Origin of the sequence: Enterococcus spodopteracolus (assembly GCF_030441955.1) — a bacterium.
Lineage (GTDB): Bacteria > Bacillota > Bacilli > Lactobacillales > Enterococcaceae > Enterococcus_B > Enterococcus_B spodopteracolus.
Genome location: NZ_JARJHD010000002.1, coordinates 173,015 through 230,685, shown reverse-complemented (window position 1 = coordinate 230,685; position 57,671 = coordinate 173,015). Strand labels below are relative to the sequence as shown.

48 protein-coding genes and 1 pseudogene (2 of these 49 running past the window's edge) are annotated in these 57,671 nt (G+C 38.4%); 8 read left to right on the top strand and 41 right to left on the bottom strand.

What is annotated here, in order from left to right; all coding sequences use genetic code 11:
* Positions 1–199: the 5' end (the start) of a hypothetical protein gene (locus tag P3R27_RS04015; RefSeq protein ID WP_034689587.1), read on the bottom strand. The gene continues 1,127 nt to the left of window position 1, outside the view; only the first 199 of its 1,326 coding nucleotides appear in the window; its start codon is at positions 197–199; its stop codon lies off the left edge, out of view.
* 126 nt (positions 200–325) lie between these two features.
* Between P3R27_RS04015 and P3R27_RS04010 the strand changes: the two genes are divergently transcribed.
* Entirely contained in the window at positions 326–475 is a 150-nt protein-coding gene (locus tag P3R27_RS04010) for an SPJ_0845 family protein (RefSeq protein WP_010735255.1), read from the top strand.
* Positions 476–542: 67 nt separating this feature from the next.
* Here P3R27_RS04010 and yihA read toward each other — a convergent pair whose 3' ends face one another.
* The 7 genes from yihA to P3R27_RS03975 all read right to left on the bottom strand — a co-directional run bounded on the left by yihA (position 543) and on the right by P3R27_RS03975 (position 7,337).
* The gene (yihA, locus tag P3R27_RS04005) at positions 543–1,130 is read right to left on the bottom strand and encodes a ribosome biogenesis GTP-binding protein YihA/YsxC (RefSeq protein WP_034689623.1); all 588 of its coding nucleotides are present in this window, start codon (positions 1,128–1,130) and stop codon (positions 543–545) included.
* Positions 1,131–1,245: 115 nt separating this feature from the next.
* Positions 1,246–2,493: an ATP-dependent Clp protease ATP-binding subunit ClpX gene (gene clpX / locus P3R27_RS04000; protein WP_271523970.1), complete on the bottom strand. Its 1,248-nt coding sequence runs from the start codon at positions 2,491–2,493 to the stop codon at positions 1,246–1,248.
* A gap of 187 nt (positions 2,494–2,680) precedes the next feature.
* On the bottom strand, positions 2,681–3,967 hold the full coding sequence (gene tig, locus P3R27_RS03995; protein ID WP_010735252.1) for a trigger factor: 1,287 nt from the start codon (positions 3,965–3,967) through the stop codon (positions 2,681–2,683).
* 152 nt (positions 3,968–4,119) lie between these two features.
* Entirely contained in the window at positions 4,120–5,055 is a 936-nt protein-coding gene (locus P3R27_RS03990; RefSeq protein WP_301356718.1) for a hypothetical protein, read from the bottom strand.
* Positions 5,056–5,143: 88 nt separating this feature from the next.
* Positions 5,144–5,791: an RDD family protein gene (locus tag P3R27_RS03985; RefSeq protein ID WP_034689625.1), complete on the bottom strand. Its 648-nt coding sequence runs from the start codon at positions 5,789–5,791 to the stop codon at positions 5,144–5,146.
* A 218-nt stretch (positions 5,792–6,009) separates the two neighbouring features.
* Positions 6,010–7,035 (bottom strand): signal peptide peptidase SppA, encoded by a 1,026-nt coding sequence (gene sppA / locus P3R27_RS03980; protein ID WP_034689590.1) that lies wholly within the window; start codon positions 7,033–7,035, stop codon positions 6,010–6,012.
* An 11-nt stretch (positions 7,036–7,046) separates the two neighbouring features.
* Positions 7,047–7,337: a hypothetical protein gene (locus tag P3R27_RS03975; protein WP_034689591.1), complete on the bottom strand. Its 291-nt coding sequence runs from the start codon at positions 7,335–7,337 to the stop codon at positions 7,047–7,049.
* A 391-nt stretch (positions 7,338–7,728) separates the two neighbouring features.
* Here P3R27_RS03975 and glmS point away from each other — a divergent pair, with 391 nt between their 5' ends.
* Complete coding sequence (gene glmS, locus P3R27_RS03970) at positions 7,729–9,537, top strand: glutamine--fructose-6-phosphate transaminase (isomerizing) (protein WP_034689592.1); 1,809 nt, start codon at positions 7,729–7,731, stop codon at positions 9,535–9,537.
* A 369-nt stretch (positions 9,538–9,906) separates the two neighbouring features.
* Here the strand turns inward: glmS and glmM are convergent, their stop codons facing one another.
* The 4 genes from glmM to nifJ all read right to left on the bottom strand — a co-directional run bounded on the left by glmM (position 9,907) and on the right by nifJ (position 17,199).
* The gene (gene glmM / locus P3R27_RS03965) at positions 9,907–11,262 is read right to left on the bottom strand and encodes a phosphoglucosamine mutase (RefSeq protein ID WP_126134144.1); all 1,356 of its coding nucleotides are present in this window, start codon (positions 11,260–11,262) and stop codon (positions 9,907–9,909) included.
* 23 nt (positions 11,263–11,285) lie between these two features.
* Positions 11,286–12,470, bottom strand: a complete 1,185-nt coding sequence (locus tag P3R27_RS03960) for a CdaR family protein (protein ID WP_301356714.1) — start codon at positions 12,468–12,470, stop codon at positions 11,286–11,288.
* Positions 12,467–13,351 (bottom strand): diadenylate cyclase CdaA, encoded by an 885-nt coding sequence (gene cdaA / locus P3R27_RS03955; RefSeq protein WP_010735241.1) that lies wholly within the window; start codon positions 13,349–13,351, stop codon positions 12,467–12,469. The genes P3R27_RS03960 and cdaA overlap by 4 nt, the downstream gene beginning before the upstream one ends.
* Before the next feature lie 170 nt (positions 13,352–13,521).
* Positions 13,522–17,199 carry a pyruvate:ferredoxin (flavodoxin) oxidoreductase gene (gene nifJ, locus P3R27_RS03950; RefSeq protein ID WP_301356712.1) on the bottom strand — a complete coding sequence of 1,226 codons (3,678 nt, stop codon included), beginning with the start codon at positions 17,197–17,199 and terminating at the stop codon, positions 13,522–13,524.
* Between the two features lie 285 nt (positions 17,200–17,484).
* On the opposite strand from nifJ, the gene P3R27_RS03945 reads away from it, so the two are divergent.
* Positions 17,485–18,000, top strand: a complete 516-nt coding sequence (locus tag P3R27_RS03945) for a DsbA family protein (protein ID WP_034689597.1) — start codon at positions 17,485–17,487, stop codon at positions 17,998–18,000.
* A gap of 341 nt (positions 18,001–18,341) precedes the next feature.
* On the opposite strand, the gene P3R27_RS03940 is transcribed toward P3R27_RS03945, so the two are convergent.
* From P3R27_RS03940 to uvrB, 8 genes are all read right to left on the bottom strand, one after another.
* Complete coding sequence (locus P3R27_RS03940; protein ID WP_126134147.1) at positions 18,342–18,557, bottom strand: hypothetical protein; 216 nt, start codon at positions 18,555–18,557, stop codon at positions 18,342–18,344.
* A gap of 527 nt (positions 18,558–19,084) precedes the next feature.
* Complete coding sequence (gene whiA, locus P3R27_RS03935) at positions 19,085–20,020, bottom strand: DNA-binding protein WhiA (protein ID WP_034689600.1); 936 nt, start codon at positions 20,018–20,020, stop codon at positions 19,085–19,087.
* A 36-nt stretch (positions 20,021–20,056) separates the two neighbouring features.
* Positions 20,057–21,052, bottom strand: coding sequence for a gluconeogenesis factor YvcK family protein (locus tag P3R27_RS03930; protein WP_034689601.1), 996 nt, complete (start codon positions 21,050–21,052; stop codon positions 20,057–20,059).
* On the bottom strand, positions 21,049–21,933 hold the full coding sequence (rapZ, locus tag P3R27_RS03925) for an RNase adapter RapZ (protein WP_010735232.1): 885 nt from the start codon (positions 21,931–21,933) through the stop codon (positions 21,049–21,051). Before rapZ ends, P3R27_RS03930 begins: the two co-directional genes overlap by 4 nt.
* Before the next feature lie 375 nt (positions 21,934–22,308).
* Positions 22,309–23,013 (bottom strand): amino acid racemase, encoded by a 705-nt coding sequence (locus tag P3R27_RS03920; RefSeq protein ID WP_034689602.1) that lies wholly within the window; start codon positions 23,011–23,013, stop codon positions 22,309–22,311.
* Between the two features lie 3 nt (positions 23,014–23,016).
* Positions 23,017–24,282, bottom strand: coding sequence for a D-aspartate ligase (locus P3R27_RS03915; RefSeq protein ID WP_126134148.1), 1,266 nt, complete (start codon positions 24,280–24,282; stop codon positions 23,017–23,019).
* A 262-nt stretch (positions 24,283–24,544) separates the two neighbouring features.
* Positions 24,545–27,364 carry an excinuclease ABC subunit UvrA gene (uvrA, locus tag P3R27_RS03910; protein ID WP_301357039.1) on the bottom strand — a complete coding sequence of 940 codons (2,820 nt, stop codon included), beginning with the start codon at positions 27,362–27,364 and terminating at the stop codon, positions 24,545–24,547.
* A 9-nt stretch (positions 27,365–27,373) separates the two neighbouring features.
* Entirely contained in the window at positions 27,374–29,368 is a 1,995-nt protein-coding gene (uvrB, locus tag P3R27_RS03905; protein ID WP_126134150.1) for an excinuclease ABC subunit UvrB, read from the bottom strand.
* Positions 29,369–29,662: 294 nt separating this feature from the next.
* Between uvrB and P3R27_RS03900 the strand changes: the two genes are divergently transcribed.
* Positions 29,663–31,156, top strand: a complete 1,494-nt coding sequence (locus tag P3R27_RS03900) for an amino acid ABC transporter substrate-binding protein/permease (protein WP_080693175.1) — start codon at positions 29,663–29,665, stop codon at positions 31,154–31,156.
* Between the two features lies 1 nt (position 31,157).
* A complete protein-coding gene (locus P3R27_RS03895; RefSeq protein ID WP_019723724.1) occupies positions 31,158–31,895 on the top strand; it encodes an amino acid ABC transporter ATP-binding protein in 738 nt (245 codons plus the stop codon).
* Between the two features lie 59 nt (positions 31,896–31,954).
* Here the strand turns inward: P3R27_RS03895 and P3R27_RS03890 are convergent, their stop codons facing one another.
* The 4 genes from P3R27_RS03890 to lacG are packed head-to-tail and all read right to left on the bottom strand — an operon-like array spanning position 31,955 to position 37,036.
* The gene (locus P3R27_RS03890; protein ID WP_301357035.1) at positions 31,955–33,586 is read right to left on the bottom strand and encodes a glycosyl hydrolase 53 family protein; all 1,632 of its coding nucleotides are present in this window, start codon (positions 33,584–33,586) and stop codon (positions 31,955–31,957) included.
* A gap of 20 nt (positions 33,587–33,606) precedes the next feature.
* Complete coding sequence (locus P3R27_RS03885) at positions 33,607–35,289, bottom strand: PTS lactose transporter subunit IIBC (protein WP_284592207.1); 1,683 nt, start codon at positions 35,287–35,289, stop codon at positions 33,607–33,609.
* Positions 35,290–35,307: 18 nt separating this feature from the next.
* On the bottom strand, positions 35,308–35,619 hold the full coding sequence (locus P3R27_RS03880; protein ID WP_010735223.1) for a PTS sugar transporter subunit IIA: 312 nt from the start codon (positions 35,617–35,619) through the stop codon (positions 35,308–35,310).
* Positions 35,620–35,635: 16 nt separating this feature from the next.
* Entirely contained in the window at positions 35,636–37,036 is a 1,401-nt protein-coding gene (gene lacG / locus P3R27_RS03875) for a 6-phospho-beta-galactosidase (protein ID WP_034689610.1), read from the bottom strand.
* Positions 37,037–37,262: 226 nt separating this feature from the next.
* On the opposite strand from lacG, the gene P3R27_RS03870 reads away from it, so the two are divergent.
* Together P3R27_RS03870 and P3R27_RS03865 are read left to right on the top strand one after the other, a co-directional pair.
* Positions 37,263–38,039: a DeoR/GlpR family DNA-binding transcription regulator gene (locus P3R27_RS03870; protein ID WP_023519826.1), complete on the top strand. Its 777-nt coding sequence runs from the start codon at positions 37,263–37,265 to the stop codon at positions 38,037–38,039.
* A 10-nt stretch (positions 38,040–38,049) separates the two neighbouring features.
* Entirely contained in the window at positions 38,050–38,748 is a 699-nt protein-coding gene (locus P3R27_RS03865; protein WP_034689612.1) for an HAD family hydrolase, read from the top strand.
* Between the two features lie 27 nt (positions 38,749–38,775).
* Here the strand turns inward: P3R27_RS03865 and dnaJ are convergent, their stop codons facing one another.
* The 13 genes and pseudogenes from dnaJ to P3R27_RS03800 all read right to left on the bottom strand — a co-directional run bounded on the left by dnaJ (position 38,776) and on the right by P3R27_RS03800 (position 52,322).
* Complete coding sequence (gene dnaJ, locus P3R27_RS03860; protein ID WP_010735219.1) at positions 38,776–39,942, bottom strand: molecular chaperone DnaJ; 1,167 nt, start codon at positions 39,940–39,942, stop codon at positions 38,776–38,778.
* Between the two features lie 353 nt (positions 39,943–40,295).
* A complete protein-coding gene (dnaK, locus tag P3R27_RS03855; RefSeq protein WP_010735218.1) occupies positions 40,296–42,125 on the bottom strand; it encodes a molecular chaperone DnaK in 1,830 nt (609 codons plus the stop codon).
* A 55-nt stretch (positions 42,126–42,180) separates the two neighbouring features.
* Positions 42,181–42,729 (bottom strand): nucleotide exchange factor GrpE, encoded by a 549-nt coding sequence (gene grpE, locus P3R27_RS03850; protein WP_010735217.1) that lies wholly within the window; start codon positions 42,727–42,729, stop codon positions 42,181–42,183.
* Positions 42,730–42,808: 79 nt separating this feature from the next.
* Positions 42,809–43,852 (bottom strand): heat-inducible transcriptional repressor HrcA, encoded by a 1,044-nt coding sequence (gene hrcA, locus P3R27_RS03845; RefSeq protein WP_034689614.1) that lies wholly within the window; start codon positions 43,850–43,852, stop codon positions 42,809–42,811.
* A gap of 232 nt (positions 43,853–44,084) precedes the next feature.
* Positions 44,085–45,266, bottom strand: a complete 1,182-nt coding sequence (gene hemW, locus P3R27_RS03840; RefSeq protein WP_126134152.1) for a radical SAM family heme chaperone HemW — start codon at positions 45,264–45,266, stop codon at positions 44,085–44,087.
* A gap of 210 nt (positions 45,267–45,476) precedes the next feature.
* Positions 45,477–45,797: a tyrosine-type recombinase/integrase gene (locus P3R27_RS03835; RefSeq protein WP_301357040.1), complete on the bottom strand. Its 321-nt coding sequence runs from the start codon at positions 45,795–45,797 to the stop codon at positions 45,477–45,479.
* Between the two features lie 295 nt (positions 45,798–46,092).
* Complete coding sequence (locus P3R27_RS03830; protein WP_301390116.1) at positions 46,093–46,257, bottom strand: hypothetical protein; 165 nt, start codon at positions 46,255–46,257, stop codon at positions 46,093–46,095.
* A gap of 123 nt (positions 46,258–46,380) precedes the next feature.
* A complete protein-coding gene (locus P3R27_RS03825; protein WP_284592204.1) occupies positions 46,381–46,599 on the bottom strand; it encodes a hypothetical protein in 219 nt (72 codons plus the stop codon).
* Positions 46,600–46,614: 15 nt separating this feature from the next.
* The gene (locus P3R27_RS03820) at positions 46,615–47,277 is read right to left on the bottom strand and encodes a hypothetical protein (RefSeq protein WP_034689621.1); all 663 of its coding nucleotides are present in this window, start codon (positions 47,275–47,277) and stop codon (positions 46,615–46,617) included.
* 44 nt (positions 47,278–47,321) lie between these two features.
* Positions 47,322–47,507, bottom strand: coding sequence for a hypothetical protein (locus P3R27_RS03815; RefSeq protein ID WP_301357576.1), 186 nt, complete (start codon positions 47,505–47,507; stop codon positions 47,322–47,324).
* Positions 47,508–47,732: 225 nt separating this feature from the next.
* Positions 47,733–47,918 (bottom strand): annotated as a pseudogene (locus P3R27_RS15470) (DUF3427 domain-containing protein); the annotation flags it as partial.
* Positions 47,919–49,078: 1,160 nt separating this feature from the next.
* The gene (locus P3R27_RS03805; RefSeq protein WP_164546243.1) at positions 49,079–50,815 is read right to left on the bottom strand and encodes a glycosyl hydrolase family 28-related protein; all 1,737 of its coding nucleotides are present in this window, start codon (positions 50,813–50,815) and stop codon (positions 49,079–49,081) included.
* Positions 50,816–51,374: 559 nt separating this feature from the next.
* The gene (locus P3R27_RS03800; RefSeq protein WP_301399058.1) at positions 51,375–52,322 is read right to left on the bottom strand and encodes a 6-phosphofructokinase; all 948 of its coding nucleotides are present in this window, start codon (positions 52,320–52,322) and stop codon (positions 51,375–51,377) included.
* A gap of 1,789 nt (positions 52,323–54,111) precedes the next feature.
* Here P3R27_RS03800 and P3R27_RS03795 point away from each other — a divergent pair.
* Positions 54,112–54,570, top strand: a complete 459-nt coding sequence (locus P3R27_RS03795; protein WP_034687588.1) for a helix-turn-helix domain-containing protein — start codon at positions 54,112–54,114, stop codon at positions 54,568–54,570.
* 50 nt (positions 54,571–54,620) lie between these two features.
* On the opposite strand, the gene P3R27_RS03790 is transcribed toward P3R27_RS03795, so the two are convergent.
* The 4 genes from P3R27_RS03790 to truB form a co-directional block, all read right to left on the bottom strand.
* Positions 54,621–55,472 carry a GRP family sugar transporter gene (locus P3R27_RS03790; RefSeq protein ID WP_034687590.1) on the bottom strand — a complete coding sequence of 284 codons (852 nt, stop codon included), beginning with the start codon at positions 55,470–55,472 and terminating at the stop codon, positions 54,621–54,623.
* Positions 55,473–55,482: 10 nt separating this feature from the next.
* Positions 55,483–56,268, bottom strand: a complete 786-nt coding sequence (locus P3R27_RS03785; protein WP_034687593.1) for a glucose-1-dehydrogenase — start codon at positions 56,266–56,268, stop codon at positions 55,483–55,485.
* Between the two features lie 191 nt (positions 56,269–56,459).
* Positions 56,460–57,404 carry a riboflavin biosynthesis protein RibF gene (gene ribF / locus P3R27_RS03780; protein WP_034687595.1) on the bottom strand — a complete coding sequence of 315 codons (945 nt, stop codon included), beginning with the start codon at positions 57,402–57,404 and terminating at the stop codon, positions 56,460–56,462.
* A gap of 7 nt (positions 57,405–57,411) precedes the next feature.
* Positions 57,412–57,671 carry the final stretch of a tRNA pseudouridine(55) synthase TruB gene (gene truB, locus P3R27_RS03775; RefSeq protein ID WP_034687597.1) on the bottom strand. 664 nt of this gene lie beyond the right edge of the window, so only the last 260 of its 924 coding nucleotides appear in the window; its start codon lies beyond the right edge, outside the window; its stop codon occupies positions 57,412–57,414.

Here is a 57,671-nt window from a genome sequence, read left to right as displayed (position 1 = left end):
TCTCTTCATCAGAGATTTCTTCTAAGGCTTTTTTTAGTGCATTTAAGGTATATGGTTCTTTCGTATGACGAGAGGATTGAAAAAAGTCAGGGGCAAGCAAGATACGAGTAAGCATGGACCAATCATAGGCTTCTTCTTTTTCGTTCGTACGATCTCTGGTCAAGACAAGACGGAACATCATTTTTTCTTTCGACACCATATTTCTCACCTCTCTCAAATCTATTTATAATCAAATTATAACGAATAATAAAAAAAAACTAAAACTTTTCGTCTTATGCCACGGATTGTGGGGTAGCATGTTAAAATAAAGGAAGAGGTGAGAAACATGGGATTGAAATTTGAGCGTACAGATAATTTCGACAAACTATTTGAATCTTTTGGCGTTGATCCGGAAAAGACCGTTGCTCCAAAAGAAGACATTGATCGCTTTTTAAAACCAAAAAGCGACCCAAAAAAAGACAAAAAAAAGAAATAAACAAAAAAGACTTGATACCTTAGCTTTTGAAAGTTTGCCTTTCAACCTAAGTATCAAGTCTATTTGTTTACTCGCTGATCGCTTCTTCGATGGCTTTCCATGCTTCTTCTTTTCCTTGTTTCGTTACAGAAGAAAATAAAATGAATGTGTCATTGCGATCGAAATTCAACGCTTTTTTAATTTCGCTTTCGTGTTTGTTCCATTTTCCACGAGGGATCTTATCTGCTTTTGTCGCAACAACGATCACTGGGATATCATAGTATTTTAAGAATTCATACATTTGGATATCTTCTTGCGATGGTTTATGGCGAACATCCACCAGTGATACCACTGCTTTTAATTGTTCTCTAGATGTCAAATAAGTTTCGATCATCTTTCCCCATTTCGCACGCTCAGTTTTAGAAACTTTCGCGTAACCATAACCTGGAACATCGACAAAATGCAGCGCATTTTCGATCAGATAAAAATTCAGGGTTTGTGTTTTCCCGGGTTTACCTGATGTACGGGCGAGATTCTTTCGATCGATCAGCGTATTGATAAAGGAAGATTTCCCGACATTTGAGCGACCTGCTAAGGCAATCTCTGGTAGATCTGTTTCTGGATATTGTTTCGGTGCCACAGCACTGATCACAATATCCGCATGATGGACTTTCATATGCTCTCTCTCCTTCAAAACGGTAAAGTGGCTCAATCCCTCTCCACTTTCTTCGACAGAATAAAAAGGAGTAGTCGAAAAAGCTGCTAAAACTTTCACGACTGCTCCTTTCATTTTATCCCGCTTTTTTTTCTGAGTCTTTGTAAATAACTGTTGGTTTGCCGGTAAGTTCGGCAGCTTCTTTTGTAATGATCACTTTTTCGATCGTTTCATCAGAAGGAATATCAAACATGACATCCATCATGATTTCTTCGATGATCGAACGCAACCCACGTGCACCAGTATTGCGCTCAATTGCTTTTTTCGCAATGGCTTTTAGTGCTTCTGGTTCAAATTCTAAAGCAGTGTCATCTAGTGAAAGTAATTTTTGGTATTGTTTCACTAACGCATTTTTTGGTTCCGTCAAGATACGAACTAAATCGTCGGTTGTTAGTTTTTCTAACGCAGCCATTACAGGTAAGCGTCCGATAAACTCTGGGATCAAGCCGAACTTCAATAGATCTTCAGGAATGATATGTTGCATGACACTTTCATTTTCTGAAAGCTTTTGGTTTTGTGTACCGAAACCAATTGTTTTCTCGCCCATACGATTTTTTACAATTGTTTCGATACCATCAAACGCACCACCGACAATGAACAACACATTCGTCGTATCGATTTGGATGAATTCTTGATGAGGATGTTTGCGTCCACCTTGTGGCGGCACACTGGCAACTGTTCCTTCCAAGATTTTCAGTAAGGCTTGTTGTACGCCTTCCCCTGATACATCGCGTGTGATCGATACATTTTCGCTTTTACGTGCAATTTTGTCGATCTCATCAATGTAGATAATTCCTTTTTCCGCACGTTCAACATTGTAATCAGCAGATTGCAAAAGTTTCAATAAGATATTTTCTACATCTTCACCTACATAACCAGCTTCTGTCAAACTTGTTGCATCAGCAATGGCAAATGGTACATTCAATGTTTTTGCTAATGTTTGCGCTAAGAATGTTTTACCGGAACCAGTTGGACCGATCAGGCAGATATTACTTTTTTGCAATTCGACATCATCACTGTCTTGTGCTCCTTGATTGACACGTTTATAGTGATTGTATACAGCTACAGCCAATGAACGTTTTGCACGTTCTTGTCCAATCACATAATTATCCAATACTTCAAGAATCTCAGAAGGTTTTGGTACTTCAGTAAATTCTCGTACTGCTTCTTCATAGAATTCTTCATCAATGATTTCTTTACATAGGTCGATACATTCGTTACAGATGTAGACCCCCGGACCTGCTACGATTTTCTTCACTTCTTCTTGTGTTTTACCACAAAAAGAACAGCGTACAGTCTCATTACCACTTGGATTATCATACATGGTCTTCACCCCTTAACTTGCGTTGATTCGCAAGAAACTATCAAAGACTTTACAGTCTTTCCCTATCATACCATAATTTAAAAAAAAGCAAAAGTATCAAAGAAGTTTAAAACAAAATGAAAGAGTCTAGGCTTCATCTAGGCGCCTGGACTCTTTCATATAGATGCAGATCAATAATTCTATTCGTTTATTCTGCTTCTTTTGCTGTACTTGTAATCAATTCGATTGCTTTTTTCATGATCACATCATGTTTTAACATATCTTCTGTCAATACACGTTTGATTTGGTCAATCGGCATATTGTAAGTTTCTGCTAATTCTTGGATCTCTGCAGTGATTTCTTCTTCTGTTGCATCTAAGTTTTCAGCAGCTGCTACAGCTTCGATCACAAGGTTTGTTTTTGTACGCATTTCTGCTTCTTCTTCAAACTGTTTGTGCAAATCTTCTTCTGTTGAACCAGTTAATTGGTAGTACATTTCTGGTGAGATCCCTTGACGTTGCATGTTGTTTAAGAATTCGTCCATTGAACGGTGAACTTCATCATGGACCATGACATGTGGAAGATCAACGATTTCCGCATTTTCGACTGCCAATTTGATTGCTGCTTCATCTTTTGCATCTTCTGCAGCTTTTTCTTTCGTTTCAGTCAATTCTTTCATGTATTTTTCTTTTAATTCTGCTAATGTAGATACCTCATCGTCTACATCTTTTGCGAACTCATCATCTAGTTCAGGTACTTCTTTTGTTTTCACTTCGTGGATCGTTACTTTGAAGACTGCTTCTTTACCTGCAAGATCTTCTGCTTGATAATCTTCTGGGAATGTCACAGTAACATCTAAGTTTTCACCTGATTTGTGGCCAACTAATTGGTCTTCAAAACCAGGAATGAATGAACCTGATCCTAATTCAAGTGAATGGTTTTCGCCTTTTCCACCTTCGAATGCTTCATCGTTGATGAAACCTTCAAAATCGATGACAACAGTGTCGCCATTTTCAGCTGCAGCATCTTCTTTGATGACTAATTCAGCTTGCGCTTCTTGTTCACGTTTAATGCGTTCTTCAACGTCTGCTTCTGTTACTTCACGGTCTTGTTTTTCAACCACTAAGTCTTTGTAATCACCTAATTTTACTTCAGGTTTTACAGTTACTTCTGCTGTGATCGTCCAGTCTTGACCTTTTTCCATGCTTGCTACATCAATCTTAGGTTGAGAAACCGGATCGATTGCTGCTTCTTTAACAGCTGCTTCATATGCTTCAGGTAAGACAGCGTTCAATGCATCTTCGTACAATGCTTCTTCTCCGTACATACGGTTGAATACTTGACGAGATACTTTTCCTTTACGGAATCCAGGAACGTTCAAGTTTCCTTTTACTTTATTAAAGGCAGTTGTCAATCCTTTTTGGATTTGATCTTGCCCGATCGTAAATGTTAAAACACCATCATTTGTGCCTTTTTTTTCGAATGTTGCAGTCATTTATTTCCCTCCGAGTTTAGAAATTCATTTTGATACATCAAAAACGTTTCATGCATACCTTTAAATAGTACACTAACCCTTCCAAATTGTAAACATATTGAACGAGGGGAATCCACGTTTTTCATGACTTTTTTATCTTTTCCTCTGTTTTTTTACGTATTGAATAATAATAGTTCTGTCATTATTTTATTTCTTTTTTCAGTGAATTCGTGTTGTTCAGATGCCAAAAAATCGTCACACGGCTGATTCGTATAGGTTGCTAATGTTTGTTTGAACCACTTGTCAAGATTTCCAATGTAGCTATCATAGATCGGATAAACGATCGCCGATTGCATCGCAAACTCTTCTTTTAAATTCTTACTCATCAAGGCGTCTTCTCGCTCATACGCTTCCGCCATTTGTTTGATTCGTCGATAGGAAGTTTGCTCTTCTGGACGCACCATTTTCTTTGGTATCACTTCGATCAACTCTTCCTCGATCGTCAAGTATGCAACTGGTGCTGCTTCTTTGACTTGAACGAGCGACTCAAGCAACTTGGCCCTTACAAGAACATGGACCGTTTTTAAAACGAGCAACTTTCTAGCGGTCTGGATAAATTCGTGGTAAGGCAGTTGTTCGATTTCTTGGATATAACTCAACTGGGTAGTTGGTTTTTCAAAAGGTAATTTTTCTACCAGTTGATAGATTTCACGAATCTTCTGTCTTCGCATCTGTCCGACTAATTCTTCTGATTGTTGGATTTTCAACAAAACTGCTTGCTCAAAATCATCGGGGAAATCAGCACTTGCAATCAATTTTCGTGCATATAAAAAATCTTTTGCTGTAATCAGTAGATCAAAGTAAAAAGTAGCCAATTCTTCATTCATCAAATACTGTTTTTCATGCAAAAGTGCTTGATGAAGTGCCTCTTCCCACATATCCAATTCTGATAGTGCCAACACGTATAACGTATTCGCTTCAAATGTTGCTTCAAGTTCATATGCACGTTCAAACAGCTCTTTTGCTTGACTGTACTGATGATCTGTTAATGCCTGTTGGCCAATACGCATCAAATTGTCGTATTTATCAGGAAAATCGATCGGTCTCACTTAGGTTCTTCCCTTCACTGTTTTATCATTTGTCTGACACGACTTATTGAACAATAACCATATTCAGCCATTTTCTCTATTTAAAGAATCAAGCATTCATCTCTTGATTAAATGCTTTGATCATATTGATGGTTACTACACTCGTATTTGAAAAATAATCACCGATGTGTTGTTTTTTCTTACTAAAGATGACCGGGAGATAGCCGATATAAAGTAACGGAAATCTCAAAATGAAGCGACAAGCGCCCTCACGGACTAATACTGTACTCCATGAAAGTTCCTCTTCATCAAAACTGATCACTCGAATACCAAAAATCATTTTCCCGATCGTCTGGCCGTGATTCCATTTCGTCAATAAAATAAAATAAGCTAAATAGGCGACCAATGACAAACTACCATAGATACTCAAATATGAATCAGAAACTTGAAGCCATCCTAGGTTCACTGCGATGCCTAACGTTAAGCGAGTAATGGACCCAATACAAATCAGATCAACTAAAAACGCAGCAAAACGAACCCAAAAACCGGCAAAGAAATAATAAGGAAAGCGATTGATACTTGGTTCATCGGTTCTCTGTTCTGTATATTTTTTCCATTTTTTCTGATTTTCTTTGATCTCAGTTTCTGACAGTGGTTTTTCTTCAAAGGAACTTAGCACCTTTTGAGAAAATCCCGGATCTGGTCCTACAGCCGGTTGGTCATTTTTTGCTTGTGTTACAAACCCAAGTTCTTCCAACGAGCTACTTGTGTTTTTGTCAGCTGTGATTTCGTCTTTAGTAGCAACTGAAGCATCTACTGTATCTTGTTTTCTACTAGTAGGATCTACTAATTTATTTTCTTCTACCTTAAAAACTTGTTTAGATGATATCTCCGTACGTTCAGCTACTTTCGGTTCCTCATTGATCTTTGATCGTTCTTCGGGTGTTGACGCGTTCGTTGATTTCTCGTTCATGCTTACTCACCTCCATATAGATACATTGCTCTTGGAGATTCTGCTGTCCCTAGACTTTCAAGCAATGACAAGATCTGACTTGTTTCAGAAGCTTGCAACCCTTGTAATTCTGCTAATTTTGCACCAAACCAAGTATTGCCAAATCCAGTAGAACTAGTTGAGTATTCGACCAACTCAGCATCTTGTAGATCAAGATCTTCTCTCATCGCAGCTAAAGCATCTGTTGGATAGCCGATTTCGTCCACCAATCCTGCTTCTTTCGCTTGTACACCATCGTAAATACGGCCATCTGCGACTTTTTTCACTTCATCTTCTGATTTGTTTCTTCCTTCACTAACTACTTTAACAAAACGATTATAGGCGTTATCGATGTAAGCTTGTAATACTGCATGATCTTGCTCAGTTTCAGGTCGAGTAGCCGATCCCATATCTTTTAGTGCGCCACTTTTTACTGTTGTATCTTCGACGCCGATTTTTTCAAGTAAGCCCGAATAGTTGAGTCCGGACATGATCACACCGATTGAACCAGTCACTGTTTCTTCCGTTGCAAAAATTTTATCTGCTTGTGCGGAAATATAGTAACCACCACTGGCAGCCATATTTTTCATACTGACATACATCGGTAGATCACGTTCTGTTCGGACCTCGTTGAGTAAATTGGCAATTTCTGCACTTTCATAAACTCCGCCACCCGGAGAATTGACTTCCAATAAAATCCCACTTACGCGTTCATCGGCCTCGATCGCTTCAATTTGTTTCAAGAAATCTTCATGATTATAACTCTCAGTAGCAAATAAACCAGAAGAGCCTCCGCTAGCTATGGCACCATCAACGGACAATTTTGCGATTCTTTCCATGCCACTGCCTTCTTCAAGTACCACTGGTGACATTTCATCGTCCCCATATAACCAACTATTGATGCTCCCCATCTGCACCTCTTCTTGCGGTTGCGTCAAACTTGATGATACCAACGAAATAACCAATAAGCCGGCAGCAATCAGTACTGCTATCCAACGTTTCTTATTCATTTTACACTCTCCTAATATAGATTTCTAATCACGATCACCGTTTCAGAACCAGGTATCGCATTCATCTTTCCTGCTTTTTCTTCAAGGGTGTAACCAGTAAACTGTTCGTGGGTCAATTCATCTTCAACAACAAACTGTTGCGCATGTTCGATTTCGAACGCATCAGGGGCGATTTCTTGAATACTGTCCCATCCGGTATCCAAAAAGATTTTAGTGTCATCCGTCACGTGTTCTGTTTTTTCAAATGCTGCAATTTGTTTTTTTAACATACCCAACGTCATGATTTCTATCTTCTCTTCCATCTTTCATCCTCCTTCTATCTATAATTATTGTACCGAACTACAAGAAAAGATGATAGTCGAATTTGATAATTTTCTTTTGTTCATTCCAATTAGATATATACCAATTTATTTTTTTGTCTTTTTTATTGACAAACCTCACACATTAACGTTATGATTTTAGATGTTTCCAAAGAAAATAATAACAGGAGGATAATTAGACCAATACGGAATAGCGCCAGGTCTGTTTTCACAGATGACGAGGAAAGGGTTGATCGAAGGATTCGGCGGATGGCCCTAGGGACTGCACCCTAAAAAGAAACATAAAAACTATCTGTGAAGGTAGAACAAAAGGTTTCTTACGCAGTTGGAAACGCTAATATCAAGTTTATAACAGAAAGTAGGATGTTTTTTTATGTGCGGAATTGTTGGAATGATCGGATTAGAGAACGTGACACCAGGGTTGATCAATGGTTTAGAAAAATTAGAATATCGCGGGTATGATTCGGCGGGTATCTTTGTCTCAAATGGAAAACAGGACCATTTAGTCAAAGCACGCGGTAGAATCCAAAACCTTAAAGATAAATTATCTTCAGAAACAGCTGGTACAGCAGGTATCGGTCATACAAGATGGGCAACTCATGGGGAACCCGCAGAGAAAAATGCGCACCCCCACCACTCACAAAGCGGACGTTTTGTTTTAGTCCATAATGGGGTGATTGAAAATTTTGAAGAATTGAAACAACAATACGTAGCCACTGATGATTTCATTGGCGAAACAGATACGGAAATCGTTGTTCATTTGATTGAAAAATTCGTGGAAGAAGCGCAAGAGACACAAGAAGGATTTAGAAAAGCGCTAGAAGTCATCGAAGGTTCTTACGCTTTTGCCTTGATGGATCGCACAGCTCCTGAAACAATTTTCGTTGCCAAAAACAAAAGCCCTTTATTGATCGGTAAAGGCCAAGGATTCAATGTGATCGCAAGTGATGCGATGGCGATGCTTGCTTACACTAAAGAATTTATTGAAATTGAAGATCAAGAAATGGTGATCGTTCAAGCAGAAGATATCACGATCCAAACAATGACTGGTACGATCATAGAACGTGATTCTTATGAAGCACAAGTAGATGCTTCTGACATTGAAAAAGGAACATACCCTTACTATATGTTGAAAGAAATCGACGAACAGCCGATCATCATGCGTAAAATCGCGCAAACTTATGTGAATGAGGACAATGAAATTCCTTTAGATCACAAATTGATGGACGAACTGTTAGCAAGTGACCGTATTTACATCGTGGCATGCGGCACAAGTTATCATGCGGGATTAGCGAGCAAGCATTCCTTCGAACAAATGACTGACATTCCAGTAGAAGTCCATTTGGCCAGTGAGTTTGGTTATACCATGCCTTTATTATCGAAAAAACCATTCTTCATCTTTTTAAGTCAAAGTGGCGAAACCGCTGATAGTCGTCAGGTGTTAGTCAAGATCAATCAATTAGGTCATCCTTCATTGACGATCACGAACGTTGCTGGTTCTACGTTATCAAGAGAAGCTGGCTTCACTCTGTTGCTACATGCAGGTCCGGAGATCGCTGTTGCTTCAACTAAAGCATACACTGCTCAAATCGCTGTACTGGCTTTACTTGCAAAAGCAGTCGGTGATCAAAAAGGCAATAAACGTTCATTGACATTTGATGTAGCACACGAATTGAGTTTGGTAGCGAATGCGATGGAAACAGTAATTACTCAAAAAGATGAACTCCAAGAACTAGCTGCTGAATTCTTGAATGACACGCGCAACGCCTTTTATATCGGTCGTAGCAATGATCACGATGTCGCTTTAGAAGCTGCTTTGAAACTAAAAGAAATCAGCTATATACAAGCAGAAGGTTTTGCTGCCGGTGAATTGAAACACGGTACCATTGCACTGATTGAAGAAGGCACACCAGTGATTGGGATTATTAGTGAGGAAATCACAGGGGCTCATACACGTGGCAACTTAAAAGAAGTTGAAAGTCGTGGTGCAAAAACCTTAGTGATCGCGGCACATGGATTAGAAAAAGAAACGGATCAATTAGTGATTCCTGCTGTCCATCCATACCTTTCTCCTCTTGCCATGGTCATCCCGACGCAATTGCTTGCTTATTATGCTACCCTATTGCGTGGATTCGATGTAGACAAACCAAGAAACTTAGCTAAATCAGTCACGGTTGAATAATCAATCAAGTGAACCTTTATATAATAAATGCTCTTTGCAATCGAGGGCGGGATAGAAGTGTTCAGCCACGAGAAATAAGGAGCCATCCACGAAAATTGTTCTTCAATTTTTGTGGATGGCTCCTTATTTCCTAAGAGGTTACTTCTGTTACCGCCCTTTATTCGGTTTTAGGTGGTACAAGAGGTCTAATGTCCCAGACACATCTTTTATTTGATCTAGTTAAGAGTTGCTCGCTCGTTTTGTATCATGTGACAGCCATCGTCTTTTAAATGACCTTATGTGTAATGACCCATTATTTCAGAAACGAGCACAAAAAGAGAGTCAATCTCCATGATCCAAAGATTGACTCTCTTTTTTTATGTCATTCTATCAATCGATTCCAATTTCAGCTTTGACAACCGCTGCGATTTTGTCAACATAATAGTTTACTTTTTCATCAGATGGTGCTTCTGCCATCACGCGCAGTAATGGTTCTGTCCCGGAAGGGCGAACTAAGATACGTCCTTCACCAGCCATTTCAGCTTCTGCTTCTTCAATAACTTGTTTGATTGCAGGAACTTCCATTGCACCATTTTTATTGCTTACGCGGATATTGACTAATTTTTGCGGATAGATCGTTACTTCTGCCGCTAATTCTGATAATTTTTTATCAGTTTGTTTCATGATATTCAACAATTGGATACCAGAAAGCATACCATCTCCTGTTGTATTGAAATCTAAGAAGATCATATGACCAGACTGTTCGCCACCGAAGTTGTAGTCATTTTTACGCATTTCTTCCACCACATAGCGGTCGCCCACTTGTGTCACAACATCTTTCAAACCGATTTCTTCGACTGCTTTATGGAAACCGAGGTTACTCATGACCGTTGTAACGATTGTATCTTTTTTCAGACGATTTTTAGCTGACAAATATTTCGCACAGATAAACATGATCTTATCGCCATCTACGATATTTCCTAATTCATCCACCGCAATGATCCGATCGCCGTCGCCGTCAAAGGCAAGACCGACGTCTGCTCCTTTTTCTACTACCATTTCTGCTAGACGCTCAGGATGCGTTGATCCGACACCGTCATTGATGTTCAAGCCATTCGGATTTGTTCCCATCGTGTAGAAATCAGTTTCCAAATCAGCAAACAAGCGATTGACAGATGTTGCTGTTGCACCATTTGCCGCATCTACACAGACCGTTAAGCCTGAAAGATCGCCGTTGATCGTCTGTACTAAGAATTGTGAATATTTCAGCAACCCTTCTGGGAACTCTTCGACTGTACCTAATCCCTCAGCAGAAGGTCGTGGTAATTCATCGACTTCCGCATCTAACAATGCTTCGATTTCTAATTCTTGGTCATCATCTAATTTAAATCCATCTGCACCAAAAAACTTGATGCCGTTATCTTGAGCTGGATTGTGTGAAGCAGAAATCATGACACCTGCGCTTGCTTTTTGCAAACGTGTCAAGTAAGCCACTCCTGGCGTAGAGATCACACCTAATTGAAAAACTTCGATCCCGACAGATAACAGACCAGAAACTAACGCTTCTTCGAGCATTTGACCTGAAATTCTTGTGTCACGTCCAACCAATACACGTGGACGTTTTCCATCTTTCTCATGTTGGCTCAGTACATAACCGCCGCAACGTCCTAATTTGAAGGCCAATTCCGGTGTTAGTTCTTTATTCGCTTCTCCACGGACACCGTCCGTTCCAAAATATTTACCCATAGCTGTAAATTTGCTCCTTTAACTTAATTTTCCGATGAATCCTCTTGACTATTCGGTTGACTACTTGATTGTGTTATCTCACTTGATGATTCATTCGACCCTGCACTCGATGTTGACTGCATCTCTTCGGACTGACGTGTCGTCGATGACGAAGAGTTGGCAGGTGTCGACCCTGCACCAGAAGTTGTACTTCCTCCAGAATTTCCAGAATTTCCGGAATTTCCCGAATTAGAACGGCTAGTGTTTTCCGTGCTTGTTTTCAGGATCGGTGTGATCTCAACATCGATTGAAGTTGGTGTGATACTAAGTCCACTCTCTACCGGAATATCAATATTTCTTGTCGTCCGATGGACGATCCCAGAAATATCGATTGGTATCGTGATGCTATTTCCTAGTTGAGCCAGTTGACTCTCTGAACCAGTGACTTCTGCTTCAATTTCAGAGAAACTGAAATCGTAACTCTCCACGTTATCTGCGGGAGTCCCTTGTGCTGTTCCATAAAGTCGGATCGTTTTCGTAGGCTTTGTTACCGTTGCTTTTGCAGTGACTTGTACTGGATCTGAAACAATACTTAAAGGTTCTCCTGCACTATTCAATGCTTGTACAGTGACTCTCGTGTCGACCCCATCGTCTGTGATCATCGCAGGTTCGATCCTCGCTACGACCTGTTGGATCTCTTCCAGTGTCTGATCGCCAGTCGTGACCGTCACTTTTTTTGGTGATAATTCAAGGTCATTCAATTCAAATCCAGCTGGAGTTGATTCTGTTGTGAGTAAAGGCGTGACCTCAAATTCTTTTGTCACTTTTTTCTCGATAGTCACTGTGATCGTATCCGGCTCTAGTTTTGCTTTGACTGCACTGCTCAGATTTCTGATTTTCAATGGTACTTCATGTGTTCCTTCACCTAAACCAGTGAGATCTGCTGTCACCCGAAACATTCTTGTATCTTCAATTGCTTCGGCATTCAACTGAACACGATTGGCACTGGACAACTTCGCTGTGACCGTACTCTCATATCCATGGATATAATATTGATCCGTGTCGTATAAAAGTTGTACTGACACATCAGAAACGTTTTGCGTATAGGCTTCATTTCCTGACAGCGTGTCTTGGACAGATTGTCCATTCGCATTAAAATACAGCACAATACTGAATAATAACGCAACAAACGCATATAAGATACTTTTACGCCTCTCTTTTGAGATCATTTGTGATCCCCTCCTTTAGTCATCACGTCTAAGAAGGTTTGGAGCGTATTTTTATTTTTGTTTTTTTCTTCGACGATCAAATTTTTACGCAAGATCGTCAAATATTCTTCTTGAGATAAGCCAGGCATCAATTGGTTATCCAACGTAATGCTGACATCTCCTGTTTCTTCTGAGACAACGATCGTAATCGCATCGCTCGCCTCACTGACTCCGACAGCCGCTCGGTGACGAGTTCCGAATTCTTTCGGAATCAACATACTTTCAGATAAAGGCAAGTAGGCACTGGCTACGGCAATTTTTCCATCTTTTACGATCACTGCACCATCATGCAGCGGTGTATTCGGAATAAAAATATTGATCAGTAATTCGCCAGTGATATCGGCATCTAAAGCAATCCCTGTTTCGATATATTCATCCAAACCGGTGTGGCGTTCGATCGTGATCAAGGCACCGATTTTACGTTTGGACATATATTGGATCGCTTTGTCGAAAGAAAGGATCATCTGTTCATCTTCTTGTTTCTCACTCTTCGATTGTTTGAAAAGTGAGCTACGACCGAGGTGTTCTAATCCACGCCGTATCTCTGGTTGAAAAATGACGATAGCCGCAATCACACCATACGTGATCACTTGATTCATCAACCAAGATAAGGTATGTAGACCAATAATCTCGGCTAAGATCCGAATAACAACAAAAATCCCTACCCCTTTTAGCAATTGGATTGCTTTTGTTCCTCGCAATAGTTGAATGAGTTTATAAACTAAATACCAAACAACCAATACATCGAGTATGTTCACCAAAAAATTCTGAGAAAACAAGTCACCGGAAAACATTTGTCGCCAATAGTCTAAATTAAAAAGTTCTCCGATTTGAAATGACATAGACAGCCTCTCTTCTCTTTTGAGATTTCCTCTTTAGTATATCATATGTTTCACCAGAAGAGACTTATCTGCTTGGAATTTCCTAACAAAAACCAATTTTTTTCAAGAAATTTACATTTTCAATTTATTCACCAATAAGTTATTCTATTTCCTTGGATCGTTTCGTTTTATCATTCTTTGGTTTTTCTTCGTTCCGCTCTAGCGGCACGTCTGGCAGCACGTCTAGCTTCTGCTTCCGGATCAACCGTTCGGTCTTTTTTGACTCTCGTTTTTTCGATCTCTGGACTGTCAGTACCTTCTGTCGGTTCGATCTTTGCTTTGATTTTTTCTAATTGACCAGTCATCGCCGCATAGTTGTAAAACCGTTTTTTTGCATCTTGGATCGTTTTATTGAATAACTGCTCCGCTGCCTGCGGGTGGATCGTTTCAAGCGATGAAAAACGGACTTGCTTGCGCATGAAGTCAGCCATCATTGTAAAATCAGGCTTTTTATAGTCTAGTGTCATCGGCGTTTTATTCTTTTCGATCAATTCAGGATTATAGCGATACAACGACCAATAGCCTGAAGCCACTGCTTCTTTTGCTTCTTTGATCGATTCTTTCATTCCACCTAGTAACCCATGAGCAATACATGGCGTATACGCAATGATCAACGATGGTCCAGGGAATTTTTCTGCTTCTTCAAATGCTTTGATCGTTTGCATTTGATTTGCGCCTGAAGCGATCTGTGCTACATACACATTCCCATACGTCATCGCCATCATGCCTAGATCTTTCTTCGATGCATATTTCCCATTTGCTGAGAATTTAGCGATTGCTGAAGCAGGTGTAGCTTTCGAGACTTGTCCACCTGTATTGGAATAGACTTCGTTATCCATGACTAAAATGTTTACATCTGCGCCACTTGCCAAGACGTGATCGATTCCGCCAAAACCGATATCATACGCCCAGCCATCGCCACCGATCATCCATTGACTATTTTTGACAAATAGATCTTTTTCCTGGTAGATCGCTTGTAATTCAGGAACAACTTCAAGCTCATTTTCGATTGCCGCAAGTAATTTAGCTGCCCGCTGTTGGGTTCCTTCACTTTCAAACATATGCGCCAACCAATCTTCCATCAATTCACGTAGTTCTAAAGAGACTTTAGGCATCACTTTTTTCAACGTTTCTGCTAAATCTTCTCTTCTTGTTTGTGCGGCTAAAAGCATCCCATAACCAAATTCAGCATTGTCTTCTAATAATGAATTTGACCATGCAGGTCCTTGCCCACAATCATTTGTGGTAAATGGTGAAGCCGGCGCTGCTCCGCCCCAAATAGATGAACAGCCTGTCGCGTTGGCGATCATCATACGGTCACCGAACATCTGTGTCAATAGCTTCACGTAAGGCGTTTCCCCACAACCGGAACATGCCCCAGAAAATTCTAATAAAGGTTGATTGAACTGTGTTGATAGCACTGTATTTTTGCCTTTGATCGGATTTTCTTTTTGTCGCAAGGTCATCGCAAATGCCCAGTTGATTGCTTGTTTCTTCTGTTCTTCATAAGGCTTCATCACGAGTGCTTTACCTTTTGCTGGACAAGCTTCAACACATAGGCCACAACCGGTACAGTCTTCGACAGATACTTGGATACGATACTTCAAACCATCTGGTCCACGCATTTCTCGAACAATAAACCCTTCTGGTGCTTCTTCCAGTTCTTCCTCATCGGCTAAGAATGGACGAATCGCTGCATGAGGACAAACGAAAGAACATTCATTACACATCGTACAACGCTCACTGATCCATTCAGGTACTTCAAGTGCCACCCCGCGTTTTTCGTAAGCAGCGGTTCCTAAAGGCATATCGCCTCGTATCATTCCGTTTTCTGCTAAAGTCCTCACTGAGAGCTGATTTCCTTCTTGAGCATTGATTGGTTCAAGGATGTCTCTAATATAGCGATTTTGAGTATTTTTCTCCTTATCAGGAAGCACCAATGTTGCCCATTCAGTCGGCACTTCGACTTTATGCAACAATTCCACTGTACGATCGATCGCCTTGATGTTTTTTTCAACGATCGCCATTGATTTATGACCATAACTCTTCAATGCTTCCTCTTTCAAAATCGGCAGGACTTCTTCAAATGGTATGATATTCGCCAACTTGAAAAATGCTGTTTCCATCGCCGTATTGATCCGCCGACCTAGACCTACTTCTTGCGCCAAGCGCATCGCATTGATCGTATAAAATTGGATCTCATTTTCAGCTAAATACCGTTTTAAATGGGTCGGTAGATGCGTAGCTAGTTGTTCGTCTGACCAAAGTGTATTCAATAAGAAAGTCCCTTTAGATTTCAATCCTTTGACTAAATCATAGCTGTGAAGATAAGCAGGAGTATGACAAGCTACAAAATCGGCATGTTCGACTAAATAAGTCGAACGGATCGGTGTATCCCCAAAACGCAAATGAGAAACAGTCAGTCCACCTGATTTTTTTGAATCATAGTAAAAATAGCCTTGTGCGTATTTGTTTGTATGGTCACCAATGATTTTGATCGCTGATTTATTTGCTCCAACAGTTCCATCGGATCCAAATCCCCAGAATTTCGCTTGGTAAGTATTCGCTTCGGTCAAATCAAGCGATGGGCCAACTTCCAAAGAACAGTATGTTAAATCATCAATGATACCGATCGTGAAGCGTTTCTTCATATCCGTTTTTTCTTTTTTCAATTCATCATATACTGCTACAATCTGATCAGGGGTGACATCTTTTGAACCAATGCCATAACGTCCGCCGATCACTTTCAGATGACGTTCTGCATCATATAACGCACTTTGAACGTCTAATAATAAAGGTTCTCCACCTGCTCCCGGCTCTTTACTGCGATCTAGAACAGCAATTGCCTTTACGGAATTCGGTAGTTTTTCGATCAATGTTTCAATTGGGAACGGACGATATAAGTGGATATTCAAGAAGCCGACTTTACGACCGTTTTGGTTCATGTAATCAACTGTTTGTTGGATCGTTTGCGCAACTGATCCCATTGAAATAATGACTTCTTCTGCGTCAGCCGCGCCATAATAAGTGACCAGATCATAAGAAGTTCCTCGGAGTTCATTGATTTTATCCATATACTTTTTCACGATTTGAGGCAAACGATTATAGTATCGGTTGATCGTTTCTCGTTGTTGAAAGTGGATATCAGGGTTTTGATTCATACCACTGGTCGTCGGCCGATTAGGATTCATTCTACGTTCACGGAAGGCCTCCAATTTTTCTTGAGGAATCAAAGGAGCTAATTCATCATATTCCAACACTTCAATTTTTTGGATTTCATGACTCGTTCGAAAACCATCAAAAAAGTTGACGAAAGGGATTTCTCCTTCTAAGGAAGCTAGATGCGCAACTGGCGCTAAATCCATCACTTCTTGGACGCTGCTTTCCGCAAGCATCGCAAATCCTGTTTGACGAGCGGCCATCACATCGCCATGATCACCAAAAATATTCAACGCATTCGTCGTCACCGCTCGACTAGCTACGTGAAAAACACTAGGTAAAAGTTCACCGGCTATCTTATACATATTTGGGATCATCAATAATAATCCTTGTGAAGCAGTGTACGTTGTTGTCAATGCTCCGGTTTTTAGTGAACCATGTACGACACCAGCAGCACCAGCTTCTGATTGCATCTCTACGACTTTAACTGGTTGTCCGAAAATATTTTTTTTACCTGAAGCTGCCCATTGATCAACCAATTCAGCCATTGTTGAACTAGGCGTAATTGGATAGATCGCCGCTAATTCTGTAAAGGCATATGAAATATATGCAGCAGCAGTATTCCCATCCATTGTCTTCATTTTTCGCATGTTTCATCACCTTTGCTCAATTTATCTAAATAACTTTTATTATTATACCGTAAACGTACAAAGAAAACCTCCTAATTTTGAAAGAAAAATCACATGCTATAGATATGACAGAAATGCTTCGACTAGAATCGACAGGTAGAAAATAAAAAATAGCTTTTTCTTTCTCACAACTTTTAACTTTATAATCTAGGAGAGATTGACTATTCACATACACTTATTTCTTTGAACAAATCATTGTCTTTTTTAGGGCAAAGTTATTACAATAGAATAAAGAGGTGTTAAAAAATGGATATTTCAATTATTGATGCAACAAAAACAAACAAAACTACTGGAATTATGTACGGAAACGAAGATGCACCAAAACAAATGATCGAATTTGTCAATCTTGCTTGTCCTTATTGTCGACAATGGTTTATCGAATCTTATGATATTTTAGAAGAGGCGGTTCACTCGGGAAGACTCTTACGAATCATCAAATTGTTCGACAAAGAAAAACCTAGTTTACAAAAAGGAAATGTGATGCATCATCATATCACTACGACGGATGGAAAAGTCGCATTAAAACAAATCAAAGCGATTTTCGATGCGCAAGATGAATGGAAACAACTTGATTTAGACGGCATCGCCGAATATGCAAGAGAAACACTTGGTTTAACTGAACAAGAAGACCAAGCAACTACTCAAGCAATCATCGATGAAGCAAATGCTGCTCACATCCAATTCGTCCCTACTGTAATCATCGATGAACATATCTTTGATGAATCGATCACACCAGAAGAATTGAGTGAATTGGTTAAATAAATCATCATTTGTTCATTCCCGATGTTCAAGATCAAAAATAGACCGAAAAAAGATTGTCTTTTTCGGTCTATTTTTGATCGTTGGAGTAAGAAAGTATTTTTACTTCAACGAAACTGTTGCGGTTTTTCTTGCAGGACTCGCTTGATATTCTTCTTGGCCAGTCTGTCCAGCTTCGAATGGTTTTTCGATTTCACGATTACGGATATCGATGACTGATCATTAATTCTTGTACTACAGCTTTTGTTGTTTTTCTTTCTTCAAGTAAACTTAGCACCTTCGCTTTGCATTCTTCTAGTTGATCCAAGAGATTTTTGTTCGCGGGAGACAACTCTTTTGTCTTACTATTTGATTCTAGCGAACATTGCTTGATCAAAAAATACTTGTTCCATTGATAAATTGAAATCTCTGGAAATTTCTACAGGATGTTGTTCTTTCAATCGTTCGACAATCGGTTCATTTCTGATTGAATGGACTTTATTGACTGATAACTGTGAATCTTTTGCTACTTCTTTTAAACTCGATCCTTTTATTGCGAATTTGCAAGATTTGCTTTTCACTCATCTGAAATTCGGTAGCTAATGCTGCTATCTCTCCATTTTTTGATAATACAGTATAAATATAGTCATTTCGTTACTTACGACCTTGTGAGCCTGTCAATTTCAACCGGTAGGCAATTTTTTTGCCCGATTATCTCTTGAACTGCCAGCTTTTTCTTGGTTATATAGAGGCGCTCTCTGCTGATTTGATACTTGTTCATGATGTCTTTCTCTAACTGACCTGATATTAATTCACGATAAATGGCTTGATCACGCTTTTCTTTTAGGTCTCTTGTAGGATATAGTTCATCTATTTTAGATCTATTACTTTTATGTGGTTCTTCCGTAATGCACTCTCCTCCTCACTATCACTAATTTACATTCGTTATAAATACCTAAACTTTAGATTCATGCTCATTTTTAAGAAAAGGAAAAAAGTGGTCTGACATCTATCCACTTGCTTCGATGAACCCTAAAAGCAAAAGACAAATTAGTCAAACCACAATATGTTTATATTTCGATTGAATGAACAATACATTCATTGTTCGTTAGGATGCTTGTTCCTTTAATTTTTCAGCAAATTCGTTGATTTTTCGAATCCGATGATTGATCCCTGATTTCGAGATCGCCCCGGATGGGATCATTTCTCCTAGTTCTTTTAAACTGACTTCAGGATGTTGCAAACGTAATTCAGCAATTTCTTGTAACTTTTCCGGAAGTGCTTGTAACCCCACTCGTGCTTCGATCAATTCAATATTCTCGATCTGCTTTGATGCTGCATCAATAGTTTTGTTCAGGTTAGCCGTCTCACAATTGACTAACCGGTTCACTGAATTTCTCATATCACGCACGATCCGCACATCTTCAAATCGCAACATCGAATTTGTTGCCCCAATCAGAGTCAAGAAATCTGCAATTTTTTCGGCCCCTTTTAAATAAGAGATAAAGCCATTACGTCTTTCTAGTGTACGCGCGTGTAAACCATAATAATTCAACATATTACAAATATCTTGGTTATGTTGTTCATAGATCGAATAAATCTCTAAGTGATAACGACTTGTTTCCGGGTTATTGACGGAACCCGACGCCATAAATGCGCCACGTAAATATGAACGCATCTTTTGTGCATTTCCCATGATCTCATCGGAAACATGCCCATTGAACATCATACCATCCATGATATCCAGATCCATCAATACATTTTTTGTTCCTTGTTTCAAGCGAACGATGTAGACATTATTCTTCTTTAATTTCATTTTCTTGCGTACGAGCAGTTCGCTTCGTACTTGGTAATGATCTTTTAAAAGTGAGTAGATCCGTCGAGCAATTGCGGCGTTTTCTGTCTGTACATTCAAGATGAATTGCTGGTTGACGATTCCAAGTGAGCCATTCATTCGTAATAACGCGGCTAATTCCGCTTTTGCATGTTCTCGATGGACTTCCAAACCAGTCAATTCCTTCTTGACTTCAGCTGCAAATGACACGTTATCCACCTCCTTTTCACAAAATTTTTCCTTTAATTACTTTGAGCCAAAGACGATGCGAAATAGTTCTTCGACCACCTTTTCACCATCATGGAAGACCCCGCCATTTTTCAACTCTAAAAAATCAGTCGAGATGACCCGACAATTTTCTTCTCTTAAGCCATTAAAATCATGTGCTACTTGGACAAGGTATTCATCGTAGATCTCCGGGTCCATGTAATCTTTTGGTACTTTTTCTGTATTGACTAAAACAGTATCGATAAAGGGTTGGTCTAAATGTTGATGCAGCACACGAATATGGTCTGCATCTGAAAAATGTTCTGTTTCCCCTTTTTGTGTCATGATATTACAAATGTACACGACCTCTGCTTTCGTTTGAAGCATGGCTTCACCAACTTCTGGTATGACTAAGTTAGGAAGAATACTCGTGAACAAGCTTCCCGGCCCTAAGACGACCATATCTGCTTCCATGATCGCAGAAACAACTTTGCGGCCTGCTTTGGCTTCACTGTCGTCTTCTGTATTACGCACGAATACCCGATCGATCGTTTTGCGGTCAAGAGCGATTTTAGATTCTCCGATCGCTGTCGTTCCATCTTTAAACACCGCATGTAAGGTCAACGGCGTTTCAGAAGAAGGATAAATGTGTCCATCCACGTGCATCATTCGAGACAATAGTTGCACTGCTTCATAAGTACTCCCTCTCATTTCAGCAACTGCCGCAATGATCAAGTTACCTATGGTATGATTGGCTAAAAATTGGTCTTCTTTTTTGAAACGGTACTGAAAGATATCTTCGTAAAATTGAGGCATATCAGATAGCGAGACTAACACATTTCTTAAATCACCTGGAGGAGCCATCGCAATCGACTGGCGAATCTCACCACTACTACCGCCATCATCAGCGACGGTCACGATTGCCGTGATATCGGCTCCTTGATTACGCAGACTTTTCAAAATAACAGGTAAGCCTGTACCGCCTCCGACTACAACGATTTTGGGTTTTCGAATTCGGTAAGTTTTCATTTTCATGAGCGGTTCACCGTCTCTTTGCGCTTATCTTTGTCACGATGAGTTACATTGACTTTATATGTTTCACTAAGCGCTTGAGATAACCTCTCTGTTAAAGCAACTGAACGGTGTTGTCCACCCGTACAGCCAATTGCTACAGTCAAACTGCTTTTTCCTTCTTTGATATATCCTGGCATGACTGTCTTTAATAAATCCAGGAATTTCAAATAAAATAATTCTGTTTCGTCAAAGGACATGACGTAATCATATACTGGTTTATCTTTTCCAGTCAATGGCCTTAAATCAGCGATATAATGAGGGTTCGGTAAAAAGCGAACATCCATCACAATATCTGAATCAATTGGTAATCCATATTTGAAACCAAACGAAACAAACTCGATGCGAAATCCTTGATCATCTTTTGTTTTAAATGTTTGATTGATTTTTTCACGTAGTTGTCGTGGAGTTAAAGTCGTTGTATCAATAATGACCGAAGCTTGTGCTTTGATGTCATTTAAAATCGCCCGTTCCTTACGAATACCTTCCGTAACTAGACCATCCATCGCCATCGGATGTGTTCTTCTGGTTTCTTTATAACGAGCAACCAACTCTTCATCAGAAGCATCTAAAAATAAGACAGAGGTATCGATGAAATTTGTATTTTCGATCTCGATCAACATACTTTGGATCTCTTCAAAGAAAGAGCGTGAACGTAGATCCACACCAAGTGCCATTTTTGTGACTTTCCCCGATTCCTTGATCAGTTCCCAGAATTTCGGGATCAGTGTTGGGGGCATATTATCGATACAAAAGTACCCCATATCTTCAAAACTTTGAATCGCCACAGTTTTACCTGCACCGCTCATTCCTGTAATGATTACTAGTTCTAAATTATCAGCCATCCGTATGGCCTCCTCTCTCGTTCTCCTATAAAATTATATCATTCCGGGCGTATCATTACTAGTTTGAATTCGATTTCTTTTGATTTTATTCAAAGACAGTGAAGCAAAAACAAATGACTTAAAAATAAGCACGGAAAGTGAGGGGGACAGTAGTCCTCTTACACATTCTAAAACCGAATAAACAGCGGGAACAAAAGTATCTTCTTCGGAACTAAGACGCCATCCACAAAAATTTGAAGAACAATTTTCGTGGATGGCGTCTTAGTTCTCGAGGGGAAACACTTCTGTTTCCAACTCTTTTTGCACTAATTTATAGGAGCTGAACCCCTGCGGATCAAACTCAGCCCACAACTATTATGACACTCAAAACGTATCTTACTTTCGAGCAGATAGTGCCATCTCGATTGTTCGATCAGCTAATATCGACTGCGCATCGATCACAGGATAAGGATTATCGGAGGCAACTTCTTGCATCAAAGACAATTCTGTACAGCCTAAGATGATCTTTTCACACGACAAGCGTTGAACAACTTCTTCTAGAATCTCAAAATAAAGTTCTTTGTTCAATCGATCCGCTTCTTTGATTTCATGATAAATCAAGTAGTTCACTTTTTCTTGTAGTCCTTGATCAGGAATCACCACGTCAAAACCTAATGCTTTGATCTCTTTTTCGTAAACACCGGCAAGAATACTTCCTTGAGTTGCTAAAACAGCTACTTTACCCGTTGTTTTTTGACGGACAAGCTCTTTTGCCGCTTCTCGTGGCATATGCAAAATCGGAATCGTTGTCTCTGCTTGTAAATCATCAAAAAAGTAATGAGCTGTATTACAAGTCAAAACAATGAAATTCGGTTGTAGTAAATTTTGCTTTTTGACATCCTCTACTAAATAAGGGACAGGATTTTCTTTTGTTTGATCCAAAATGTAGGCCGTTCGATCAGGAACTGTCGCATGATTGAACAATACATAGTTCAAATAATCCTGATCTTTGGCGGCTTTGACACGATGATTGATCAAACGGACAAAGCTTTCCGTTGCCATCGTTCCCATCCCACCTAAGATGCTGAAAAAATTCTCCATGAACTAGCCTTCTTTCGAATGAAAGTATTTTTTAAATCTTGGAATATAGTTTCGGAACATATAAGTCATCAATACCCAGCGTTTAAGTGAATGATCTTTCTCATAAAACACAGTCGTTCCATAGCGTTTTTCTTTGATCAACTTCAAGGCACGTTGTTTTTGTTCGTTCTCTTTGGCATAAGTCAAAAAGACTTTTTTAGGCACGCCAAGCCATAACTTCGCTTGATCTGATTGGTTCGTTCCATAGGTCGTTTCCACGAATGGCACACCAAAGACACGGTCTTCTGTTAGAAAACGTGCTAAATTTAGGCCATTAAGCGTAACAAAGAAACTACTTCTTCCTTGACGAAGATTAATCTCAAATAATTTATATTCCCCATCTCGTGGGTCATATTTCATGTCGAAGTTGGCAAAACCAGTGTACTCGATTTTTTCTAGGAATGCTTTGATCGTTTGGTAGATCTTCTCATTATAGTCAGGCATGATCACCACATAGTTTCCGATAGACGCCGGTGTCGGGTCTTCAAGTAATGGATGTCCTAAACACATCATTCTTACTTGATGCTGGTCATCAACGTAGGCATTCAAGACACGCATATTGCTGTCATCCCCAGGAATAAAATCTTGTGCGATCATTTCGCTCGTATAACCCGCTTCATAGATCCGACCTAACATCAAATCAAATTCCTCACGATTATCAATAATGAACGCTTTTTTTCGTCCCTCAAATTGGACAGATAAATATTCCACACTATTTGCCGGTTTTAATGCTACAGGAAAATTGAAAGGTAATTCTTGTTCTAAGCGGCCATTGTTCAACATTTCTTTTCGAATGATCAATGTTTTGGGATAAGGTAGCTGATATTCTTCACATATCTCATAAAAACTCACTTTATTCACTAATCGTTCGAAAAGTGAATAATCGATATAAGGACATATAAAAGTTTCAGACAGCTCCTCTTTATGCTGAGAAATCAACTCGGCATATCCATCGCCACAAGCTATCAGTAAATATTTTTTATTTTTATCCGTATATTTTTCTTTTGCTAAACGTCTCATCGTCTCTATAAAAACCGGATCTTGATCAAATCCTGGAATCACTTCAACGTTTACGATTTTGCTATAGCGGGTAGGCGCTAATTGATTCGACGCATAGGATTGACAAACTGTGCCATATGCCTCGTGAAATGAACGGGCCATACCATAAACGTTCATATCGCTACCTAATAAAATAGGGATAAATTCATTTTTTTCATTACTGTTCATCATTATCTCTCACTAACTTAATAATCTCTTGTTTTTTATATTACAATTACACAAGGAATATCATACCATAAAGAAAAAAGCAATCAAAGGAATCTCCTCCGATTGCTCAATTCTTTTTTGAACGGATTGAACTTATAGGAAGTTTTTATCTATACCAATAAGTGTAGAAAGAACTACCATATAAAATATTCTAGATTACTCATTAAAAGAAAACAATACATATTGTATTCTTTTAATATTTTTTTAACTATCATCATCACTTTTATTATTTTTCCATGATTTTTTTCAAATAATGTCCTGTATAGCTTTCTTTGACTTTCACTAATTCCTCTGGTGTACCAGTCGCTAGGATCGTACCGCCACCTTCGCCACCTTCAGGTCCTAGATCGATCAAATGATCCGCCGTTTTGATGACGTCTAAATTGTGTTCAATGACTAACACAGTATTCCCTGCATCAACCAATCGTTGCAAAACATGCAATAATCGAGCAATGTCATCAGTGTGAAGCCCTGTAGTCGGCTCATCTAAAATATAGAAATTCTTCCCATTAGAAATTTTGTGCAGTTCACTCGCAAGTTTCATTCGTTGTGCCTCTCCGCCGGACAATGTCGTTGCTGGTTGTCCCATCGTGACATACCCTAAACCAACATCAACGATCGTTTGTAGTTTGCGATGGATCTTAGGGATCGGTTGGAAAAACTCAACCGCATCTTCAACCGTCATCTCTAAGATATCCGCAATACTTTTTCCTTTATAATGAACTTCTAGTGTCTCTGAGTTATAACGTTTCCCATGACAGACTTCGCATGGGACATACACATCTGGTAAGAAATGCATTTCGATCTTGATGATCCCATCCCCGCGGCAAGCTTCACAGCGTCCACCTTTCACGTTGAAACTAAAACGACCTTTTTTGTAGCCACGCATCTTCGCTTCATTAGTTTGAGCAAACAGATCACGGATATCATCAAAGACACTCGTATAAGTCGCCGGATTACTTCTTGGTGTCCGACCGATCGGACTTTGATCGATATCAATGATTTTTTCGATTCCTTCATAACCAGTTATCGTTTTGAACTTTCCTGGTTTGGCTGAATTACGATTGATTTTTTGTGCTAATGCCTTCTTCAAGATACTGTTCACAAGCGTACTTTTCCCTGAACCAGAGACTCCAGTGACTGCCACGAACTCACCCAAAGGAAACTCGACGGACACGTTTTTCAAGTTGTTTTCTGTCGCACCCGTGATCTTGATCACTTTACCGGTACCTTTTCGTCTTGTTTCAGGAACAGGGATCGATTTTTTACCAGACAGATATTGTCCAGTCAATGAATGTTTATCCTTAGCAACTTGATCTGGCGTTCCGGCAGAAACGATCTCGCCACCTTGATGTCCCGCACCAGGCCCAACATCGATCAAATAATCAGCTGCACGCATTGTATCTTCATCATGTTCCACAACCACTAAGGTATTGCCAAGATCACGCATTTTCTTCAATGAACCGATCAAGCGATCGTTGTCCCGTTGATGCAAGCCAATGGAAGGTTCATCTAAGATATAAAGAACTCCCGATAGATTTGAACCAATTTGTGTGGCTAAACGAATCCGTTGCGCTTCTCCACCTGATAAAGTGCCCGAAGCACGACTAAGTGTCAAATAATCAAGACCTACATTTTCTAAGAATGACAAACGGTCATTGACTTCTTTTAGAATCGGACGAGCGATGACTTTTTCTTGCTCTGATAAAGTTAGATGTTTAAAAAATTCAACGGCATGTTGGATCGACAACTCATTCGTTTGACCAATATTCGTACCATTGATCTGTACGGATAAAGCTTGTGGATTCAATCGATAACCGTCACAAGTCTTACATGTCAATTCTGTCATGTAAAGACGCATTTGTTCTCTCGTAAAATCGCTGTTCGTATCATGGTAGCGACGTTTGATATTGGTCATCACCCCTTCAAATGACGTTTCACCATCTCTCACTCCGCCAAAATCATTTTCGTAGTGGAAATGGAAGGGCTCTGAGGTACCATTCAACACGATTTCTTGATGTTCAATAGGTAAGTCTTCGAATGGTGTATCCATATCGATCCCATAACTTTCGCAAGCTTGAGCCAACATTTGTGGATAATATTGCGAACTGATGGGATTCCAAGGGATGATTGCTCCTTCGTTCAATGTTTTTGTTTTATCTGGGATCACTAGATCGATATCGACTTCTAATTTGACACCCAAACCATCACAATCCGGACATGCTCCAAATGGTGCATTGAAAGAAAATAAGCGCGGTTCTAATTCTCCCACTGTAAACCCACAGTAAGGACACGCATAATGTTCGCTAAAGAGCATTTCTTCTTCTCCGATCACATCGATCAGTACATAGCCATCCGCTAAACGAAGAGCTGCTTCGATAGAATCGAATAAACGAGAGCGGACGCCTTCTTTGACCACGATTCGGTCAATCACGATCGCGATATCGTGTTTTTTATTTTTCTCTAATTCAGGTACTTCACTAACGTCATAGGTTTCTCCGTCTACACGAACACGAACATACCCTTCTTTTTGGACACGTTCAAATATTTTTTTGTGTTGTCCTTTTTTCTTTACAATGATTGGTGCTAAAATTTGGATCTTCGTCCGATCAGGAAGTTCTAATACTTTGTCCACCATTTGTTCGACGGATTGACTGGTGATCTCAATATGGTCATTTGGACAGATTGGATGACCGACCCGAGCAAATAATAGACGTAAATAATCGTTGATCTCTGTCACTGTTCCTACGGTAGAACGAGGGTTTTTACTGGTTGTTTTTTGATCGATCGAGATTGCTGGGCTAAGTCCATCAATACTATCAACATCCGGTTTATCCATTTGTCCCAAAAATTGACGGGCATACGCAGATAAACTTTCGACATATCGGCGTTGTCCCTCTGCGTATAATGTGTCAAAAGCAAGTGAACTTTTCCCTGAACCGGATAATCCGGTGACGACCACGAATTTATCACGTGGGATCGTCACATCAATATTCTTCAAATTGTGTGCTCTTGCGCCATGAATAATAATTTTATCGTTAGCCATGTTTACCCCCTACTCAGATGCTTTTAATTCAAGAATCATATCACGCACATTAGCTGCGGTCTCGAAATCCAATGCTTTCGCTGCATCTTTCATTTCTTTTTCTAGTTTCATCAATAGTGTTGCTTTCTCTTCTCTTGTCATCTCTTCATAAGAAACTTGTACCGTTTCTTTTGCATCATCTTCTGATTCTTTCGTAATCGAGATCAAGTCTCGGATTTCTTTGATGATCGTTTTCGGAACGATGCCATGTTCCTCATTGTATTGTTGCTGGATACTACGACGTCTTGACGTTTCGTCCATGGCCAAACGCATAGAATCAGTGACTCTGTCCGCATACATGATCACTTTACCTTCTGAGTTACGTGCCGCACGTCCGATGGTTTGGACTAATGAACGTTCACTTCGTAAGAACCCTTCTTTATCGGCATCTAAAATAGCAACTAACGATACTTCAGGGACATCTAATCCTTCACGTAGTAAGTTGATACCAACTAATACATCGAACTCACCTAAACGAAGGTCACGAATGATCTCTGTTCGTTCTAATGTTTTGATATCACTATGCAAGTATTTCACTTTGATCCCTAACTCTTTGAAGTAATCGGTCAAGTCTTCTGACATCTTTTTCGTCAACGTGGTCACGAATACCCGTTGATCTTTTTCGACCCGTTCATTGATTTCACCTACTAGATCATCGATTTGACCCATGATCGGTCGTACTTCGATGACTGGGTCTAATAATCCTGTAGGTCGAATGATTTGTTGGACCACTGTGTCTGTTTGTTCGTACTCATAAGGTCCAGGAGTTGCAGAAACATAAACGATCTGGTTGACATGTTTCTCAAATTCTTCTAGACGCAAGGGACGGTTATCTAGTGCTGATGGCAAGCGAAAACCATAATCGACGAGCATTTGTTTTCTCGCACGGTCTCCGTTATACATTCCACGAATCTGTGGCATCGTCACATGAGATTCATCAATGACCATCAGCGCATCCTCAGGGAAGAAATCTAATAACGTATACGGCGGTTCGCCTTCTTTACGACCATCCATGTGACGTGAATAGTTTTCGATCCCAGAAGTATAGCCCATCTCTAACATCATCTCGATGTCATAGTTCGTCCGTTGTTCTAAGCGTTGCGCCTCTAGTAATTTGTTCTCATTACGTAACACAGTCAAGCGTTGTTCCAGTTCTGCTTTGATATTTGCGACCGCATGTTCCATATGATCGTCATCGGTCACAAAGTGAGTGGCTGGGAAAATAGCGACGTGCTCTGTTTCGCCTAATACTTCACCTGTCAACGCATTCACTTCACGGATTCTTTCGACTTCATCGCCAAAAAATTCAACGCGTAATGCTCGCTCATCACGTGAAGCTGGAAAGATCTCCACGACATCACCACGCACTCGAAAACGACCGCGCTGAAAATCAATATCGTTTCGCTCAAATTGGATGCTGACTAGATCTCGAATCAATTGATTACGGTCTATCTCCGCACCTTGTCTGATCGACACGACTTGTTTTTGATATTCGAATGGTGAACCTAATCCGAAAATACAAGAAACCGAAGCAATCACAATCACGTCATTTCGTTCTAACAATGAACTCGTGGCGGAATGACGCAATTTATCGATTTCATCGTTGACACTTGAATCTTTTTCAATGTACGTATCACTTGAAGGTACATAGGCTTCTGGTTGATAATAATCATAGTAAGAAACAAAATATTCGACCGCATTATTCGGAAAGAACTCTTTGAATTCCCCATATAATTGGCCAGCTAGTGTCTTATTATGTGCAATGATCAAAGTTGGTTTATTTACTTTTTCGATCAAATTAGATATCGTATAGGTTTTCCCTGTTCCAGTCGCACCTAATAAAATCTGCGCTTTTTTACCCTCATTTACACCTTCGACCAACTGCTTGATTGCTTCTGGTTGATCGCCGGCTGGTTGGTATTTTGACACCAACTCAAAATGACGGGAGGTATCTCTTTCAATCATTGTTCGTCCTCCTTTTCGTTCATTCCTTCTCTCATTTCATCAAAAAAAGAAAAGGAAAGCAAAGGCATTCCTTGTTCTCCTATTATATCACGGCGAACATACTTTCGCCAATTGAAAGTTTCAGATCTTATAGGTCATCTCTTTCTTTTATCACATGTAACATTTTATTACACGGCATGTAATAAACCGCTACTTTTTTAAATTATTTTTTCTTGGAATCTTGTGTTAGGAATATCTTTTCGCCTATAATAGTTAAATATTGGAAATTATCGAAATTTATATAGGAGGTTATTTATGAAAAAAAGAAACATGTTACAGACATTCCTTTTCATAATGACAGGACTTGTTACATTCGCTCTGCACACGCCTGTGCAAGCTGATGAGACGCAATCGACTACAGCAACTAGCGAGACGATGCAAAAAATAAAACCTAAAAAAGACGTTTATGTGATTGCAAGTGATTCGGCCTTCGCTCCATTCGAGTATCAAAATGCGGATGGCGAATATGTGGGGATCGATGTCAGCTTAATGGAAGCTATCTCAGAAATGCATGGTTTCAATATCCGCATGGACTTCCGTGGTTTCTCTGCTGCGTTACAAGCATTGGAATCTGGACAAGCAGATGGAATGATCGCGGGGATGACGATTACAGATGAACGTAAAAAAACGTTTGATTTTTCAGACCCTTATTTCCAAAGTGGTATCCAAATCGCAGTCAAAAAAGGCAATACTTCGATCAAATCTTATGAAGACTTAGATGGAAAAACAGTCGGGGCGAAAGTCGGTACCGAAAGTGCAGATTTCTTGGTTGCTAACCAAGAAAAATACGGCTACGAAATCAAATATTTCGATGCTGCAGATCAGCTATATGATAGTTTGAGAGTCGGAGCAATTGACGCAATGATGGATGACTATCCAGTAATCGGTTATGCGATCAAAAATGGTCAGGAATTAGAAACGCCGATCGAACGAGAAACTGGCGGCTCTTATGGTTTCGCAGTGAAAAAAGGAGAAAATCCTGAATTATTACAAATGTTCAACGAAGGATTAAAAGAATTAAAACGAACAGGTCAATATGACGAGATCATCAATCAATACATCTCTACAGACGAAAGTGCAGCAGCACCAGCTGTTGATGAATCGACATTGACCGGCTTGATCCAAAACAATTACAAAGCGTTATTGAAAGGCTTATGGCAAACGATCCTATTAACCTTGATTTCATTTGCACTAGCTTTAGTTATCGGCGTGATCTTCGGTCTTTTCAGTGTTGCACCGATCCGCGCCTTACGAACAATTGCAAGCATCTATGTAGATATCATTCGCGGAATCCCGATGATGGTACTTGCTTTCTTCATCTTTTTCGGTCTACCAAATATCATCGGCTTTACGATTCCTGACTTTATTGCAGGGATCATCACATTGACCTTGAACGCGAGTGCCTATATTGCCGAAATCGTACGCGGCGGGATCAATGCTGTTCCTACAGGACAAATGGAAGCTTCACGAAGTTTAGGTCTGTCTTATAACCGTACGATGCAAAAAATCATTTTACCACAAGCATTTAAAATCATGATCCCATCGTTTGTCAACCAATTCGTGATTTCATTGAAAGATACGACGATCATTTCAGCGATTGGTGTGGTCGAGTTGCTACAAACAGGACGAATCATCGTTGCTCGGACCACTCAAAGTACGTATGTTTACTTGATCATCGCAGTAATGTACTTGATCTTGATCACTGCATTGACAAAATTTGCGAAAGTTTTAGAAAAGAAGGTGAAATAAGATGACAGAAAAAATCTTAGTCGAACATCTTGTAAAAAAATATGGAGATAACACTGTCTTGAACGACATCAACGTGTCGATCAATGAAGGCGATGTTGTTTGTGTGATCGGACCTTCTGGTTCAGGTAAAAGTACTTTTTTACGTTGTTTGAACCGTTTAGAAGATCCAACATCCGGTGATATCATCATTGATGGTGCTCATTTGATGGATAAAAACACAGATATCAACTTAGTAAGACAACATATTGGCATGGTATTCCAGCATTTCAATCTTTTCCCACATCTTTCTGTGTTGGAAAACATCGTTTTAGCACCGATGGATCTAAAGAAACTCTCTCGTGAGGAAGCAGAGAAAAAAGCAATCAAATTGTTAGAAACAGTTGGCTTAGAAGACAAAAAAGATATGTACCCAGATAACTTATCTGGTGGACAAAAACAACGGGTTGCTATCGCTCGTGCATTAGCTATGAATCCCGATATCATGCTCTTTGATGAACCTACTTCAGCCTTGGACCCAGAAATGGTCGGCGATGTATTAAATGTCATGAAAAAATTAGCGAAACAAGGAATGACTATGGTCATCGTGACACATGAAATGGGCTTTGCTAAAGAAGTCGCTAACCGTGTCATGTTTATTGATGGCGGCAACTTCCTTGAAGATGGCACACCACAACAAATCTTTGAAAATCCGCAAAATGAGCGAACGAAAGATTTCTTGGATAAAGTATTAGATATCTGATCGACTAAAGAAAGTCCCTAAGAACGTCTGGAAAACCAAGCGTCCTTAGGGGCTTTTTATTATTGATTTTTAACGAATGTTACATGATCCACCGATACCCATCCTTGCGCTTTCGCATCAACATAAATGCCAATCTCACTCGTGCCGGAAGTAACCGGGATATCTTTGATCGTTAGCTTCATCCACTCTCCACTTTTAGTGATCGAAGCCTTCAGCTCTTTCCCACCATGATTTTTGACATACATTTGGCTAGTGGTCAAATCGCCACCTGCCATGGTATAAGCAGTTAATGTGTAGGTTCCCTTACTTAACCCATTAACCGTTTGATATATCGACATTTGATACGCTTGATCATCCCAAAAGGTTGCTTTATACGTTCCGGAAAACCCACCAGTTTCAGTTTTCAATGTATCGATTGCTGCACCATTGCCTCGCCACACCGACCAATTGGTCGGTGAATTCGTGAAACCGTCATTTTCAAAACTAGGATTTTTCAGAAGATTTTGCTGTCTACCTGCTTCTTGAAACGCCTTTAAGCTGGGAAGTGCTTGCCCATTGAAATCAAACATCGCTTGGTTGTCCCACTCATTTCCTGTTTGAGATTGTACGCCCAGATAGTTCATTCCAGCAGCTGTTGCCCAAGAAACATTGCCGTTATACCATAAAGGTTCCCAGTAGAAAAATCCGTTCCCTTTCTCATTTGGCACGGTTTGGATACGGGTCACCAAATCATTCAAATATTCTTTTTGCCCTGCTGGTGTTGCCGAATATCCTCCTGCAATTTCCTGTTCAGGTCCAAAAGCATTGGGCATACTATCCGCATTGGCAGTTGTGTGTCCATACGCAGTTTCTACTACATTGACTTCTTTATCATATCTGGCACTGATCGTGTTCATTGTCGTTTGCAAGGCATTCATTGAGCCATGCCAATAAGGATAATAGGACAGGCCGATCAAATCGTAATCTACCCCACGTTTTGTCATCTCATCAAACCACCAAGTAAATACATCTGTATCTCCACCATCAGCTAAATGTAGCATGATGGGTGTGTCGACTGGTTGCGTTTCTTTTACTCCTCGAATCCCAGACTTCAAGAAAGTGGCTAATCGATCAAACTCGCCACCACCTTCCCCCCATGATTTCCCATGAGGCCAAAGCATGCCACTGTTCAATTCATTGCCTATCTGGACCATATCAGGATATACGCCATTGTTTTTCATTTCTGTCAATACACTTTTCGTATAACCGTATAAGGCTGCAACAAGTTGCTCAAAGCTATAGTTTTCCCATGCTTTCGGTAGGTTTTGTTTGCCAGGGTCCACCCAGAAATCACTATAATGAAAATCAAGTAATACTTTCAATCCTAGGTTTTTCGCACGTTTGGCCAAAGCAATCGTTGTTTTCAAATCATTCGTGCCTGCACCATATGAATTTCCTTGATCATCATAAGGATTTTGCCATAATCGCAAACGAACATAGTTGACGCCATTGTTCTTTAGAATCTGTAATGCATCTTTTTTCACACCATTTTCGTAATATCCTGCACCAGATTTTTCCATATCTGCTAATATCGAGATATCTGCTCCTCGTATCAATTCCTTTGCCTCCACTTGCTTTGTGCCTAATACTACACTGACTAATGAAACAAATAATCCGACAAACAACACTCGCCAACCTTTTACTTTGTTCATTTAACGACCTCTCCTTTGATTTAAAATTGATCTAAAACAAATCGAACAGCTTTCTCAGGATCTCTTGTCAAACCAATGTATTCTGCACCTTTTGTCGCAACCAATTTAATCCCTAAACGATCTGTGTCTTCTTTGATATCCTCATAGTAAGATTGGACTTGCGGCGCCAAGACGATCATATCAAAGTCTTCCATCATCTCGTAATGAGAACCATAAGCACCTGCTAAAGCACTGATTGGTGCATCAAATTCTTTTGCTCCTTCTTTTAAGGCATTTGCAAGCATAGCACTTGTACCTGCACCCGCACATAAAACTAATACATTGATTTCTTTTCCTGAATCGACCAAAGAACTCGCTTCTGTTGCCAATACTCCATTCCCCGGAATCGTCACAGTCACTTTTGTTTCGCTTTCTTGCATTGCTACTTGTTCTGCTTGTCGTGCTTCTTGTTCAACTAGCGTCGCATCATACGCTTTACAAAATGGGAAATAAATTGCAAAATCCACGAGAATCAAGACTGCGGCTAAGACAAACGCCAGAATCCCCATACCGGTTCCCAAGACTAATCCAATCGGCGCTGGCGTTGCCCAAGGTAAGACATACATGAAACTATTCATTCCAAAAACATCAACAAAAAACTTGAACAAGCAAACGTTTACAATCGGCGTCAATAAAAACGGAACAAAGAAATACGGATTCAAAATCATCGGTGCCGCAAACAATAGTGGCTCATTCACTGCAAAACTGACTGGAATAACTGAAGCTTTACCAACGGCTTTTAACTGTTTTGATTTTGCAAACAGCAAAAAGATAAACGGAACGACTAAAGTCGCACCTGTTCCACCCATCGTTCCGACAAAATTTCCTAAACCAACAGTCAATACATGTGAAGCTTGTTCCCCAGAATTAAACAGTTGTAAATTGGTTTCGACATTCGCATAAATGATCGCTGCAATCGCTGGTTCAACAATCGATGGGCCATGCACACCAACAAACCAGAAAAATGCCATAGCACCCCAGATCACGGCTATCCCCAAATAGCCATCTGCTGCTGTAAATAATGGTTGTAATAAAGTGATGATGGCTTCTGCAAAAGAGATACCAAAAAGACTACGTGCAGCTAAGTCGACCAAGACGGCGGCAAAGACTGAAAATGAAAATGGAAAAATATCGCGGAACGTTTGAGAAATTGTTCCTGGTACTTCTTTTGGCATCTTGATCGTAATATCTTTTCGTACACAAAACTTATAAATGTTTACAGTAATAAATGCAGCGATGAACGAAGCAAGTAATCCTTTCGTCCCCATATATTCCGTTGAAAAACCACCTTCAATCGGTGAGACACTCAGCAATAAGAAACTAACTAAAGAAGCAAGCATCACTGATGTGGTATTGATGATTTTATTTTTCGGCATTCTCCGATTCATCGATTCGGCTAAACAACGGGCAGTAGTTGTAGAAACTAATATGCCCACGACACCCATCGAATAATTGTAGATTTTCCATAACCAGGTCGACACTCCTTCTGCCCATTGAAAACCAAAAATCTCAGGAACTGCCGCAATCAAAATAAAGATACTTGAAAATAAAATTGCAGGCATAGCCGTCAAGAATCCATCTCTGACCGCACCTAAATATATATTACGTGAGATTTTTTCAAAGATCGGTTTGCCTTTTTCAATTTGCTTGATGATCCCATTCATGCTTTTCACTCCTAGTGATTATTTGTTTTTATATAACTCAATGAAATCTTGGATCAAATCTCTTAGCAATAAAGTAGTCATCAAGTGATCTTGTCCATGGATAAAAATAAATCCCATGTCCATATCTTTTCCTGAAGCTTCTTCTGCTAAGATCTTTGTTTGTGAATTATGGGCTAATGTCAAATTCTCATCTGCATCCTTCAAAGCTTCTTCCACACGATCAAATTTCCCTTGACGTACCTCTCTTAATAATGTGAGTAACGTACTACGTGCATCCCCTGAATAAGCCACAATCTCAAAACCTAACATTTGCAATTCTTCTTTATTCATCTTCCATTCCTCCTACTTAAATGATTGTTTTTGTTTCACTGACGAATTTGTACCAATAGGCGGACTCTTTAGGGTAACGTTTTTGTGTTTCGAAATCGACATAGAAGAGCCCGTATCGTTTATTGTAACCATTTGACCAAGAGAACAAATCCATTAACGACCATAGAAAATAGCCTTTCACGGTAACTCCTGCAGATATAGCTTGGCTCAATGATTCTAAATAAACTTTCAAATATTCGATCCGTGGTTGGTCCATGATCACACCATCATCGAACTGATCTTTGAATCCCATCCCATTTTCAGTGATGTAGATTTTATTGTAGTGGGGATAATCTTCCTTGATACGTAACAATAGATCATATAACCCTTCTGGATAGATCAACCAGTCCCAATCCGTTCTAGGGATTCCTTCTTTATAGATCCGTTCCCCAATTCCTTTTACTTTATAAACAGAAGTTCCTTTATCCCCCGTCCCATTATGATGGATCACATTCTCTCCATGATACGCTTTGACAAAGTGGCATTGATAATGATTGATCCCTAAGTAATCATTACGGTGTGAGGCACGCTTCATTTCGACCAGATCCTCTTCAGGAAACTCATAACTTGCGCCGTTCGCTTCACAAATCTCAGCAAGCGCTGACAATGTTTCATCAGAGTAATATCCTAAGTAAGTGGCATCTAATAGAAAACGGATCGATAACGCATCATCTAAGAATGCTGCATGTTGATCTTCCAAAGCATCCGATGCAGGATATTTCGTCTCTAAAGAATGAACCACACCAATTTCACCGACATATCCCTTGTCTTTGAACAAGTTCACCACCCTTGCGTGCGCATACATCATGTTATGCAAACAAGCAATGATTTTTGTGAAATCATAGGTGATTCCTGGTGGGAAAATCCCTAATAAATATTGATTCGTTGCCACTGGATAAATCTCGTTGAAGGTACTCCAGTAACGTACTTCTTTAAATTCATCAAAGCAAAATTTTGCATATGCAACAAACGCTTCTATATTGTCTCTATTTAAAAAATCACCCTGATCAAATAAAACTTTTGGGGTATCAAAATGATGGAGCGTCACAAAAGGAAGTACGCCATGTTTCTCACAAGCTGCAAAGACTTTATGGTAAAATGCCACACCCTCTTCATTCACTTTTCCAGTTCCATCAGGAAAAATACGACTCCACGCAATGGATAAACGTAACCCATTCACACCAAACTTCTCACATAATTCAATATCTCTTTCATATTGATGATAGAAATCACTTGCCGGATCAGGACTGAATCTTCCTTGTTTCTCTAAAAACTCGTCCCAAGCAACTTCACCTTTTCCGCCTTCTTTTGTTGCACCTTCTACTTGGTATGCCGCTGTTGCTCCGCCAAAAATAAAATCTTCTGGTAATTTCAACATCTCTTCCCCTACCTTCTTGTCTACTAATTTATATAACAACACGAATTGTAATCGCATTCAAAACATTTGTCAACAAAAACAAACAAATTCAATCAATAAATTGTATTTATTTGAAATAAAAGTGGTAATTGTTTGTTTATTTTGATTATTTTTGTTTGCATATGTTTGTTTATGTTGACCTCTATTCTATTCTATGGTAGATTATTTGTGAATTGGGAGTGATTAGATGTTAAAAAGAGAGCGCTTACTAACAATTAGTGAGATGGTCAATAAAAAAGGGATTTTAACGGTCAGTGAGATCATCGAACAATTGAATGTCTCTGATATGACCGTTCGTCGAGATTTGGATGAGTTAGAAAAATCAGGAAAATTATTGCGTATCCATGGCGGGGCCCAAAGTCTCACCTATACCCTCGACCAAGAATTATCACATACAGAAAAATCAGTCATGCAAATCAAAGAAAAGCAACAGATTGCAGCAACTGCTGCACAGTTGATCAATGAAGGCGATACAGTCTTTTTGGGCCCAGGAACGACGATCGAGTTATTAGCTTCTCACTTGATCCACAGAAAACTGCGGATCATTACGAATAATTACGCGGTTTTTGAAGTGTTAGCCCAAGCAGAAGTTCCCGAAATTTTGTTGATCGGTGGCGATTTTCGAAAAAACACCGGTGCATTTGTCGGCCCTATCACCAACGATAACCTCAGAAAACTGAAGTTCACCAAATCTTTTATCAGCGCTAACGGTGTGCATAATGAAGCAATCTCAACCTATAGTACTGAAGAAGGTGAAGCCCAACAAATTGCACTGAACCATTCGAAAAATAAATACTTATTAGTGGACCACCAAAAATTTAATCGCGATGACTTTTATATCTTTTATCAATTACATGATTTTGATTTATTGATTACTGATCCACACATCAAATCACATGTGAAAGATCATTATTCGCAATATGTCCAAATAAAATTAGCGGAATCGCTAGAAAATGAACTTTAGGAGTGAACGTATGAAAGGAATTATTTTTGATTTTAACGGGACGATGTTCCAAGACTCCCATTTACATGAAGCGGCTTGGGTTCAAATGATCCATCATTATTCTAAAAAAGAGCTCTCTTATGAAGACATTGTTAAAAATATCCATGGACGTACCAATAGTGAGATATTGAATTATTTTATCTCACCTACTTTATCCAAGGAAGAAGTCGAGAAACTATCAAACGAGAAAGAAGCATATTATCGCAAACTTTGCTTAGAAAAACCAGATGATTTAGTGCTTACGCAGGGATTGATCGGTACTTTGGATATATTGAAAGAGGAGAATATCCCGATCACGATCGCTACAGCGACAGTCAAAGCTAACGTTGAATTTTATTTCGAGATTTTCGATTTAGCACGATGGTTTGAATTTGATCAAGTCGTTTACGATGATAATACTTTTCCAGGTAAACCACAACCTGATATCTTTATCAAAGCTGCCCAAAAATTGGCACTTAAACCAAAAGATTGCTTGGTCATTGAAGATGCTTATTCTGGACTTTTAGCAGCCAAACGTGCAAATATCGGTACGATCATCGCCATTGATCCATTTAAAAAAAATCGCCAGTTATTCTCCAATCAAGAACTAAGAAAAGATGGTGTGATAGAAAATTTTGATGATTTCTATCTCAATTTCTTCTCCACTGCAACTTCATCAAAAAAAAGATAGACGTATGATCGTCTATCTTTTTTGTATTTATTTACGTTTTTTTCCGCCAAACGCATCTTTTACTTTATCAAAAAAACCATCTTCTTGTTGCTCTTGAACATGCATGCCACCTGCTTTAGCAAACGCACGTAAAGCTTCACGCTGTTCCTCATTGAGGTTTTTAGGAGTAATCAATTTCACACGTACATGTTGATCCCCTGTTGAACCACCACGTAAACGCGGCGCTCCTTTGCCACGTAAACGGAAGTTCGTTCCCGTTTGCGTACCAGCAGGGATTTTCAATTTGACATCCCCATGAACAGTTGGCACTTGTACTTCATCGCCTAGCGCTGCTTGCACGAAGCTTAATGGTAACTCATAATAGATCTCTGAGCCATCACGATCGAAGATATCACTTTCTTCTACTCGGAAGACTACATATAGATCTCCGAAAGGACCACCATTCTCACCTGCTTCACCTTGTCCCGCTAATCGCATTTGTTGTCCTTCTTCCACACCGGCTGGTACATTCACTTTGACCGTATGTGCTTTCTTCTCATGACCAGAGCCATGACAAGTTGGACATGGTTCTTTGATTTCTTTCCCAGTTCCCCGACACACATCACAAGTTTGGCGACTCATCACACGACCAAGTGGTGTTTGACGTTCCACATTGATCGTTCCAGAACCATGACATTTATGACAAGTCGTCGGTTGTGTTCCTGGTTTTGCACCATTTCCGCTACACGTGTGACAAATTTCTTCACGATTGTATTTGATTTCTTTTTCTACCCCAAAGATTGCTTCTTCGAAGGATAAATTGACCGTATATTGTAGATCTGATCCTTGACGAGGGGCATTTGGATCAACAGATCTTCCACCACCGCCAAAAAACGAATCAAAAATATCTTCAAACCCACCAAAGCCAGCTCCACCACCAGAGAAGCCGCCAAAGCCACCAAAGCCGCCGCCACCTGCGCCATAATTAGGATCAGTTCCAGCATGTCCGTATTGATCGTAAGCCGCACGTTTTTGTGGATCACTTAAAATCTCATAAGCCTCGGAAACTTCTTTGAATTTTTCATCAGCATCAGGCTCTTTATTGATATCTGGATGGTATTTTTTTGATAACTTTCGATAAGCTTTTTTTATTTCGTCTTCTGAAGCTCCTTTTGACAGCCCCAAGACTTCATAATAATCACGTTTTGTTGCCATAGGCTTTCCTCCTATTGGTTCTCTTCATTTCCACGTCGTTTGTTATCATATCACACTTTGATCGAAACAAAAACCGGAAAATTCGAAGTATCGACTAAAGAAGAAAAAATCGATCATTGATTTATATGGCACGAAGAAAAGAAAACATTTCTCTTCTTGATCCAAAGAAAAATCACAATTGATGACTTGTTCCTTTACACTAGTGATGCTTCTAAACTGCATAAATAGACTGTTACAAAATTATTCCCTCGGAAATAAGCCGAAGAATCGCGAAAATATGAGAAGCTATTTTCGAATTCTTCGGCTTATTCTAAGCGGGACTTGATCTCTTTAAATGAAACTAAATGAACTGATTATTTTTTGTCGTCATCGACTTCTTCAAAATCAGCATCTACGACATCATCCGCTCCGCCTTGGGCAGCTTCAGGATTTTCTTGAGCTTGTTGTTGTGCCGCTTGTTCATATAATTTAACTGTCAAGTTTTGCACGATTTCGTTCAACGCATCACGTTTTGTTTTCATTTCTTCGATGTTGTTTGCTTCTACTGCAGCTTTCAACTCGTCACGAGCTGCCTCAGCTTTTTTCACTTCTTCTTCGTCAACTTTACCTTCTAATTCTTTCAAGGTTTTATCAACAGAGAATAGCAACGCATCGACATCGTTACGTAGATCAACTTCTTCTTTACGTGCTTTATCTGCTTCAGCATTAGATTCAGCATCTTTCACCATACGTTCGATTTCTTCGTCTGTTAGACCTGAAGAAGATTTGATCGTGATTTTTTGTTCTTTTTGTGTACCTAGATCTTTTGCAGATACATTTACGATACCATTTTTATCAATATCAAATGTTACTTCGATTTGAGGGATACCGCGTGGTGCAGCTGGAATATCTGTCAATTGGAAGCGACCTAATGTTTTATTGTCCGCAGCCATTGGACGTTCCCCTTGCAATACATGGATATCTACCGCAGGTTGGTTATCCGCAGCTGTTGAGAATACTTGTGATTTACTTGTTGGAATTGTTGTATTACGATCGATCAATTTTGTAAATACGCCGCCCATCGTTTCGATACCTAATGATAATGGAGTTACATCTAGTAAAACAACGTCTTTTACATCACCAGTGATCACGCCACCTTGGATTGCTGCACCCATCGCTACAACTTCATCAGGGTTTACTGATTTGTTTGGTTCTTTTCCTGTTTCTTTTCTTACAGCTTCAACAACCGCAGGAATACGAGTTGAACCGCCGACTAAAATCACTTCATCGATTTCTGATTGTGACAAACCAGCATCTTTCAATGCTTGACGTACAGGAACTTTCGTACGTTCCACTAAGTCAGCTGTCAATTCATCAAATTTTGCACGAGTCAAAGTCATTTCTAAGTGCAATGGACCAGCATCGCCAGCTGTGATAAATGGCAAGCTGATTTGAGTGCTTGAAACACCTGAAAGGTCTTTTTTCGCTTTTTCAGCAGCGTCTTTCAAACGTTGTAAAGCCATTTTATCTTGACCTAAGTCAATGCCATTTTCTTTTTTGAATTCAGCAACCATATGATCAATGATTTTGTTATCAAAGTCATCTCCACCTAAATGGTTGTCTCCAGCAGTAGATAATACGTCGAATACGCCATCGCCTAATTCAAGGATCGATACGTCGAATGTACCACCACCAAGGTCAAATACTAAGATTTTTTCATCGCGATCTGTTTTGTCTAAACCATAAGCTAACGCTGCCGCAGTCGGTTCATTGACGATACGCTCTACTTCTAAACCTGCAATCTTACCAGCATCTTTAGTTGCTTGACGTTGTGCGTCGTTGAAGTATGCAGGAACAGTGATAACTGCTTTTTCTACTTTTTCGCCTAAATAATCTTCTGCGAATCCTTTGATGTATTGTAAGATCATTGCAGAGATTTCTTGTGGTGTATATGATTTACCTTCAACATCCACTTTATAACCAGCTTCACCAATATGGCGTTTGATGGAAGAAATCGTATTAGGGTTTGTCACTGCTTGACGTTTTGCTACTTCCCCTACTTGGATTTCACCATTTTTAAATGACACAACAGAAGGTGTTGTACGATTTCCTTCTGGATTTGCAATGATTTTTGCTTCATTTCCTTCTAATACAGCTACTGCTGAGTTTGTTGTACCTAAGTCAATTCCGATAATTTTACTCATAATCAACGTCTCCTTATCTTATTACTAAGTTGTTTGTTTCTATTCCATCATGACTTTATTGCGCAACGATAACCATTGTCGGTCTCAATACGCGGTCATGTAATTTATAGCCTTCTTGTAACACTTCAACGATCGTATCAGCAGGTAATTCGTCTGTTGCTGGTACGGTCTGAACTGCTTGATGCAATGTCGGATCAAAAGGTTCACCTTTTGCAGGAATTTTTTCGATTCCCTCTTCCTTCAATGCATGTTTCAAACTTTCAAGAACCATCTCGACACCTTTTTTCAAACTTGCACCTTGCTCATCAGATACTTCTGTTGCTAAAGCACGTTCCAAGTTGTCGATCGAAGGTAATAATTTTTTGGCTAAATCCTGTGAACGATATTTTTGCAATTGCTCTCTTTCGTTTTTACCACGATTTGCCATATTAGCGATTTCTGCTCTCGCACGCAAAAACTTGTCTTCCATTTCATCAAATTCAGCTTGGAGATTTGCAAGTTCATTTGCTTCTTCTTCCACTTCTGAAACTTCTACTTCTTCCGTTTCTGGATCTAGCTGCGTATCATTCAATTCCTGATCTAATTCTTCATGGTTTTCTTTCATGATGCAGTCTTCCTTTCATTATTCAGTCAGATGCTTGATCGCTCAAATCGAAAAAACGATCAGTCACTTTTGTGATTGTTCAAAAATCCGAGCGGTCAAGTGTGCGATAATAATCAGCGAGTTTGTGCGCCAATTCTTTTCGATAGACATCGACAAGGCCTAACATTTTGGAATATGGCATACTAGTTGGTCCTAGCAATGCGATGGTTCCACGTCCATGGCCGACGATTTCATAACTCGCTTGGATCATACTCATATTTTGCAATAGGTCATTGCCTATTTCCGAACCGATTTTGATATGTATCTTACTGTCCATCGGTACGATCATCTGTGTCAGTTCATAGGAATCTGTCATAAATGAAAACATTGACTTGAACTGATCCACATCTTGCAACGGTTCATAATCCAATAAGTTCATTTGGCCACTCACATAAACTTTATCTTCAAACGCATGACTCAATAACGTATCAAAGAGATTTGACATCCCTTCCGTTGTTTGAAAATATTTATGCAAGATCATCGGGATCTCCGTGCGTAATTTGTTGTATACAGTCACTAACGGATCTCCTACCAAACGGTCATTGACAATCCGAACCATTTTTTCTAAGTCCTGACTACCTAAGTTTTCAGGAAGAGTAAAAACTTGACTTTCAACGTTCCCATTATCAGTCACCACGATCGCAATGACCTGACGACTATTCAATGGCACGATGCGAAAACCGGTCAAACGGCGATCTTTAATCTCGGGTCCTAACGAAAAAGTAGTGTAACTAGTCAACTCAGATAAAATCTCAGCTGATTGTTTGATGATTTCGTTGATTTCATGGAATTCCTTGTTTAAAGACTGTCGAATTTGGTGCAAATCATCATTTGCTACACGAGCAGGTCGTAACAGATGATCCACATAATAACGATAACCTAGCGCAGACGGTATACGTCCAGAAGAAGAATGTGTCTTTAAAAGTAGACCTTCATCCTCTAAAGCTTTCATATCATTACGGATCGTCGCTGGACTTGCCTCGACTCCTTCCGCCATTAACGTTTTGGAACCAACGGGCACCCCACTACTCGTATAGTTTTGGATGATCAGACGTAAAATATCACTTTGTCGCTGTGTTAACATCTTTCTCACCTCTCATTAGCACTCTTAACTCCTAAGTGCTAACCCACTTATAAATATAGCAAGAAGACTAAAAAGTGTCAAGGAAAAGAACCCAATTTTTTAGCACTCTGACATCGAGAGTGCTAATCAGTTGTCAACTTGCTTAAAATACTGTCATATCAAGCATTTGCTCATAAAAAAATTGTTTAAAATCGTTTTTTATTCCGTTGTTATAAAAAACTTAAACAATCATTCAGTCGTTTACCAAGTCTTTATCTAATAAAAAACGTTCGAAGACATTATTTCCCAAAAAAGTTCCTTTTTGTGTCAAATATACTCGGTCTTCTTCATTCACTAACAACTCTTCTGATACCAACTCATCAAGGACAGATTGATACAACGTTTCAATCGATTGACCATAACGCTGTAAAAAGTGTTGCTTCTCAATGCCCACCTTTTTTCTTAAACCAAGAAACATCTCTTCCTCGATTTGATTCTTACGAGATAACTCTTCACGTTCTAATACCGGTAGCTCACCTTCACGTAACGGACGCAAATAATGTTGGATTGGACCTTTATTTCGATATCGCGTATGATCCAGATAGCCACTTGCCCCCGCGCCAAAACCAAAATAGTGATCATTATTCCAATACATCAAATTGTGTTGCGATTCATGACCAGCTAAACCAAAGTTACTGATCTCATATTGATGACGTTGATGTTTTTCCATCCCCGCAATCGTTTCTTCAAACATCCGTGTCTCTGTCTCTTGATCTGGCAACTGCAACCGTCCTTGTCGAACCCAATTCATGAACATCGTTTTATTCTCTAAAATCAATGAATAAAGAGAATAATGAGGTAAGTCTAAGACTAATGCCCGCTCCAAAGTATCAAGATAGCCTTCTAACGTCTGCCCAGGTAACGCATAGATCAAATCAATGCTGACATTTGAAAAATTTTCCGCCTCTAAAAATCTCATCGTTTCATAGACATCTTCCGCCGTATGTTTTCGACCAATTTTCTTTAATAAGCGATTATCAAAGGTCTGGACCCCCATCGATAAACGATTAACTCCATAATTTTTCATTACTTGTAGCTTTTCCCTGGTCAAATCACCAGGATTGGCTTCCACCGTAAACTCTTTTCCTTCATTAAAAGGTAAAATCTCTCTCGCCCCAGACAATAGTCGATCGAGCTGCTTAGCCGATAAAGAAGTCGGCGTTCCACCACCAACATACAGTGTCTCCAATTCATTCACCGGACGACGCTCCATCATGATCGCCATTTCCTTTAGGAGCATTTCGACATACTCATCCACTGGTTGGCCTTCCAGAAACACTTTATTGAAGTCACAGTAATAACAGATATGTTCGCAAAACGGGATATGGATATAAGCAGAAACCTTATGTTCTGCGGATTTGTTTGTTTCTTTCATTAGTTTTTCTTTCTCCTTACGTCAAAAAGTCGTACCGCTTTTCGACCACTCTTTAAACGGTGTTCAAGTGCCAACTCCTTGAAATAAGCTAGCAATTTTCAAAACATGAAAAGCTGTTTCGAAAATTGTTTTCTTATTGTCATCGGAGCTACCCAGCACTTTCACGACCTCTTATATACGCATACTATACGTATTTAGCAAACAAATCCACTAAAAAATCCAAGAATCGATTTCTTGGATCAGTTTTTCTTTAGTTGTATTGGAGACTTGATTGTAAATTTCCAGTGTGGTTTTCATGTTGACATGTCCTACACGTTCCATGACCCCCTTAATCGGCATGCCAGCTTTGGCGAGTAAAGAGATATGGGTGTAGCGAAAGGTGTGGGAACTCAAATGTTTTTGGAAAGAAGGATCTTTGGTCTTCATGATATCTTGGATAGATGGATTGCCTTGCCCGTTTAAAAACTCATTTAACGAGTGATAGACAACTGGTGTGCCGTTTTGTGTCTGGAAAATAGTAGCTGATTCAATGAATTTTTTTGAAGCATAAATCGTTCGGATCGTTGTGTATCCTTCTATACGTCACTTACTTAAAATAGCTTTATCTAGTTTATGTAGAACTCTGACCCATAAATATTTCGAAGTTGTTTTGGATTCAGAAACGTCGAATCTTACTCTTAATGAAAAAGAATTAATGAATAAAGACAAGTGATTGGAGATTATTTTCACCAACAAAAACAATCTGAATAGTTCGTTAATCAAATATAATAAAATCAACAAAATAAAAAAGCCATATCTGTCTTTCCGATATGACTTCAGTCACCCATTATAATTTATCTAACCCCACTGATTTTCGCTGCTTCCGTTTTGCCTCATCTGCTACATATTTCGTCACCTTTTTAAATTCTTTAGTTGAAGCTTTTTCTGACAAGGTAGCAATACTCTTATTATATTTTTTCACGATTTGTTGCACCTGTTCTCTCTCAGTCATGTATTCTTTCCTTAAAATTCTTCGCATAACAAATATTTCCAAATATAAAATCATTCTAAGCTTTTGTATTAAGTATACATTTAATACAACTCTTAGCAGTTCAAAACTTCAGAAATTATGTATTCAACTATTATCATGCGAATTAATATTTTTGATGGACTTCATTTCTTTTTTTAAATTCTTAAGAGAAACGATTCCAACCATCATTCCTACGAAACTAATCAATGCCCAAAAATATCTTTTTTGAAAAATCAAAATGACAGCAAAAATGAGCATAATTACCCAACAAAGTATTCCTATGTTAATTAAACGATTCATTTTTTCTTTTGTTTTTCTTCGCATTCAAGTATGCTCCTATCACGCTAAAATATAATTGTCATTCTTTCCATCAGCTCGATCTAAACCTTCCGCTAAAACACCCCCAACTGATGTACTAGCAATTGTAAGTGCAATATCGATCATACTACTTAATAAACCACTTACACCAAATCCAGCTTTAGCTAAAATTTGCTTTTCAACCATTCTAGTGATATTTTTTCTATTATTTCTCAATAATGTTCTAACTGCCGATAAATTACTCCATGCCGTCCATAGTCCAATCGCTATTAACCCTACATCGATGATACCAGCTACAAAACCAGTTGAATTCCACCAATTTTTACCTACGCCTCTCATTCGTGGATTAAATCCAGTCATTGATAAGTATTGATTGATTGCTTGTTCCATTCTTAATTCATCTTCTGCTGTTAACAATAATTCACCATTTCCATCAAATTCAGGTTGAATATCTTCATAATACTCTTTAATTTTTTCAATAGCCACTTTAGAATTATTCGCTTCTTCCAGATAAAAAACTGATGTTTCTTCAGAAGTGAAATCAGTGTCAATATTCTCAGTTTTCTCTAAATTTATCTCATTTGCTAAAAAAACCATGCTACCAGATGTTGCTAGTATAGATAAAACAAAAGTTACCACTATTACACCAATACTTACTTTGAATCCTAAACATTTCTTCTCCATTATGAATCCTCCATATAGTTTTATTGTCTTATAAGACAGTAAAACTATATATTAATAACATAGTTATTCATTGGAATCATCATAAAAAGTACTTTATGAATCATTGCATGAAAATTAGGCCAGACTGGCTTCATCTCTTCAATTGGATCATTTTCATAAGAATCATCAATTCTACTTAATTCTTTTTCATGATGGACATGAATAAATTCCTTTCCAATTTCTCTCTCCATATTTCTCCTCAAAATTAAAAGTACATACTACACAAGTGTAACCACAATGATTAAAGCATGCCTTACGTGCTTTAGGATCTCTTTCATAAACTTTGACTTTCTTACTAATCTTTTTGCCTTCTAAAAATTTAATTTTTCTATTGTTTGATTTTCAACAGCAGACAAATCGCTTGATGCTATTATTTTCAATGTTCTTGCAGTAAGTGTACTATCTTCGTAATCCATCATAACTCCTAATCCTTTATATTTAAATTTAGGACTATGACTATCTTCTTTAATGAAGATATGAACCGGAAATTTTTCGCTAATCAACTTTTGTGTTGTTAGAGAATTAATTGTTGTGTTTCTTTTAGCGTACCAATATAGTCTGCTCTCGTCTAAACGATTTACATAATCACGTTTATGCTGAATATAAATTGTAATCAGAGAGAAATAATATCAATTAAATACTAATTAAAACGTATTAGTATTAAGATAAATGCTAATGTAAAAAAACTATATAAACATAAAACCTATATTTTGTTAAATAATCTTGTGTTTTCATATAATCTGATCTTGACAAACTTTTCCCAAGGTTTTGTCGTACTAATTTTTTTATTCTCCATAAAAAGCTAATGCCTATACTAAAACACAACAGACTTAAGAAACATAAGCCTAATCGGATCGCGAAATATATCAATTTAACCTACCTACATCCTTTTCAATATGTACTGTTAAAGGCTTATTCCAAAAGATAACTATTATTTTTCTGACCATTCTAACTATAACTTCTGCAATAATTCTCTTTACCATAGTTCATAGTAGTACCAAGAAAATTTTAATTACAAAAAAAATATTAATCTTTAGAACTTTTTTTCATAATATACAAAAAATCATAAACCTTTAAACCACACGTTTAATATAACCTAATAACATCGTTATTATTCAAACTAATCATAAAAACTTATTTTGAACGCATAAACGTTAAATTTATCTCAAGCAAGTATGATAAAATCAGCAAAACAAAAAAAGCCATACACATATTTCTTGAATGACTTCAGTATCCAATCCATTTTACCCTAACCAACTAATCCTTTCTGTCTTTTATTCGCTTCATCTGCTACATATTTCATCCCAGTATAAAATTCTTTTGCTATGACAATCTCTACTAAATCAACAATACTTTTATTTTACATTTATTTACCTTTTCTTTTTCACTTCATAAGTGTATTTTTATTTAACTGATTGATAAACTACTTAGACAAAATAAAAATCAGTTGAACATCCTCCGTCTTTATACTATGTCTATAAAAAGAGGGGATGTTCAACCAACCTTGTTTTTTGGTGCGAAAAAATATAAGAGATATAAATAATTTCATGCATCTGTTCTTTTTTCGAAATCACCTATTTACAAAAGCTCATTAACACCGCCTTTTCAATCGAAAATTAAGCGGTAAAACTTGATGTTTCTGATAAAATGACTACTTGTAAATCTTTATCGGGCGGAAATATTTCTAACTCTTTCAACTTTGGCTAGAAAATGATATGCCAAGAAGTTTCAACTGGTTTTTGGATCGCTTGACCTTTTTATATTATTGAAACAGGACTGTCACATTTGCAACCACACGAACTATACGTCCATTTGGATATGAAAGCATTAGCTCTAGCTTATGTTGACCAACTTTTGATAGAACTTCAGGATTCAAAATAGTGATTGCAGGACGATCGTTTTCTTCTATATGGGTTTGCTCAACAAAATCAAATGGATCATAAGGTTCTCCTAAAATAATTTGAACTGATCGGCCAACAGGAAATGCATCTTGTATTGGTATATGCGTTTCTTTATATTGATCATACCACGTAGAATCGATCAAACTTCTCCAATCCTTTGGCATTTTGTCATACTCTGCAGAGGTCCAATACTCAACATTTAATTGACGATCAGATGTGTCATCACGTGTATTGCCAGAAACATACGTCGTTTCTCCTTTAAAACCTTCAGAAGCTTGATTCATGATCAGTAGCTCTCTTCGGCGATTGGCTGGAATATTGTGGTAATTGATAAATTTATTATCAATAAATACTCCATTAAATACATTGTCCTTTCCTGTATGTCGATTATACTCTATCCCAATCGCGTATTTATCCTGCCACTCTTTAAAATCAAACACGTTATTTGCTACTAGCCAATTCGATAACTCTGCTACTTGACCTTGAGCAAAACTATCTCCTAATCCAAATTCTGGTGTTTCATACATAATAATACCGGTATTACGTAGATAATTATTCATGATCGTGATGTTACGTCCTGATTTGAATTTAAATCCACCATAAGGTCCATTGTGCAATCCGCGAACGTGATTGCCTACAACCTGTACATTCTGTGATCCTCTTAGATAAATGGCATGATCACCTACCACACCATACCGATCCTCGTTCTCGTACATCTGCTGGAAGAAATTATCTTTTATCAAAACATTCTTCGAATTACTATATGAATTGACACCACAAGAAAGATAGTTTTGTTCGTTATGTTCAAGAGACATTTGTTTAGACTCCAACGCAGATTGTAGACGATTGATGGTTTTGATAATCTCAGGATTGCTAAAGCTCTTAATTGCTTCTAACTCATTGATCCGTAATCCAAATAGATTATCTGTAATCTGTACGTTTTCCATATATTCATATCTTCCAACCGTTGAAAAACCACCAATATAGATTGCCCGATTTTCTGTATCTGGCGTGGCATGTTCATGATCTCTCATAAATATATTATTTTGCATGGTCGCCCCATTGGATGTTTGCAGGTTGATCGGATATAAAGACACAGGATGGTAAAACACATTATCATTGATGGTAATGTTATTTGCTAAACGCGTAAAAATTCCTACTCCATCAAAAAACAATGAATGAATCTCAATATTATGGCTTGTCTGGTAATTTTCATCTGACAAATAAACGTTTTGGCCTGTTTCATTTTTCAATATCGTTGGTTTCTCTTCTTCTCCTTTGATCTTGAGACCGCTTCTTAACACTACATTTTTATTGATGATATACGTACCAGCTGGAATATATAACTGCTTTGTTAAAGAATCGGTGTGATCAATAATCGCTTGTAATTGATCTGACTGATCTTCTAAACCCTCACGTCGCAACGCGTGCTCCCCAAAAATCGTCGTATCTGTTGCATCTAACCATTCGGTGTGCTGAGCCGAAAAAGTTTTTTGGCTCTCTAACTCATTCATTGCTTCTGCGTTTATATTTGCTGGTATGCTTATTAAAAACAGAACCAGAAAACAGAACATCATTTTTAGTTGTCGTTTGTTCATTTGTCTCTCCATTCTTTTTAGCTGTGATTGGCTATCATTCTAAACAGGAAGTATTCTTTTATTTTTGGTGTTAGGTGCCTCTTGTTTTAACATACTTTAAAATAACGAACGATATCCATTTGTAGATTAGCAGATAAATAAATAGTTTAGCACTCAATAATTTCATTCACAGGTGAAAATATTGAGTGCTTTGGCAAAAAAATGGTTCAGTAACAGTTTTACCTTAATAGTATATATTCACACATGCCCTATTAGAGAAAATGATTTTACAGTGAAATCTTTAACTATTTCAGTTTATATCAAAGTAAATAAAATAATAATTTATAGCAAATATAATAACATTATATAAAAAATAATTTATAAAAAATTTTTATCTTATCTTTTTACTAAATGACAACAATAAAAAAATTCTAACTCATGTGTTGCTTTGAGTTAGAATTTTTTTATCGATTTGCTTGCGAGAAATAATTTGAAGAGCTACCTATTACCAAGTCCTGATTGCCGAAAATTATTTCGTGGAACGTTACAATCTATCCTGTAACAATATGCTTACTAATAGTTACTCCACCGCTTGTTTTTTCACATTTTGATGATAAGGACTTTGTTCAAACAGCACCTTCCCATGTGAAAAATACAATTCAGCGTCTAAACATTGCCTGTCGTTAAGTAAATCAGTTATGACATTTGCTAATTTAATTACCGCAATTCGATCAAATGCGGTGATCATCGACTGTCCAATTGCTAAATTATCTAAAACAATACTTCTATAGTCGGATAATATCGGACAAAACGTTTCCACAAAAGATTCGATTGAACTAACTGAACGGTTCAATAAAAAATGCATAGGATGGCTATTCATATGTTTCAAAAGATATTTTTTATTATTCGTTAAATCCAGTTGATTAGCAATACAAACATCGATTTCATTTGTCAAAGATAGTTCTCTTGTGACTTTACCTGTGATGGTATCGTCAATTTGGATAAACGTTACTTTTTGATGAGAATGTCCAGTATCGACGATCCGATCAATCACTTTTGTTACGCCGTTGATAAATGTATCTGAACCTACTGTATAGTCACCACTTGGGTAATCAAGATAGTTAGCTACTGGTACAGTGATTACTGAAAGTCCATGGCTACGTAGCTCATTTGCAAAAACAACACTTGAAGTCCCACCTAACAATACGAAGGAGTCGTAATTTTCCTCTTTTATCAATTGAATAAATTGATAGTTAACATGGTTAGTTTCTGAACATAAATAGGAGCAATCAAATAAATGCCAATTATTTACATTTTGACCCAGCTTTGTTTGGATATATTGTTCTTCAGAAAAATTGATTGCGAATAATTCGATTTCTTGTTCAGGTATGGAAAGCACAAGCTGTTCCACTAAACGCTCTCCCCCTTTTACATAACCTTCTATGGATAAAATGCCAACTTTTTTCGCCATATTCGTTTTCCCCTCACTGTATTCTTTCATTGAATTTCCATACTTAGTCAGTTCCAATAGCTATCTTCCTCAGTCAGTAGTAATTTCTCATGCCGATCAAATAAATAGCAGTCAGATGTAATCGGTATCATTTAATCGTAAAATTTTTTTGAAAAGTCCCTTAATTTTGCGATTTCCATTGGACAGACATATCATCTTTCCGCTTTTTTCTATTTAAGTAAAATATACCATATTTATTCCAATATAGCATAAAGGATTTTTTATTGGTAGAAAAAAGTATAGGAATACTAAAATAGTATCAATTGCGACAGAACAAATTCTGATATTTTTGTCTCATAGCAACAGCTAGAAAGCCAGGAAGACAAAGACATCTCTTCTATTGGTGATCATCGAATCTGGCTTTGGATCTATCTTCAACCAAAAAAATAAACCGTAAGTTTGACTTGCAGTCTATTTGTAACGTTCGATAACTCAAAATAAAACAGCTTTAAACTGATCACACCTTCAGCTGTAACAGCTATATTTTTTTGGTAGCAACAATTAGAGCTGTTTGATGTTGAATGATCCAACATAGAGCTAAATAATTTGCTTTTCGTTTAACAAACAATTGCTCGCTTCGACAAATCTATTAAAAAATTTTCAATAAATAAATCTGTTCCTTCTTTTGTCAATTCATTCGCGTGACTAAACTTTTCTTTTACTTTTATTTTGTTTTCTTTGAGGGTCTGTTCCTTTGTCATAAGATCGAAGATATATGTCGCTCCTTCATTCTCCAATAGAAAGATTCCCACATCTGATGACAAGTAGATTTTATTTCCTAATTTTTCATAAGCGATCGCTTTGTTTCACTTCATTTCTTTTATTCCCTTCCTATAACTCCATAACCAATAGTTCTACGATTGATTGTCTTCTTTTCACAGTAATTCTTCGAAATTGATGGTGTTCTGAATATTACTTCACTTGGAATTTTTTTCAAAAGCATTAACCGTATTACTTGTTCTTATTTCTTACACCAAATATAAGAGTCCCTTTATTCTTGACGGGTGATTGATTCTTGCATTTACTTTACATCGTAAAATAATCAAATGCGAATAAGTAGTAGTTTTCATCTCAAAATGTTATGTATACACATAAGATTCCCTATATAGATTAGATTTATCCTTCTTATCTGATCTTGGTCATCGTTAACTTACAATTGACTATTGTGAGGCAAATCATGGACGAAATCATTTACCTCACAATAAGGGGAGTTTTTTAGTGTACGAACTTCGTTTCAACCATAAAAAAAACGGTGTAAGCTTTGGTTCATTTGTTAAGCATTTAGAACAACTACATGACTTCACTTTGGATACGGTCATCTAATGTGCTTAGAGACTCTTCTCAGATCCTTTGAGCTAACTATCACCGTCCTCCTCTCTCGTATTTAGGAAAGTTGGGAATAAGTTTATTTTCATTAAACAGCTGATTCATACTATTTTCATTGATTATAGAATTTTGGACACTGAATTAAGAAGTAACTAACTATGCTATTATTGAAACACTCACAAATTTTAGAGAATGTTTTAGAAAAGTTTAGGCGGATTGTTTACAGACTTGATATTTACCTTATCGATATTTTTACAAAAGTTTAAAAACAAAACAATAATCTTCAAAAATTCATGGTTTTAATGCTTTATATTGAGTATAATAATTTGAAAGATATCCTTATTTTTTACTCTATATATTATTTTACGCTATATTTATATACTTGATAGGCAAATCATAATAGCAAGAATCATTTACCTAACTCGTAAATGGTACTAGTTATTTGTTTCTATCATTCAAGAAAACGGAGGAAGGAGAACTGATGAAAAATTATTATTCAGTCAATGAACTTGCAGAGATTCTAGGAGTAACCACTCGTTCTATACGAAATTATCTACGCGAGGGAAAACTACAGGGGATAAAGGTTGGAGGAAAATGGAAATTCTCCGAAGAAAATCTGTTAGAGTTTCTTCAGTTCTCCCTTAAAAATAAACCAAGTTTCGTAGGAACTGACCAACCAATAAATAGTGCAGTAGTCCTAAAATTCTACCTTCAGTACGAAACGTTGGAGTCATTACACCAATTTAGAGATTGTATGATCAGCTATCATCAAGATGTTTATTCAAATAAAGAAGATCGTTACTTTTTTTATAATGTCTTAGATGATACCTACGCGGAATTTATTATTAGCGGGAATTTTAACTATGTTCAAAGTTTTGGTACTTGGTTCAATGAAGCTGTTTTAAAACGAACGGATATCTCATTGACCGCACCAAAATAAAGCAATATAAGACATTTTTGTTAGTTGATGTCTTACATTGCTTTATTTTTTTAAATCAGCACAGTGATCATACTACCCCCGACAATCAAGGCTAACCCGATCAAAGTGTAGCTTAATTCTTTTTTGCTCTTCTTTTCGTGCAAAATAACCATACCACCTAATGTTGAGATCACTACGTTCAGTTGCGTGATGATATAGGCAGTAGCTACGCCATTGGCATTAGCTGAAAATATATAAGCAAATGCTGCTAAACTAAAAATGACACCAACGATCGTAGCTTTCCAACTTTTTCCATCTCCGTACGCTTTTGGTTGCTTCAAGACGACATAAATAGCCGCTGCTAAGAAAACACCTAACATTTGTGGAAAGAAGATAGCTACTCCGTCTGCATTGACTAATTTAGGTAATGCACTGTACACCCAATAACCAATACTCGTAGAAGCAAGAATCGAAATTCCTTTAGTTATCCCACCTTGTTTACTTCCCCCATCAGTTACTGCTGTTAGTGCAGAACCAATCACTAGCAAGACGATCGCTACTCCACCAATCACTTTCCCTGTTGTTCCTGCCCATTCGCCAAAAGCAAAAACACCAATCAGTGACGTTCCAACAAGCTGCATCGCAGTGGAAATAGGCATTGTTTTGGATACGCCGATCAAATTGAACGTGGTGTATTGTCCGATTTGGCCAATGACCCAAAACGCCCCTGATAAAAGACTGATCAAAAATGTAGTAATCGAAATACCAGCGGGTGCCATGAACAATTGAACAACTAGACCAACGAGTAATGCCCCAATACCTGTACCTAATATTTCATTGGTGGGACGTCCACCGATTTTTTTCAAAACCAGTGGTTGGATTCCCCAGCCAATCGCTGGTATTAATGCAATTAAGATTCCCATCAATCAATCCCTACCCTTTCCCACCTTGAAATGAAGGATAAAGCGTCATACCACCGTCTACAAACAACGTGATACCTGTAACGTAGCTTGATTCATCTGAAGCTAACCAAGCAGCCGCAGCGGCAACTTCACTTGGTTTTCCGATTCGTTCCATCGGGATCATGCTTTCTGTTGTCGCTTTTTGCTCTGGGTCATCAAACTTTTCGGCATTAATCGGTGTTTTGATTGCTCCTGGTCCGATACTATTGATACGTATTCCTTCAGGCGCATACTCCATCGCAACACTTTGAGTGAATAGTTTTACCCCACCTTTTGAAGCGGCATAATGTGAGAAGGTCGGCCATGGGATTTGTTCATGGACAGAGGAAAGATTGATAATACTTCCTTTTACTTGGTGTTTTTTGAAATAATTGATCGCGGCTTTTGTTCCTAAAAACACGCCAGTAAGGTTGACTTGCATCACAGTTTCCCATTCTTCCAAGCTTAATTCGTGCGTAGGTTTTTGGTTTTCAGTGCCAGCATTGTTGACCCAAACATCCAACTGACCATAGGCTTCTATCGCTTGATCAATTAAAGTCTGCACGCCTTCTTCTGTTCCTACATCCGCTTTGACAGCTAATGCTTGCCCCCCAGCTTCTTCAATCGCTTTAACTGCTTCTTCTGCTCCATCAGCATCCGAATGGTAATTTACAACTACTTTCATCTTCTCTTCTCCAAAACGCTGAGAAATGGCTGTACCGATCCCTTTGGACCCACCAGTCACTACAGCTACTTTCTGCTCTAATTCTTTATACATAGAAGACACCCTTTCTTTTATCACATTAATAACAGATATTTTAAAACATTCGTTATTAGCTATAAAGACAGTGTACACTACGAAGTGTAGGTGAAAGCAAATCATACGCACTAAAAAAAACTTTCCAAAAAAAGAAAGCCCTTCAGTTATCCTGATTGGGCTTCTTCCTTATTCTTGAATACTACATTTGCTTACTCAACATGTTCAAAAAAATCAGCAGTTACTTGTTCGTCTGCTTTTAATTGCTCGATTAGAGCTTCTGCTCCATCAAACTTCACTTGATCTCGGATAAACTCGTGCCAACGAACGTAGACATGTTCACCATAGATATCTTGATCAAAATCTAGAATATATAGTTCGACTGTCAATTCACGTCCATCGCCAAATGTATCATTATGCCCGATTGATCCCATTGCTGGGTACCACGTCTCACCGATTTTGATTTCACAAACATAGACACCCACTTTTGGTAAATGAACGGTGCTTTTAACTTTGACATTGGCTGTCGGGAATCCTAATAAGCGACCACGTGCGTCCCCGTGGATGACCACACCGTCGATTTCATAAATATAGCCTAACAAATGGGCCACACTCGTGACATCCCCAGCATCCAAGTCTTGACGAATCCGTGAAGAACTGATTTTTTCCCCTTCTTGTTGCTCTTTTGGTACAGTGACTACTTCAAAACGACTTTTTGCATAACCAGGGAGATGAGGGACATCCGCAATTTCTTTTGGACCATACGTATAGTCAAAGCCAGAAACGGCATACTTAGCATTTAGTCCTACAATATACTGATCAACGAAATCTTGAGGGGCTAAGTGGGCAAATGCAGAAGTAAATTCAATTTCGTAAAGATAATCGATACCAAGTTCTGCCATTTTTTCTTCTTTTTGTTCTAACGTAGTCAAGTATTTGACGTTACTTGGGTTGATTTTTTTAAAGACGATTGACGGATGTTGATTAAATGTCATCAATGCCAATTTCAGACCCTCTCTTTGAGCAATTTCTCGCCCCGTTTCAATCACTTTCTGATGTCCTAAATGAACTCCGTCAAAGAAACCTAAGATCAGTACGACGTCTTCTTTCGGAATTTGTGAAACTTGATAAGGGTGTCTGATTTTGATGATTTCCATTTTTACATTAAACCTCATTTCTTAAAACTTTACTTGGTTTTAACTTATTTTTTTCTTTTGGATTTGGTTGGTAGATACTCACTACTTTTCCTTGATAAAAAAGGGCAATTTCTTCTGAGGGCATCTCTGATAGACCGAATACTTGGTAATCTAAGCGCATACCATTCTTGACTTTCTGCCACACTGTTTCGTCGATATCGACCTGTTTGAACTTTGCTACACCCGTTTCAATGGGTAATAAATACTCTTCGATCGTACCATTCTCCA

Bases quoted from the DNA above. Each gene is read 5' to 3' on its own strand.
- P3R27_RS04010 (WP_010735255.1), top strand. From the start codon at position 326: ATGGGATTGAAATTTGAGCGTACAGATAATTTCGACAAACTATTTGAA.
- yihA (WP_034689623.1), bottom strand. From the start codon at position 1,130: ATGAAAGTCCATCATGCGGATATTGTGATCAGTGCTGTGGCACCGAAA.
- clpX (WP_271523970.1), bottom strand. From the start codon at position 2,493: ATGTATGATAATCCAAGTGGTAATGAGACTGTACGCTGTTCTTTTTGT.
- tig (WP_010735252.1), bottom strand. From the start codon at position 3,967: ATGACTGCAACATTCGAAAAAAAAGGCACAAATGATGGTGTTTTAACA.
- sppA (WP_034689590.1), bottom strand. From the start codon at position 7,035: ATGAATAAGAAACGTTGGATAGCAGTACTGATTGCTGCCGGCTTATTG.
- P3R27_RS03975 (WP_034689591.1), bottom strand. From the start codon at position 7,337: ATGGAAGAGAAGATAGAAATCATGACGTTGGGTATGTTAAAAAAACAA.
- glmS (WP_034689592.1), top strand. From the start codon at position 7,729: ATGTGCGGAATTGTTGGAATGATCGGATTAGAGAACGTGACACCAGGG.
- glmM (WP_126134144.1), bottom strand. From the start codon at position 11,262: ATGGGTAAATATTTTGGAACGGACGGTGTCCGTGGAGAAGCGAATAAA.
- P3R27_RS03960 (WP_301356714.1), bottom strand. From the start codon at position 12,470: ATGATCTCAAAAGAGAGGCGTAAAAGTATCTTATATGCGTTTGTTGCG.
- cdaA (WP_010735241.1), bottom strand. From the start codon at position 13,351: ATGTCATTTCAAATCGGAGAACTTTTTAATTTAGACTATTGGCGACAA.
- nifJ (WP_301356712.1), bottom strand. From the start codon at position 17,199: ATGCGAAAAATGAAGACAATGGATGGGAATACTGCTGCTGCATATATT.
- P3R27_RS03945 (WP_034689597.1), top strand. From the start codon at position 17,485: ATGGATATTTCAATTATTGATGCAACAAAAACAAACAAAACTACTGGA.
- P3R27_RS03930 (WP_034689601.1), bottom strand. From the start codon at position 21,052: ATGAAAATGAAAACTTACCGAATTCGAAAACCCAAAATCGTTGTAGTC.
- rapZ (WP_010735232.1), bottom strand. From the start codon at position 21,933: ATGGCTGATAATTTAGAACTAGTAATCATTACAGGAATGAGCGGTGCA.
- P3R27_RS03920 (WP_034689602.1), bottom strand. From the start codon at position 23,013: ATGGAGAATTTTTTCAGCATCTTAGGTGGGATGGGAACGATGGCAACG.
- P3R27_RS03915 (WP_126134148.1), bottom strand. From the start codon at position 24,282: ATGATGAACAGTAATGAAAAAAATGAATTTATCCCTATTTTATTAGGT.
- uvrA (WP_301357039.1), bottom strand. From the start codon at position 27,364: ATGGCTAACGATAAAATTATTATTCATGGCGCAAGAGCACACAATTTG.
- uvrB (WP_126134150.1), bottom strand. From the start codon at position 29,368: ATGATTGAAAGAGATACCTCCCGTCATTTTGAGTTGGTGTCAAAATAC.
- P3R27_RS03900 (WP_080693175.1), top strand. From the start codon at position 29,663: ATGAAAAAAAGAAACATGTTACAGACATTCCTTTTCATAATGACAGGA.
- P3R27_RS03895 (WP_019723724.1), top strand. From the start codon at position 31,158: ATGACAGAAAAAATCTTAGTCGAACATCTTGTAAAAAAATATGGAGAT.
- P3R27_RS03890 (WP_301357035.1), bottom strand. From the start codon at position 33,586: ATGAACAAAGTAAAAGGTTGGCGAGTGTTGTTTGTCGGATTATTTGTT.
- P3R27_RS03885 (WP_284592207.1), bottom strand. From the start codon at position 35,289: ATGAATGGGATCATCAAGCAAATTGAAAAAGGCAAACCGATCTTTGAA.
- P3R27_RS03880 (WP_010735223.1), bottom strand. From the start codon at position 35,619: ATGAATAAAGAAGAATTGCAAATGTTAGGTTTTGAGATTGTGGCTTAT.
- lacG (WP_034689610.1), bottom strand. From the start codon at position 37,036: ATGTTGAAATTACCAGAAGATTTTATTTTTGGCGGAGCAACAGCGGCA.
- P3R27_RS03870 (WP_023519826.1), top strand. From the start codon at position 37,263: ATGTTAAAAAGAGAGCGCTTACTAACAATTAGTGAGATGGTCAATAAA.
- P3R27_RS03865 (WP_034689612.1), top strand. From the start codon at position 38,050: ATGAAAGGAATTATTTTTGATTTTAACGGGACGATGTTCCAAGACTCC.
- dnaJ (WP_010735219.1), bottom strand. From the start codon at position 39,942: ATGGCAACAAAACGTGATTATTATGAAGTCTTGGGGCTGTCAAAAGGA.
- dnaK (WP_010735218.1), bottom strand. From the start codon at position 42,125: ATGAGTAAAATTATCGGAATTGACTTAGGTACAACAAACTCAGCAGTA.
- grpE (WP_010735217.1), bottom strand. From the start codon at position 42,729: ATGAAAGAAAACCATGAAGAATTAGATCAGGAATTGAATGATACGCAG.
- hrcA (WP_034689614.1), bottom strand. From the start codon at position 43,852: ATGTTAACACAGCGACAAAGTGATATTTTACGTCTGATCATCCAAAAC.
- hemW (WP_126134152.1), bottom strand. From the start codon at position 45,266: ATGAAAGAAACAAACAAATCCGCAGAACATAAGGTTTCTGCTTATATC.
- P3R27_RS03830 (WP_301390116.1), bottom strand. From the start codon at position 46,257: ATGACTGAGAGAGAACAGGTGCAACAAATCGTGAAAAAATATAATAAG.
- P3R27_RS03825 (WP_284592204.1), bottom strand. From the start codon at position 46,599: ATGCGAAGAAAAACAAAAGAAAAAATGAATCGTTTAATTAACATAGGA.
- P3R27_RS03820 (WP_034689621.1), bottom strand. From the start codon at position 47,277: ATGGAGAAGAAATGTTTAGGATTCAAAGTAAGTATTGGTGTAATAGTG.
- P3R27_RS03815 (WP_301357576.1), bottom strand. From the start codon at position 47,507: ATGGAGAGAGAAATTGGAAAGGAATTTATTCATGTCCATCATGAAAAA.
- P3R27_RS03805 (WP_164546243.1), bottom strand. From the start codon at position 50,815: ATGAACAAACGACAACTAAAAATGATGTTCTGTTTTCTGGTTCTGTTT.
- P3R27_RS03795 (WP_034687588.1), top strand. From the start codon at position 54,112: ATGAAAAATTATTATTCAGTCAATGAACTTGCAGAGATTCTAGGAGTA.
- P3R27_RS03790 (WP_034687590.1), bottom strand. From the start codon at position 55,472: ATGGGAATCTTAATTGCATTAATACCAGCGATTGGCTGGGGAATCCAA.
- P3R27_RS03785 (WP_034687593.1), bottom strand. From the start codon at position 56,268: ATGTATAAAGAATTAGAGCAGAAAGTAGCTGTAGTGACTGGTGGGTCC.
- ribF (WP_034687595.1), bottom strand. From the start codon at position 57,404: ATGGAAATCATCAAAATCAGACACCCTTATCAAGTTTCACAAATTCCG.